Consider the following 56,916-nt stretch of genomic DNA (forward strand, 5'->3'; position numbering starts at 1 on the left):
CAGTGCGCGCTCGACGGTCGGCAGCACCTCCACGATCGCGAACGTCGTGCGGATGCTCTTCTCGAGGGTGGGGGAGTACCCGGCGGGAGCGCCCATGCTGCTCGCGGAGGACTTCTCGGCGAACACTGTGCAGGGTGCCTGCCCGAACTGCCACGGCCTCGGCCGTGTCTACGAGGTGCCGGAATCGCTCATGGTCCCAGATGCGTCGCTCAGCATCCGCGATGGGGCGATCGCCGCCTGGCCGACTGCCTGGCACGGCAAGCAGCTGCGCGACAGCCTCGTCTCGCTCGGCTACGACATCGACATCCCGTGGCGCGAGGTGCCCGCCCAGCAGCGGTCCTGGCTGCTGCACACGACCGAGAAGCCACAGGTGCCGGTGTTCACGGGCAGGTCGCCGGCGCAGGTGCGCGCGGCTGTCGCGGCGGGAGACGAGCCCTCCTATATGAGCACGTTCGTCGGCGTGAAGCGGTACGTGCTCGACACGTTCGCGAACTCGAAGAGCGAGCGGATGCGCGAGAAGGCCGCCGCGTTCATGGAGAGCGTGATCTGCCCAGACTGTCGCGGAACGAGGCTGAAGCCGGATGCGCTCGCAGTGACGTTCGAGGGGCGCGACATCACGCAGATCGCGGCGATGCCGCTTCGTGAGCTGGCCGCACTCATGAAGCAGGTGCTTGGCCCAGAGTGGGAGCGCTCGCGGGGAGCAGCGCTGGCGCCCGAGCAGGTGCTCGCCGCCCGACGCCTGGCGGGCGAGCTCTGCGCTCGCCTCGCGCCGCTCTCGGACCTCGGGCTCGGCTACCTCGCCCTCGACCGGCAGACCGGCACGCTGTCCGGTGGCGAGCTCCAGCGGCTGCGCCTCGCCAACCAGCTCCTCGCCGGGCTCTTCGGCGTCGTCTTCGTGCTCGACGAGCCTTCGGCCGGCCTGCACCCCGCGGACACCGAGGCGCTGCTGGGAATCCTTCGGGGCCTCCGGGACCGCGGCAACACCGTCTTCTACGTCGAGCATTCGCTCGACGTCATCCGCGAGGCCGACTGGATCGTCGACATCGGCCCGGGGGCCGGCGCTACCGGCGGCCGCATCGTCTACTCCGGGGGCCTCGACGGCCTGCGCGGCTCCGAGGAATCGGTGACGCGTCGCTACCTGTTCGACAGCCCCGACTCTCCCAGGCCGACGATCCGCGCGCCGCGGCCCCGCGACCAGCGCGTCGCCCTCGACGGGGTCGTGCGCAACAACATCCGCGGCCTCTCGGTGAAGTTCCCGCTCGGCTGCCTGACCGCGGTCACCGGTGTCTCGGGGTCGGGCAAGACGACGCTCGTCAACCAGGCGCTCCCCGACCTGCTGCGCGCGAGTCTCGCCAGCGAGGTCGGCGAGACGACCGCCACCGACGAGCCGGACCGCAACGACCCGATGCTCGCCATCGAAGCGTCGGCGACACAGGGTCGGGCCGTCGGGCCAGCCGACCGACTCAAGCGGATCGTGCAGGTCAGCCAGGCGCCCATCGGCCGCACCTCGCGCTCGAACGTCGCGACGTACACGGGGCTGTTCGACCGCATCCGCTCGCTGTTCGCGTCGACGGATGAGGCGAAGCGGCGCCGCTACAGCGCCAGCCGTTTCTCGTTCAATCTGCCAAGCGGCAGGTGCCCGACCTGCAAGGGCGAGGGCACGATGGAGGTCGAGCTGCTTTTCCTGCCCACGGTGCAGGCGCCCTGCTCGACCTGCGGCGGCAGGCGCTACAACGCCGAGACGCTGGAGGTCGAGTTCGAGGGCTCCTCGATCGCCGACGTGCTCGACCTGAGCGTCACCGCGGCGCGAGAGAAGTTCGCCGGTCGCGCCGACGTGCTCCAGCACCTGGACGCCCTCGCGGATGTGGGCCTCGGCTACGTCTCGCTCGGCCAGCCCGCGCCTGAGCTGTCGGGAGGGGAGGCGCAGCGGGTGAAGCTCGCCTCGGAGCTGCGCCGCGCGCAGCAGGGGGACACGCTCTACCTGCTCGACGAGCCGACATCCGGGCTCCACCCCGCCGACTCCGATCGCCTGCTCGGGCACCTGCACGACCTCGTCGACCTGGGGAACACCGTCGTCATGGTCGAGCACGACATGCGCGTCGTCGCGGGGGCCGACTGGGTCGTCGACATGGGGCCGGGCGCGGGGGATGAGGGCGGCGAGATCGTCGCGCAGGGCACCCCGCAGGAGGTCGCCGCGGTCGAGGGCAGCGCGACGTCCGCGTACCTGAAGGCGGCGGTGGATCGGCTCGCGGCGACTGGGGTGTGAGGGCGGCGGATGCGCGGGCGAGGCTCTGCGGGCGAGCGTGAGGGATTCGGCCGACCGGCGCATCCTGTCGTCACGAGGGTCTCAGCGCCCGCGCGGGGCTGAACCGTCCGCACCGCCGGCCTCTGGCGTCAGCTCCGTGTCGAGGTCGCGCACCTCCGTCTTGAGGATGCGCATCGACTGACCGACGCTCTTCGCGAGGGCCGGCAGCTTCGATGCGCCGAAGATGAGCACGATGATGGCGAGCACGGCGATGCCATGCCAGCCCGTGAGGTTCGCGAGCATGATGGTCGCCTTCCTTTCTGTGGGTCTGTCGGGGTCGCGGGCGCTTGAAGTGCTCCGCCAGATGGGATGCGCGGGGCTCAGCTGCCGGGGCCTCCAGAGTTTCCGGGGCCGCCGGAACCGCCAGGCCCACCTGCGCCCCCGCCGCCTGACGGCGCGGCTCCCGCGGTCGGGGCGGTCGCGGTGTCGACGCGCACGGTGAGTGCGACGTTGTAACCGCTTGTCGCATCGCCCGTGACCGTCGCGAGCTGCAGCGCACCGCCGTCGTCGCCGAACACGTTGTCGGAGTCGAGGCTGACCTGCGCCAGGTTGGACGCGGATCCCTCGTAGCCGGCGAGCGCGTAGACGGCGCTCGAGGCGTACTCGGGCAGGGCGACCTGCGAGGTCGAGATGGCGTTCGTCGACTCGGTGATGTCGTCGATCGTGGGGTACACCTCGAAGTGGATGTGCGGCCATCGCCCCGTGTAGCAGGCGGGGAAGATCGAGGTGAAGGTGACGCTGCCAGAACCGTCGGCGACCTGCACGCCGCGCAGGAACGTCTCGTTCTCGATACCCTCCGAGTACATGGAGTAGCCGCCGGTCGCGTCGCAGTGCCAGACGTACACGGCGACGTCCTCGAAGGGCCGGTCGCCGTTCGCCATGTCTAGCACCGTCAGGGTGAGGGTCATGGGCACGCCGGCCGCGGCCATGGTGCTGCCGATGCTCGTGCGGATGTCGCTGCGCACGACCCCGGACTGCTCGAGCACGTCGGCACCGTTCGAGCCATCGCCGGGGTAGGGGCCGGCCGTCTCGTCGGGGATCTCGCTCGCTGGCAGGGAGCCTGCCGTCGCTGTGGCGCTCGCGGAGGGGGTGGCGCTGGCGGTGGCCGTGCTCGAGGCGCCTGATCTCGTCGGCGCGCAGGCGGCGAGTGCGACCGTCCCGACTCCGACGCCGAAAATGCTGAGCAGTCCCCGCCGCGACATGAGCGTGCCGAGGTCGAACGCGACGCCCTGGTCGACGACCTCCTCGTCTGCGCGGTCGAGGAGCCTGCCTTCGTAGGCGGGGCCGTCCGGCGTGAGGTCGGGCTCGGGGATCTTGATCATGGTGGCTCTCCTGGTCTGTTTCACGGAACTTCGGACAGCCTCGGTTGCTCCTCAGGCAGGGGGCTATGGCGCAGCTATGTCTGAGCTATGGCGGAGATCCCAGGCCGAATGTCCGTGGCTCGTGCTTAGCTATGCGCACACTTCAGGGAAGACGTGAACGGGGGAGCGACGTGACTCAGCAGCTCGATGTCCGGGAAGAGAGATCAGGCAGCACGGCGGCGCCGGGACCAGCCGGTCTGCAGCGTGCGTCGAAGCTCCGGCAGTCCCTCCTCCGGCTCGGGTCTGGGGCGCTCACGAAAACCTACGACCTGTACCACCTGCATCCGGCCGTCTGGCGGTGGACCGCACGCCACTACGTGCCCGCCATGGGCGACTTCGCGAAGTTCAACGCGTGGATGATCTGCCAACGCGCGAACCTCGACGTGCCCGCCTACCAGCGGTGGCTGCACGAGAACGACTTCAGGTTCCGGTGGTGGCAGCTCTCCAGCTACCCGGAGACGAACAAGGACGACTACGTCAAGCGCTACACGGAAGACGAGCGCTGCTGGGGCGGCGAGATCGACACGATCGGCACGGTCGTCGACGAATCGAGCGGGTCGAGCGGGTCACCCTTCAACTGGATCCGCGGGCGGCACGAGCTCAAGACCATCCACAACAACGTGGCGGGATACATCACGCTGCTGTTCGGCACGAAGAAGCTCTTCGGCATCAACGCCTTCTCGATGGGCGCCTGGGCGACCGGCACAAATACCGGGCATGCGCTCTCGAAGATCTCCATGGTGAAGAACACCGGTCCAGACATCGACAAGATCGTCGACACCATCCGCCACTTCGGGCCGAAGTACCAGTACCTGGTGAGCGCCTACCCGCCCTTCCTGAAGCACCTCCGCGACCGGCTCGACGGCGAGGAGTGGTTCGACTGGTCGAAGCACCGCCTCAACGGCTTCGTCGGCGGGGAGGCGATGACGGAGGGCCTGCGCGACTACCTCGAGGAGCGCTTCGGCCGCGTCTACTCGGGGTACGGGGCCTCCGACCTCACGATCGGCATGGCCGGGGAGTCGGATGCCTGCGTGTGGCTGCGCCGCGCGATGTTCGCCGACGAGCGGCTGCGGCGGGTTCTCCTCGGCGACGACGAGTCGCGCATCCCGATGGTCTTCCAGTACAACCCGCTCGAGACCTACCTCGAGACGAACGCGAGCAACGAGCTCGTCGTGACGCTGAACTCTTCCGCAGTGCTCAGCCCGAAGCTGCGCTACAACATCGGCGACGAGGCGAAGATCCTCTCGTTCCCCGAGGTGCGAGAGAAGATCGCCGAGCTCGACCCGGCGCTGTCGAGGGCATTCCACCGGGCGTTCGCGGTGCAGCGGATGAAGCTGCCCTTCCTCTTGCTCTTCGGTCGGAAGGACTCGACGATCTCCTACATGGGGGCCAACCTGTACCCGATCGACATCGAGAACGGGCTCTACCGCGACAACCCGCACGCCGGCGACATCGAGTCGTTCAAGCTCGGCCTGCTCGAGCTCGACGGGCACGAGCAGCGGCCCGTCGTGCACCTCCAGCTGCGCGACGGAGCGATGCTGACCGACGACGAGGTCGCGAAGCTCAGCGAGACGACCAGGCTCGGCATCGTCGAGCACCTGGCCTCGGTCTCGCGCGACTTCGCGCAGTCGCTCGACGAGGACCCGTCGACGGGCGACCTCCGCATCGAGGTGCATCCCTTCGGCACGGGGCCGTTCACGGGAGGCAACGCGAAGATCAAGAACGTCTACGTCGTCAAGAACGCCGAGTAGGCCGTGTTCACGACAGACTTCTCGAAGGCGCCCATTCAAGGACGGGCCGAGGCGCTCGTCATCGTCGAGGGGCGCAGCGCCGACCACGACGGCGTGATCTGGCGGCAGCGCTTCCGCGACCGACGAGTCGTCGGTGAGCTCCTGCTCTTCGAGAGCATCGAGCAAGCGCGGGAGGTCGCCGCCTCGCATCGGGGACGCACGAAGCTGCTGCTCGCAGAGGCCCGCGGCTACTCGAACGGCATCTGGCGGGCCGACCCCGAGCCGCCGCCCGGCGAGATGGCGCACAACCCGCACTTCGCGCCGGTCACAAAGGAACGGGAACAGGGTCGCATTCCGCCGCTCGTCGCCGAGCCCACGCGCAAGCCGAAGAAGCTGACCACCCCCATCCCACCGGCGTCGCACACGATCTTCGACACTGCATCGATGTTCGTCGGTGCAACCCGCTACACGACCCCCCTCGCCTGGGCCGTGACGGGCCGCATCTGGGGGCAGATGACCGGCAAGATGCGACGGATGCCCGACTACTGCTGGCACGGCATCTACTGGGAGGCGCCCTGGACGCTCGGGACCCTCGCGAACTTCTCGACGCGCGACGCCCTCATCCGCTTCGCCAGGATGCCCGAGCACCGCCACCTCATGCAGTGGATCGTGAAGGACACGAAGAACGCCGACGCCGGGTTCATCCGCCTCTTCGCCAGCGAGGAGGAACTGGCGAGCGTCGAGGGCGGCGCGACGCAGGCGGCTGACTCGGCGGGGCCGGGTGCCGGCGACCACGGTCGCGGCGGCGTTGATGGGGGTGACGGCGGCGACGCGGGGCGGGCAGACGCGGCCCGTGCCTGCACTCCCGCTGTGACAGGCAGTGCCGACCGGCCCGCGCGCCAGCACACCATCGAGGTGAGGCGCGTGGAGTCCGAGCTCGAGTTCCTGGAGTTCGTCGAGCTGCCGGGACGTGTGTCCGACCCGAGCCGCGAGGTGCCAGTGCTCGAGTCGACGCTCCGTTCCTGGTGGAAGGGCAAGGGGGCGCACGAGTCGACGGTCGAGCTGCTCATCGCCTACCGGGGCGGCGAGCCGGTCGCCCGTACGGTCGCGCACACGAGCGCCGCGTTGGACGCGAAGCTCGACTCGAGTCTGCAGCTGTTCGGAGCCGTCGCGGCCGCCGATGCGGAGGCGCTCGGTGCGATCATCACTGCCCTCGAGGGGCGTGCCAGGAACGTCGGGCGGCGGGAACTCCTCGGCCCCGTCACTCTGCTCCCGAACCAGGTGGGCGGCGTCATCACGAGCGGCTTCGGCGAGCGGGGCTTCGTGGAGGGCGCCTGGAACCCCGACTGGGTGCCCGCCGCCTACGAGCGGCTCGGCTTCACGACCTGGAACGAGTCGGCGACCTGGATCGCGCGCCTCGAGCAGGGGCGCCTCGGACAGATCGAGGGCGACGCCTTCACTGCCCCCACCGATGCGGAGCTCGCAGCCGCCGGCGTCGTCATCGAGCGGGCGTCGCGGTTGCGCTTCCCGCGCGACGTCGCGCGCCAGCGGGAGCTGGTCAACGCCGCGTTTGCCGAGCTGCCCTACTACACGCAGATCTCTCCGGCCCAGATGCGCGAGGCGACCAGCGGGCTCGTCGCCATCATCGATCCCAGCATCTGGGCGTTCGCGCTCGACGCGAAGACCCGCGAGCCGCTCGGGTTCCTGCTCTGCGTCCCCGACGTCACGCGCATCGTGCAGCGCTCCTCCGGCCGCATCGGCCCGAGGCAGCTGCTCGAGATCTGGCGGTCGAAGCGGGAGCCGAGAGAAGCCGTCCTCACCATCCAGGGCACCGTCCCCGAGGCGCGGGGGCGCGGCATCAGCACGCTCCTCGGTCGGACCGTCGGGGAGGCGCTCATCGAGGGCGGGTACACGGCGCTGCGCTCGACCTACATCGGACACGACAACCCAGCGTCGGCGCGGCAGCTCAGCCGAATGGGCGGCGAGGTGCTGCACAAGACCGTGTTCTACAGGAAGCAGGTGGGCGCGGTGCCCGGCCCGCGCACGAGCAACGAGGGGGAGCAGCGATGACCAGCATCCACACGCTGAACCAGATCATCGCCGACGCGGCGTCGGCGCCATCGGCCCACAACACCCAGCCCTGGTCGCCGCGGATGATCGGCGACGGAGAAGCGGTCGAGCTCCGAGTCGCGCGCACGCGGACCCTGCCGGCCTCGGACCCAACCGGGCGGGACACCCTGTTCGGCCTGGGCGCGTGGCTCGAAGCGTTCAGCGTCAGCGCGGCCGCGCACCGAGTGGACTTCGATGTCGAGCTCCTGCCCGCGCTCGCGGACCCGGAGGCCATCGTGCACGCGAGGAGCGACGAGCCCGTGCTCCGCATCCAGCTGCGCCGAGCCCCGGACGACGGTGCCGACGGCCAAGGGAGCGGCACCCCGAACGAGAACGCCAGCCCGAGCGGCAGCGCCAGCGGCACCGGCGCCCACGAGCACGGCACCGCGGTGCATACGCCTGGCAGCAGGAGCGCGGCCGCCGGGGGCGCGGCACCTGCATCTTCGGCAGGTCCGGATTCCGACCGACAGCTGCTGGCATCGCGGAAGACGGTGCGCAGCGATCTCGCGCCAGCGAAGGGGCTCGTGATCGAGCTCGCCAGTTCGCTGCCCGACTGGCTTCGGCTCGTGCCCGTCGACGCCGACGACCTGCGGCACTTCTCGTCGCTCGGCACCGCCGACACTCTGCGGGATCCCGCCGTTGCGCGCGAGCTCGCGCACTGGCTGCGGCTGCACCCCACGCATCCGCGCTACCACGTCGATGGGCTCAACGACCGGGTGCTCGGGTTACCCGCGGTCGCCTCGCGCCTCGTGTCGCCCTTCACACGCAATCGCCGCCTGCGCGAGGCCGCGGTGCGCATCGTGACCCCGGTCGGGGAGCTGTGGCGCCGCGCGCTGCTCGAAGTGCCCGTCTCGGCGGCGGGCGAGGACGCGCCCGCCGCGGCGACCGCCTTCGTGCTGGTGGCCGACAGCAAGCTGCTCGACCTCGGATCGGGCGCAGAGGTGACCCGCGTGCTCAACTCCCCGCTCGGACTCCCACCGGAACGGGTGCTGGAGGCCGGCCAGGCGCTCATGCGGCTGTGGCTGATGGCCACGGCCCGCGGAGCGGCATTCGCGCCAGCCTCCGAGATCATCGACTCGTCGCTCGCGCAGGGCGAGCTGCGCTACCGACTCGGGCTCTCGCGCCGCGACGTGCCGCTCTTCGTCACGCGGGTCGGTGCGGCAAGGGACCCGAACCCGCCGCGCGCGCCGCGCCGCTGACCGGCTCGGCCAGCCGAGGGCCCGGGTCGCGGGACGGCGCGCTGACAGCTCAGCCCAGCCCGCGCATCCACTCGGAAATCAGGTCGATGCCGCGCGTGAACGCGGGGTCGCGCGGCCGGTTCAAGAACGCGTGCGTACTGCCGGGCGGCACGCGGTACTCGGTGTCGACACCCGCCTCGGCGAGCTCGCGGGCGAAGAGGGAACCGGATGCGCGCATCGCGTCGCGGTCCGCATCCACCACCAGGCAGGGCGGGAAGCCGCTCAGGTCGTGGCCTCCGGGGAACGCGTCGGGAAGCGGCAGGACCTCCTCGCTGCCCGCGTAGTTGAGGTTCATCGCACCGATCAGCCACGGCGTGTGGACGTAGCGGCGGCTGCCGCGCAGACGACTCATCAGCTCGGGCGAGCGCTCGGGCAGCTCAGCGTGGAACGTGCCGTACGTGAAAAAGAGCCCGCGTAGGGGCGACGCCCCAGCACGCTCGTAGCGGTAGGCCGCCGCCGCCGCGAGGCACGCCCCGGCGCTCGCACCGCCGAGCACAACCCCATCGTCGCTCCGTGCGCTGACCCCGTCGATGACCGCCATCACATCGTCGAGCGGGATCGGGAAGCGGATCTCCGGCCGACGCTGGCGGCGGGAGCTCCTCGGAACCGGTGCGCCCCTGCGCCCCGCCCGCTCTCTCCCGCCGAGGGTCACGAGCCGGTAGTCGACGGTCGTCACCTCGAACCCCGCCCGTGCCAGGGCAACCGCGACCTCGTGCGTCTCCGGCTGGTCGAGGCCGCCAGAGTAGAAGCCGCCCCCGTGCAGCCAGATGACGGGGCGAATCGGCGAGCGCGCAGCACTGCCGTCGGCGGGGGCGTAGGTCCGCACCGGGACCCGGCCGTGCGGTCCGGCAACGGCGGAGTTCGTCGCATCCACCCCGTGCGGTGCAGTCGGCGAGCGTCTCGGCATCCGCCCAGAATACGGGCACACGCCCTAGGCTCTTCTGATGCACGAGCTACGCCTCTCCCCGGAAACCCAGCGTCGGGCCATCGCTCTGAACATGAGGCAGTCCTGGATCAGCCTGGCCATGCTCGCGCCCATCCTCCTGATGCTCGTCGTCATCTTCTCGCTCCAGGATTTCTGGCTCGGCTTCGGCTACGGCGTGCTCGTTGTCGTGCTCATCGGCGGGTCCGTGCCGCTCTCGATCTGGCTCGCCCGCACATCGATGCGCGAGACCTACATCCGGTTCGGCGACGGCTGGATCGAGCACAGGTGGATGTTCCGCACGCGCCGGTTCGCGGCGGCCGAGGCGACCAGCGTCGTCACGGTCGATCAGATGACGCTCGGCGGCTTGATGGGCGCCCCCACGCACCACCTCATCGTCACGGGCCGCGACCGAAGGCTGCTGATCCTCGTCGGACAGATGTGGACTCAGCAGCAGCTCACCGCGATGATGCACGACCTCGCGAGCCGCGGAGTGCCGTGGATCTCCGTCCCCGAGCCGATCACCCCTCCGCAGCTGCGCGCCCGCGACCCGCGCCTCGTGCCCTGGTGGCAGGCGCATCCCGTCGCCTTCGCGCTGCTGATCGCCGGTGCGACGTTCGCCGTCGTCATCATCCTGGCCATCGTCGTGGCATTCGTGATCTTCACGGCGACGACGAGCTGACCGCGCCGAGCTGGCTGGCCGTGCCGCTGGGCGACGCCTGGGCGTTGGCCCCGCCCGGCGTCCTACGCTGAGCACGTGCGATCCCTCACCCGTCTCACCGGCCTCGATCGGATTCAGGCGAGCAAGCGCGTGCCCGCCCTGCAGGTCGCGAAGACCGCCGTCGCTGCGGTCGGCGCGTGGTTGCTGGCCGGCTGGCTCATCCCTGGCCCCCTGCCGGTCTTCGCGGCCGTCGCCGCGCTGCTCGTCGTGCAGCCGAGTGTCAACCAGTCGTTCGCGAAGGCCCTCGAGCGAAGCGCCGGAGTGGTCATCGGCGTCGCCGTCGCGAGCGCCATCTCGCTGGTCCTCGGCCCGCAGTCGTGGGTGATCCTCCTCGCGATCGTCGTCGCGATGATCGTCGCCTGGCTGCTGCGCATGACCTCCACGACCAGCAACCAGGTCGCCATCAGCGCCATGCTCGTCCTGGCGCTCGGCGCATCCACCCCCGAGTACGCGCTCGACCGCATCCTCGAGACCCTCATCGGCGCCGCCTTCGGGCTGCTCATCAACGCCGTGATCCTGCCGCCAGTGCTCGTCGGTCCGGCCCAGCGTGACACCGCGATGCTCGGCAACGAGATCGCCGCGTCGCTCGAGCGCCTCGCCGACGCCCTCGAGCAGCCGCAGACCCCCGCGAGCCTCACCGAGCTGCTCCTCAAGGCGCGCCTCCTGCGTCCCATGGCGGGGGCCGCCGAGAACTCCATCGCCGACGGGCTCGAGTCGCTCACCTTCAACCCGCGGAAGTCGAGGCACCACGAAGAGCTTGTCGAATGCGAAGAGCTGCTCGACCGCTTCCGCCCCATCGTCACGCAGCTCACCGGTATGACCCGCGCTGTCGCCGAACACTGGGAGCCGACGCTCGCCGACGAACCGCAGGCCATCGCCATCGCCGAGCAGCTGCGACGGGCCGCGCACGACACGCGCATCCTCATCCCGAGCGAACCGGGGGAGCCGCAGTCGTTCATCCTGGAGCCGCCGGCCCTCACCGCGCCGCTGGTCGTCTCAGCGCCGAAGGGCGGCAGCTGGGTGCTGATCGGCTCGCTCATCGAAGACCTCCGCCGCATCCACGAGGGCCTCACCGCAGAGGCGTAGGCGTGGTGGCAGGCGCTGTTCTGGCCCGAGTCGCCGCGTCCGCCCGCCCCCGCTGGCCATCTTCCGGGATGGGACGGCCCCGGATGCGCCCTTCGCGCCCGGGGAGCTCGCATCAACACGGAAGCTGGTCGCCGTCGCCGTCGCCGTCGCCGTCGCCGCCGCCGCGCCGCGCCGCGCCGCGCCTCGCGCTGCCTGTCCAACATCAGTGCAATAGTCAGCCCCTGAGTCGCAAAAACGTCGCCGGGAGCCCGATTCTGCACTGATGTTGGACACGCGTCGTCGGCCCACCGTCCCAGGCAGGGCATGCCAGTACCTGGCACGATCGCCCCTCCCGGGCGCAGGCTGGTAGCGATCCAATGGAGGAACGGCGGCGGCCGGCGCTCTCGAGAGGGCGGCGTGGCCCGCCGCAGTTCCCGGAAGCGCAACGAGAGGCACCCATGAAGGCCACGTTCATGTACGCAGCAGGCGACGTCCGAGTCGAGACCGTCGCCGACCCGACCATCAAGCAGCCGACCGACGCGATCGTCCGGGTGACGCAGGCGTGCATCTGCGGCTCGGACCTGCATCCGTATCACTCGATGCAGGCCAGCGAGCAGGGCTCCCCGATGGGCCACGAGCTCATCGGCATCGTCGAGGAGATCGGCGCCGCCGTCACGACCCTCAAAGTCGGCGACTTCGTCATCGCCCCGTTCGCGTTCCAGGACAACACGTGCGTGTTCTGCCGCGAGGGTGTGCAGACGTCGTGCATCCACGGCGGCTTCTACGGCAGCACCGAGATCGGCGGCCTGCAGGCCGAGCTCGCGCGCATCCCGCAGGCCGACGGCAGCCTCGTCGTCGTGCCCGGCGTCGACGCGAACGCGCTCGCCCGCGGTGCGAACGCAGACCTCGCGGCCAGCCTCCTCACGCTCTCCGACGTGTACCTGACCGGCTACCACGCAGCGCACATGGGCCGCGTCGAGGGCGGCAAGATCGTCACCGTGATCGGGGACGGCGCCGTCGGCCTCTCCGCGGTGCTCGCGGCCAAGCAGCTCGGCGCCGAGCGCATCATCCTCATGGGCCGTCACACCTCGCGCACCGACCTCGGCGTCGAGTTCGGCGCGACCGACGTCGTCGCCGCGCGCGGCGACGACGGCATCGCGCAGGTCATGGACCTCACGAACGGCGAAGGCAGCCACGTCGTGCTCGAGGCAGTCGGCCACATGCCCGCCTACGAGCAGGCGTACGGCATCGTCCGTCCCGGCGGCGTCATCTCGCGCGTCGGCGTGCCCCAGTACGAGGAAGCGCCCATCGGCTTCGGGTCGCTCTTCGGCAAGAACGTCACCCTCACGGGTGGGCCAGCTCCCGTGCGCGCGTACATGGAACCCGCGATCCAGCAGGTCCTGAACGGTGACATCAACCCGGGTCGCGTCTTCGACCGCACGATCGGCATCGACGAGGTGCCGGCCGGCTACGCAGCCATGGATGCACGCGAAGCCCTCAAGGTGCTCGTCCAGATGTAGTCGCCCCGCGGCCGTACGCACCACAACCCGAGAAAGGAACCTCCTCGTGAGCACAGAACTCCAGCCGAAGAGCCCGACCAACAAGGGGCCAGCCGAGTGGTTCACCGGCGACGTCTACTTCAACGCCTACTACGCGGGCACCGAGCCGTCGCGCACCCGCCTCAACCTGGTGCGCTTCACACCTGGTGCGCACACGGCCTGGCACCGCCACGCGGTTGGCCAGACGCTGCACGTCACCGAGGGCTACGGGTACGTGCAGTCGCGGGGCGAAGAGCTCATCGAGCTGCGGCCCGGCGACACCGTGTGCACGCCAGCCGGCGAGTGGCACTGGCACGGCGCATCCGCCGACAACTTCATGTGCCACCTCGCCCTCTGGGAGGCACCCGGGGCTGACTCCGACGAGCCCGAGACGGTCTGGGGCGAGCTGCTGACGCCGGAGGAGTACCCGTAGCCCTAGCGGCTCAGGAGCAGCGACGAGGGTGGGGATAACACTGGCACCAATGCTCCGTTCGCCGGACTTCGCCCAGCAAGAGTGAGCCAGAAGCATCCGGAAGTAGCGACTCCGGATGCTTCTGTCTCACTCTTCTTGCCTGAGGGGGGCACCGGGCAGGAGGCGCGCCGCTCCGTGCTCCCGCTACTGCTGCTGGTGGGTCAGCGAGACGCCGGCGGGGAGCTCCGTGGCCGCCCAGGACGCGAGCATCCGTAACCCGTCGGCGCTTGGGCTGCCCTCCGCGGCCGTGTAGACGTTCATCGTCAGGCCGGGCTCGCTCGGCAGGGGCAGCGACTCGAAGTTCAGCTCGAGCAGACCGACGACCGGGTGGTTCAGGCGCTTCACGCCGCTGCGATGGAACTTCACGTCTTTCGCCGCCCACATCTCACGGAAGAGCTCGCTCTGCGTCGACAGCTCGCCGATGAGCTGGTGCAGCTTGGGGTCGTGCGGGTTCCGGCCCGCCTCCATACGCAGCATCGATGCGGCGTCGGCGGCGATGCGGTCGAAGTCCGGCCAGAAGTCGCGGGCGGCCGGGTTCAGGTAGATGTACCTCGTCGTGTTCACCGGGCGGCGCGGGTCGTCGAAGACGGGGGAGTACAGCGCCCGACCGAGACGGTTGGCTGCGAGCACGTCGTGCCGGTCGTTGCGCACCCACGCCGGGGCTTCCGAGAAGGCATCGAGCATCTGCCGGACTGCTGGACGCAGCTCGCCGCCGGTCTGCTTCTTCGACGCGCGGCGCGACGGTGCGCTCGCCCTGGCGAGGTTGAAAAGATGCTCGCGCTCGGCCTCGTCGAGCTGCAGGGTCGAGGCGATCGCGTCGAGCACGCTCTCGGATGCGCCGGAAAGGTTGCCGCGCTCGAGCCGCACGTAGTAATCGACCGAGACGCCCGCGAGCATCGCGACCTCCTCGCGGCGCAGCCCCGCGACGCGGCGATTCCCGCCGTACGCGGGCAGGCCGGCCTGTTCGGGGGTGATCTTCGCCCGGCGGGAGCTGAGGAACTCCTTCACCTGCTCGCGCACGTCGTTCATAGCTCCAAGCTACGCCTGGCGGCGCCGCCAGGGGGAGGTCCCGCGAGTACCTGTCACCCGGGCGAGTGAGGGGTTCCTCGTGAGTTGACAGCCAGGGTGACGTCAGGGGCATCGAGAGTACGGGATGGTGGGATCTCCCGCTCACGTCACCTTCACTGTCACGACCGGAAAACGAGAGGCTGTGGTTGGGGCTGCCGAGGTCGGAGGCATCTCCAACCGAAGGCCCAGACGTCGGAGCCTTCGCGAGCCGACAGCCAGGGTGACGTGGGTCTGCGTGCGGCCAGGTAGCTACGCATGCCTTCGCTCACGTCACCTTGACCGTCAGCAGTATGGGAACGCAACAGTGCGTAAACGCAACAGTGCGTGAACTCGGCAGTATGGGAACTCAGCAGTGCGGGAACTCGGCAATGCGTGAACTCAACAGTGCGGGAACTCGGCAGCGGGGAACTCAGCAGCGACAACGAATCAGTGCGGGCCGCATCGAACTGCGGCCCGCACTGCGAAAGGTGCTGCACTTGTGCGCACCTGTCGGCCCGTAAGTGTCAGGAGCGAGGCCGCCGCGGAGCAGCCTCGTGGAACTCTCGCCTTCAAGGCACGCCCTGAACGTCAGTTCGCGGATGCTGACTGCCCGCGGCGTGCGACCTCGGCGATTTCCGCCGGGAAGGCGGCAGGCTCCCGGTCGAGGGGGAGCGTGTCGGGGTCGAGGGCTGCGTCCAGCGCGCCTTCGGCGTCTGCCTGCAAGGCTGCGAAGACGGGGTCGAGGTCGGGCTGACGGGGGCCCGCTCTGCGACCAGTTCGAGCGTCTTCCGGTTCGCCGCCGCGGCCGTCACGCTCTCGACGAGCACCCGCGCGATCTGCGAGCGGGCGACTGAGTCGTCCTCGGGCGAGCCAGCGCGCCGCGTATCGCCCTGCAGGAACAGCAGCTCGGGATGCGCGGCGGCGCTCTCGTCGAACCACGCCGGACGCAGGATCGTGTCGTCGCTGCCGCTCGCGCGCACGAGGCGCTCAGCGCGACGCTTCCAGTCGTGCGACTGCGAGGCCCAGTTGTAGCTGCTGTCGTGGACGGTCACCCCGCTCGAAGTCATGAGCGCGACACGGACGCGTCGCCCGTCAAGCGCCTCGAAGGTCGCGCGCACGATGCCGTAGTCGATGGCTTCCGCCTCAACAGCGGGGTGGCTGGCCAGCTTCCGGGACCAGATCGGTGCAGGCGCACGCTTCGGGCGTGCGCGTGCGGTGTCGTCCCGGAAGTTGGCCCCCCGCGGAGGCGTCAGCGCCGCGACCCGGGGTCAGGCGCGCGCCGCCGCCGATCAGGCCTCGGGGATGGGCATCCCGTACGCCTCGAGAGTCAGCGACTCCGGTTCCGGCCCGCGGCGCACTGCCTTGTCGAGCGCGTCGATCTGGGCGACCTCGTCGGCGGTGAGCTCGAAGTCGAAGATGTCGAAGTTCTCGGCGATCCGGTGCGGCTTGACCGACTTGGGGATCACCGAGCGGCCCTCCTGCACGTGCCAGCGCAGCATGACCTGCGCCGGGCTCTTGCCGTGAGCGTCGGCGATGGCGCCGATGGTCGTGTCCTCGAGGGTGCTTCCGCCGTCCCCGTCGCGGTAGAACGTGATGCCGCCGATGGGCGACCAGGCCTGGTCGAGGATGCCGTGGCGCGCATCCGCGTCCTGGACGTCCCGCTGCTGGAAGTAGGGGTGCAGCTCGATCTGGTTGAGGGCTGGCACGACGTCGGTCGCCTCGAGCAGCGCCGCGAGGTGGTCGGGCATGAAGTTGCTCACGCCGATGGCGCGCACCTTGCCGTCGGCCAGGAGGCGTTCGAGGGCCCGGTAGGCGCCGAGCGTCTTCTCCCAGGCGGTGGGGAGGGGCTGGTGGAGGATCAGGAGGTCGATCTGCTCGACACCCAGCTTGCGGGCCGACTTCTCGAAGGCGTGCAGCGTCTCGTCGAAGCCGTAGTCGCTGATCCAGATCTTGGTCTCGATGAAGATCTCGTCGCGGGGGAGCCCGGATGCGGCGATCGCCTGACCGACTTCGCGCTCGTTCCCGTAGGCGGCGGCCGTGTCGATGTGTCGGTAGCCGACGCGTAGGGCTTCGGCGACTGCGGCCGCCGTCTCCTCTGGCGCTGACTGGTACACGCCGAAGCCGATGGTGGGCAGTTCGACGCCGTTGTTGAGGGTCAGGTTCGTGGTGCTCATGCTGGAAACGCTACGTCGCGGGGCTGATGGGAGACAGGTTCTGTCAGGGCCCGTCAGGGGAATCGAAGCCGTTTCGAACGGCAGTAAATCTCCTCTTGCGCATGGGGGCGCTCGTGCCTACACTTTCGGCAGGTGCACAAACGATCAGATCTATTTGCAACTTCGTGCACACCCCGACAAAGGAGTCAGAACATGCGGTCTAAGTCGCCGCTCGCCGCCCTCGCGGCCAGCACCGCCGAGCACAGCTCGGCGAACACGTCGGGAGGGAAGCCGGCATGGAAGTAATCACCTGGATCGCCGAGAACTTCATCGGCCTCTTCAATGCCTCCGCCGAGAGCCTCATGGGTCTCATCACCGGCATCCTCCCCCTGCTCCTCGTGCTGCTCACGGCAATGTACGCCGTCACCACGTGGATCGGCGAAGAGCGCGTCACGCGCGCTGTCCGCTGGGCAGGCAAGTACGCGATCACGCGCTACACGGTCATGCCGATCATCGCCGTGATCATGCTGACCAACCCCATGGCCTACACGTTCGGTCGCTTCCTCCCCGAGCGCTACAAGCCGGCGTTCTACGACTCCGCGGTGTCGTTCGTGCACCCCGTCACGGCGTTCCTGCCGCACGCCAACGCAGGTGAGCTGTTCGTCTGGACCGGCATCTCGGCCGGAGTCCTCTCGATCGCGCCCGACAAGTACGCGACCCTCGCCGCCCTCTACTTCATGGTCGGCATCGTCGTCATCTTCATCCGCGGCATAACCACGCAATGGATCACGAAGGTGCTCATCAAGCGCGGTGGCCACGAGGCGACGTTCGCTCGCTTCGACGAGATGTACGCCGAGGGCCACCTCCAGGGCTCCAAGACCGAAGGTGGTGTCCTGTGAGCACAGACGCTGACAACACGAACGCAGGCGCTGCCGACAAGGGTGGCGCGGGCACGGCCGACTACAAGGGCGTCAAGGTCAACCGCGGTCGCGGCGGCTGGGGCGACGGTCTGACCCTCGTTCCGAACGCCGAGAAGAACATCGTCCTCTCGGTCACCGGCGGCGGCATCCACCCCGTCGCGCAGAAGATCGCGGAGCTGACTGGCGCCGAGGCGGTTGACGGCTTCAAGAACAACGTGCCGGACGCGAACGTGCTCTGCGCGGTCATCAACTGCGGCGGCACGGCGCGCATCGGCGTCTACCCGAAGAAGCGCATCCCGACCGTGGATGTGTACCCCGGCGAACCGGGCGGCCCGCTCGCCCAGTTCATCACCGAGGACATCTTCGTCTCCGACGTCGCGCCCCGCGACGTGGTTGCGCTCGATGCCGAGGCAACCGCAGCGGCTGGCGCACCCGCCGCGGCAGCGGCGCCGGCGCAGAGTCCGGAGGAGATCGCAGCGAAGGCCAAGGCGGATGCACGCGCCAGGGTCGCGGCTCAGGGAAGCGGATTCACGGGCTTCGTCGTGAAGTTCGGCAACGCCATCGGCTACTTCATCAACACGCTGCTCTCCTCGGGCCGCCAGGCGATCAAGCTGACGCTCAACACGATCCTGCCGTTCATGGCGTACGTCTCGCTCCTCATCGGAGTCGTCACGTACACGGGTGCCTCGGACTTCATCGCCAACGCGGTGTCCCCGCTCGCGTCGAACCCGATCGGCCTGATCCTGCTCGGCGTCATCACGGGCCTCCCGTTCCTGTCGCCGATCCTCGGCCCAGGTGCCGCGATCGCCCAGGTCGTCGGTGTCCTCATGGGTACGCAGATCGCGGCCGGCGCGCTGCCGGTGCAGTACGCGCTGCCGACGCTCTTCGCGGTCAACGGCCAGGTCGGCTGTGACTTCATCCCCGTCGGCCTCTCCCTCGGTGAGGCAGAGCCCGAGACGGTCGCGGTCGGTGTCCCCGCCGTGCTCTTCTCCAGGCAGATCACGTCGCCCCTCGCGGTCGTGCTCGCCTACTTCGCCTCCTTCCTCCTCGTCTAGGTGGTGCCGGGCGGGCCGAGACCCGGCCCGCCCGCGCATCCGCTGCACCCCTGAACCAAGAAAGGGACCACAACGTGTCCACGACCATCTGGCAGTCAGAAATCGCCCGCATCGGACCCGACGCGAACGACATGTTCGAGGGCGGCGTCTACATCCTCTTCGGCGAACCCGTGCCGGACGCCCTCGCCGAGGTCAGCCTCGTGCACAAGGGGCACACGGGAGAGTTCGTGCCCGTGCAGGCGGGTGACGAGTTCGTGATCGGCGACGAGGCGGTCACGGTCACCGCGGTCGGCGACCTCGCCAACCCGAACCTGCAGGAACTCGGCCACGTCGTGCTCTACCTGAACGCGGAAGACACCGCGCTCCTCCCCGGCGCCATCCAGGCGACCGGCTCCCTCTCCACACCCACCGAAGGCGCATTCGTCAGCGTGCGCCGGAACGAGGCCTAGATCATGGACTGGAGATTCCCCGCCGTCCTCGTGCTCGCACTGGTCCTGAGCATGGTCATGTCCGGCGTCCAGATGCGCGCCTACATGGGCCAGGTCAACGAGATCGCGAAGGCCAACGCCGGCAAGAACCTGAACCTCGTGAGCGGCCGCGGCAAGGGCGCCTTCCGCGGCGCGATCGCCGTGCTGCTCGTCGACCCCACGACCCTTGAGGTCGTCGAGGCCCGCGCGCTCGTCGGCTTCAGCGTCTTCGGCCGCCTGAAGCCGGCCCCCGACCTCGAGGGGCCGCTGAAGACGGTCTTCGACCGTGCGGCGGCCCGCCACAAGCACCTCGGAACGGCCGTGCGCCAGGCCATCAGCATGCTGCCTCACCAGCTGCGCGCGCAGGTCCAGCTGCCGCCCGTGAAGGGCAAGGCCAAGCGCGGTCAGCCGCCCGCCATCAAGGGCGCCGCGCCGAAGCAATTCGCCGGCCTCTCCCGCGTCAGCAACTAGCCCCGTATCAGCCACCAGGCCCACGACCCAAGCACCAAAGGAACGCACATGAATTACACGCAGCGCCTCATCCAGCGCGAAGCCGAGCTTGGCCGACCCATCCGCGTCGGCGTGGTCGGGGCAGGTCAGATGGGCTCAGGCCTCATCGCCCAGATCGAACGCGCCAAGGGCATGGAAGTCGCCGTCGTCGCCGACATCGCCGTCCAGCGCGGTGTGGATGCGTACACTCGCGCCGGCCGCACCGACGTGCAGGTCGAGAACGACCTCGCCGTCGTCGCCGAGCACATCGAGGCCCGCCGCCCCGTCGTCATCAACGACGGCCTGCTCATCCCGAAGCTCCCCGTCGACGTCGTCCTCGAGGTCTCCGGCGTCACCGAGATCGCCGCGCAGGTCGCCTACGCGTCGCTCCTCGGCAAGAAGGACGTCGCGCTCATGACCGTCGAGGCCGACGTGACCGTCGGCCTGTTCCTCGCGAGCATCGCCAACGCCGGCGAGCAGGTCTACACGATCTGCCGTGGCGACGAGCCCGTCGAAGCGCTCAAGCTCGTCGAGCACGCGACCGACCTCGGCCTCACCGTCGTCGCCGCCGGCAAGGGCAAGAACAACCCCAACCGCCCCACCGACGTGCCGGAAGACGTCATGGAAGAGGCCAAGGCGAAGAACATGAACCCGCGCATCCTGTGCGAGTTCACCGACGGCACCAAGACGCAGATCGAGATGGCGTCGCTGTCGAACGCCACCGGCTTCCCCGTCAACAAGCCGGGCATGCACGGCCCCGCCGCCGACATCGCGACCCTCGCGACGACCCTCATCCCCGTCGAGGACGGCGGCGTGCTCACCTCCACCCCGGCCGTCGAGTACACCGTCGAGGGCGACGTCGCACCAGGCGTCTTCGTCGTCGTGAAGTCGGAAGACGACGTCGTCACGCACGAGCTCGACTACCTGAAGCTCGGCAAGGGCCCCTACTACGCGCTCTACCGCCCGTACCATCTCGCGTCCGTCGAGGCGATCCTCTCGATCAGCGAGGCCGTGCTCGAGCGCCGCGCCGACTTCCAGACCATCACCTGGCGCACCGAGGTCGCCTCGAAGGCGAAGTTCGACCTCACGGCCGGGACGAAGCTCGAGGGCATGGGCGGACACCACGTGCACGGCTGGGCCGTCGACGCCGACGAGGCGCGCGCCAACAACTCCATCCCGATCGGCCTCATCTCCGGCGGCATCCTGAAGCGCGACATCAAGGCGGGCGAGATCGTCTCCTACGACGACGTCGAGCTCGACGAGACCCGCCCGCTCATCGCGATGCGCCGCCTGCAGGACTCGCTCGTCGCCGCCGGAGTCATCGGCGTCTGAGGGCTTCCTCATCCTGCCGTGCCGTTGCCGCTCGGTAGGATCATGTGAACCGGACCACCGGTGCCGCGCCTCGCGTGCGGCACCGGGACGGCTCCCGAACGGTGCGGATGCACGGCTCGGGAGCCGTGGTCGTCCGGCCTCGCCTGCACGCAGGACGCGGGTCGACCACGAGACCGGGGCAGACGGAACGGGAGCGAGCAGTGCCGCGAATCGCTCCGCAGCCGGACCGGCGCGAGCCGCCGCACGCCGCACGAAGCGCCGCACCACGACGAAGGAGCAGACGAGATGCCAGCACCTCGCAACGCCGAGACCCTCGTCCGAGCGGCGCGCCTCTACTACCTCGACGGGCTCTCCCAGAGCGACGTCGCGAACGCCCTCGGCGTCTCCCGGGCGAGCGTCTCCCGCATCCTCTCGGCAGCCCGTGACCAGGGCATCGTCGAGATCCGCATCCACGACCCGCACGTCGTCGGCCGCGTGAGCGAGCTCGAGCAGCAGATCGTTGACGCGTTCGGCGTGGGCGCCGCCGTCGTCGTCGCGAACCTGCCCGGCCGGCATCCGCTCGACGTGGTAGCTGGAGCGGCCGCCGACTACTTCGCGGAACGAGTGCCATCCGTCGGTTCGGTCGGCCTCAGCTGGGGCAAGTCGATCGACGCGTTCGTCGAGCAGATCCACGTCGAATCCACAGGGCGCGCGCTGACCCTCTGCCCGCTGGTGGGCGGCATGCCCTTCGACTCCGGGCCCGCCGGCAACACCGCCCTCGAGCGCCTGTCGCAGAAGTCGGGTGCGAAGGCGTTCCGCTTCGAATCGCCAGCCGTCGTCGAGTCGCCGCAGACCTGGGCGGCCCTCACGCGCGAGTCGTCGATCTCCTCCGCGATCAAGCGGGCGACGGATGTACAGCTCGCGTTCGTCGGCATCGGCTCGTACGGCCTCCACGCGTCGCGGCACATCGTCTCCGCCATGCGCCTCAGCGACGACGAGCGTGCGGACCTCGACGCGCAGCAGCCGGTCGGCGACATCTGCGGCCGCTTCTTCGACGCATCCGGTCGCGCCCTCGGCTCGCCCGTCTCGGAGCGCGTCATCGGCATCACGCTCGAGCAGCTCGCCGCCATACCCGAGGTCGTCGGCTTCGCGGCCGGCGCCGAGAAGGCCCCGGGTGTCGCGGGATCCCTGCACACAGGCGCCCTCGACAGCGTCATCCTCGACGAAGACCTCGCCCGCGCCCTCGTCGAACTCGTGTAAGCGAGCGGCCGCAGCTGCTGCTGCCGCGCGACCGCAGCAGCGCTGCCGCACCGCCGTGCCGCCGCTGCCGCGCCGCCGCCGGCCGCATTGCCGCTACCGCATTGCGGTTGCCGGTGCTGCCGGGTCGATCTGCGCTGGTGGCTGCGGTTCCGGGTTCGGTGCGAACGCTGCCAGTCAAGTAGCCCTTTTGCGCGGCCTGGCTGCCATCGCTGCCAGCGATGTGGCCCTTTTCGCGCGGGCTTTGGGCCATTCGACTGGCAGCGTTCAACGCGCAGGCTGCGCAGTCGCGCGGAGTCGGGGCTCGTGGCAGAGCACAGAGCACAGCGCACAGAGCCAAGAGCACAGGATGCAGAACGACGCCGGCCGATCGCGCCGCTGACGGGGGAGTCAGGGCGAGATCGACCGGCGGTGTTGGTGCGCCGACATCGTCGGCGGCGTTCAGGAGCGAGGAAGCCGGGGCCTACTCGCCCATGACGACGACCTGGCACTTGCGCGAGCGGGCGCGAGTGCGGTCGAAGTCGACGAAGTAGATGTAGCCGGTGACCCCGACGCCGAGCTTGCCGTCGATGACCGCGAACACCTCGCTCGAGCCCAGGATCGTCGCCTTGATGTGCGCCTCCGCGTTGAGCAGCGCCGTCTTGTCGCCGCCGGGCAGGTACACCTCGGCGTCCGGCCACGACTCGACGTCTGCGTAGTGCTCGGGCCCCGGGTAGCGGTACTCGCCCTCGGGGGGTACGGCCGTCTGGTTCGGGGCGATGCGGTTCAGGACGTCATCGAGGTCGGCCTGCAGGAACTCGGTGCCGTCGTCAAGGCGGTCGTGCACGAACTCCTCGAAGAAGACGGCGCACGTCGTGTGGGGCGAGATGACGGTGACCGTGCCGGTCGTGATGCCACTCGCCGCGATCGCCTCCTTCACCTCGGCGGTGACGTCGATGTAGCTGGGGGTGCCGCCGTGTGACTGCAGCTGGAGGGTGGTCTGGGTGACGGTCATCGGGGTTCCTTCGTGGTCGTGGATGCGCGTGCTTCGACGAACGCACGGATGTCGGTGGATGCGGTGGGTGAGCGGATGCGCGGCGTCGCTCAGGCGCCCGGTCGCAGCGCCTGGATGAACTCGGCGACGTCACTCTCGACCTGCGCCGACACGGCCTTCGCGACCTTGGGGAACAGGATCGTGTTGGGCTCGTCTGCGGCCCGGAGCGCAGCATCCAGTGCCGCCTTCGCCGCGTACGTGTAGTAGTTGATCTTGCGGACGCCGCGGGTGATGGAGCGGTGGTACTCGTCGAGGGTGAGGCCGGAACCGCCGTGCATGACGATGGGCACGCCCGTCGCGTCGCGCAGCTGCTCGATGAGCGCGTAGTTGAGCTTCGGCTCCTGGTGGTACATGCCGTGCACCGTGCCGAACGAGGCGGCGAGCGCCGTGACACCGGTGCGCTCGACGAACTCCTTCGCCTGGGTCGGCTCGGTGTAGAGGGTCTCGTCGGCGATGCCCTGGCTCGGGTCGCCGTTCTCGTTGCCCGTCATGACGCCGAGCTCGCCCTCGACGCCGACACCGCGTTCCTTCGCGAGCTTCACGACCTCGGTGGTGCGGGCGACGTTCTCCTCGTAGGGGAGCGTGGAGCCGTCGATCATGACTGAGTTGAAGCCGATGTCGAGGCCGCGGGCGATGTACTCGATGTCCTCGCCGTGGTCGACGTGCAGCACGAACGGGGCTTCGCTGCGCGTCGCGAGCGCGAGCATGGCGGGCCCGATGTCGTCGATCGAGAGGGTGCTCTCGTGCACCTGCGCGTGCTGCAGGATGACGGGAACGCCGGCCTTCTCGGCTGCCGCGATGGTGCCGAGCAGCCCCTCGAAGTAGGGGGTGTTGACCGCCGCGATGGCGATGTTGTTCTTCTGTGCGTAGCGGAGCGCTTCGTCGAGTCCGATGAGCATGCGTGGATCTTCTCTCTGGTGCCCTGGTTGGGGGAGCGGGTCAGTTGGCGGGGGAGGCGGACGTCTGCGCGTCGCGGTGGTCGGCGAGCGCATGGAACATCTCGGTGAGGATCTCGCGCCAGTCGGGGTGCTTGATGATGCCGCTTGTGCCGCCCGAGCAGTCGGCGCCCTGCTGGAGGACGCGCGTGATGTCGGCGCCGCGGCTCACGCCGGCAGCTTGCACGACGAGGATCGACGGGTCGACGTTCTTCACGATCTGGGTGGTGCGCTCGATGTAGTCGCCCGCATCCATCTGCCCGGTGCCGATGTTTGCGGTCGGCTCGCAGATCATGCCCGACGGGTCGAGGTCGGCGACGGCCCGGCACTGCAGGTCGGAGTCGGCGCAGACGATGGTTGCAAGACCGACCTCTTCGCAACGGCGCATCGTGGCGTCGAGGTCGGCCAAGGTGAGGGGGTGCTCGGCGTGGTTGAGCACGACGGCCTTGACGCCGGCCTCCGCGAGGCCCTCGGCGAGGATGTGGCCCATGCCGCGGCCCGGCACGATCGGGTCGACGTGCTGGGCCGTGACGCAGAGGTTCGTCGTCTCGGCGACGACGGACCGCAGGTCGATGTGCTGCGCGGTGAAGACGACGTCGATGTCGAACGCGCCGGCCAGCTCGTCGGTGAGGTGGGCCAGCTTCATGAGCTCGCTGCCCGTCAGGTAGGCCTTCGGGTTGACGATGAGAAACGGGCTCCGTACAGGGATGGGGACAGCCATTGTCAGTTGCTCCTAGCGGATGAATGCACAAAGTTGCACTATAGATCGTACGAACGTGCAGTGAGGCAAGTATCGCATCCGCGGAACGCAACTGGCAAGGCTTCGGATGCGGGACCTCGCGAGCAGCGCCGTTCGTCCCGATCTCGTCCCAGGTGCCGCGAATAAACTGGCCCCTCACACTTGGATCAGGGAGCCACATGACTCGCGAACCCGTCTACTCATTTGCGATCGGGGTCGGCCGCACGGTGTTCGCCGCGCTTCGGGTTCGCCAGACGGCCCGCGGCGCGCAGCACATCCCAGACACGGGCGGCGCCGTCATCGCGATGACCCACTTCGGGTACCTCGAGTTCGCCCTCGTCGAGTGCGCAACCTGGATGCACAACCGGCGGCGCATCCGCTTCATGGCGAAGCAGAGCGTCTTCGAGAAGCCCGTCGTCGGCAGGCTCATGCGCAGCATGCGGCACATCCCGGTGAACATGAAGGCGGGTGCCGACGCGTTCGCAGCGGCCGCGACCGCGCTACGCGACGGCGAGCTCATCGGGGTGTTCCCCGAGGCGGGCGTCAGCGCGTCGTTCACGATCCGCGACTTCAAGACCGGGGCGGTGCGCCTCGCCGCCCAGGCCGGGGTGCCGATCATCCCCGTCGCTGTGTGGGGCGGACACCGGCTGCTCACGAAGAACCGCAAGATCAGCATGAGGGAGCGCCTCGGCATCCCCGTGCACTTCTCGTTCGGTGCGCCCATCCACGTCACTGCCGGTGAGGACCCGGCCGTCGCCACAGCGAAGCTCAAGTCGACGATGGAGGCGCTCCTCGGCGAGCTCCAGTCGAGCTACCCGGAAGACGGCACCGGCAAGTGGTGGCAACCCCGCGCACTCGGCGGCACGGCCCCCACGCCAGAGGAAGCCGCGGCCGCCGACGCCGCGCGCGACCTCAAGCGCGAAGCGGCCCGGGCCGCGCAGGCCGCGCAGAAGTAGGACGCGCGTAGGCCCTGGGTCGCGGTCGCGGCGCGCGGCGCGGTCGTCGCTGCGAGGGGTGGCGGGCCGGCACAGCTTGACCAACTCGCGTGACGGATGGGCGCATCCAGGCCCGGAACCGCGTCCGGCGGGGCGTTCGTCACGGATGTTGGCCGGGCGCTCGAGGGCTGCGGGCGCTGGTGCGGCCGCGGTGATCTGCGGCTGCGGTGGCTGCGGCGGTGCGGTTACCCGCGCTCCCTGTCCAACATGAGTGCAGTATTGGCCCATCCGAGGCGGAAACCGGGCTGAGGGCCGGAAATCGCACTCATGTTGGACAGTGATCGGCGGCAGACGGACCCCGGTGCCAGACTTGGCGCATGAACCGTGAGCAGCCCGGAACCCTGATGAGCATCGGCGAGTTCTCGCGCTACTCGGGGTTGAGCGTGCGCATGCTGCGGCACTACGCGGATCGGGGCGTGCTCGCGCCGGCCGAGGTCGACGAGTTCAGCGGGTACCGACGCTACGCACCCGGTCAGCTGCAGGACGCGGGGCGGGTGCGGATGCTCCGCGACTCGGGGTGCGGGATCCCGGCGATCGCCGAGCTCCTGCCGCTCTTCGACTCGCCTGACCTGCTGCGGCTTCGGCTGCAATCGCACCTCGACGGGCTGAAGGCAGAGGCACGACGGGTGGCCGAGCAGCAGGCGCTCGCAGTGAACCTGCTTGGGGAGCTCGAGGCGCGAGCGCGGCGGCTGGACGTCGTCGAGCGCACGTTCCCGGCGCTGCGCGTGCTCTACCTGCGGCGGACCGTCGCCGACTACCCGTCTGAGGGGTCACTCTGGGGCAACTTCCGCGGCCCGGTCGCCGAGCTCACCTCCCGCGACCCGGAGGCCTTCGGCGACGTGGGCGGTGCCACCTACTTCGACGATGAGTACCGCGATGCCGACGTCGAGATGGCGATCTGGCGCGAGTACCGCGGCGCCTCCGTACCGGATGGGTACGAGGTCGTCGAGCTTCCCGAGCAGCGCGTCGCCACCGTCACGCACCGGGGCGGCTTCGAGACGATCAACGAGGCGACTGCCACCGCGGGTGCCTGGGTTGCCGATCAGCAGCGCACGAGAGTCGGGCCGATCTTCAACGTCTACGTGCGCGGCCCCGGCCGCGACCCGAACCCCGAGAACTGGGTCACCGAGGTGAACGTGCCGATAGCGGCGTGAGGTCTGCCTGGCGCAGCCTTCTCGCGAGTCGGCCCAACGGGTTGTTATCACCGCGCCTTGATGACCGTTTGAGACGACTCGCGGCGATGCGCGCACCCGCCGAGCGCCTCGCTTGACTCTCACACTGTGTGAGACCTCACGCTCGGATCACCGGCCCACGATGCCGGCGCCGCCGCCAAGGGTGCGGCGGCAGATCCGAACGAGAGGACAACGACCATGTCGAACACTGTGAACTACTTCGAGATCGGAACCACCGACCCGGAGGCCGCGAAGGCCTTCTATGGCGACACCTTCGGCTGGACGTTCGGGTCGCTCGAGCCCGGCGGCTACGGGATGATCGACGGCGCGGGCAACGGCGGCGGGCTCTGGGATTCGAACACCGTCGGCGGGGGCAGCTGGGCCGTGTTCTACGTCGAGGTCGAGAGCATCGGGGCGAAGCTCGAGCAGGCCGCGGCGAACGGTGCCGAGATAGTCATCCCGCTCGTCGACAACGGCAGCATCAAGTTCGCGCACCTCCGTGACCCGCTCGGCAACCGCTTCGGCGTCTGGCAGCGCAAGGAGCAGGGCTGAGCTCCGCCGTGCCTTCGTAGCCAACTCGAGCGCAGTATCCGGCGCCGGCGCTATCGGCGCTGCTGCGCCTCTCTGCCGCTGTCCAACTTCCGTGATGGATGCCGGCATCCACAACCCAAGCGGAGCTCGCGGCCCCATTCGTCACGGAAGTTGGTCAGCCGTCACTGATGTTGGTCAGCGCTGCAGGAGATGGAGGCGGCTGACCATGCGGAACGCGTCGGCGCGACCCGCGGCGGCGGCAACAAACTCGTCGAACGAAGCGTCGGCGTGGAAGTGTGCCTCGATGTCGTAGTCGACGAGCACGTCGACGGCGTTCACAAAGCGCTGCTGCGGATCACGTCCGACGGATGCGAGGAGGGGAACGTCCAGCACGTGCCACGTGTCGAAGTCGCGCGCCCACTGCAGGTACTCGAGCGAGGATGTCTTCACGATGAACAGCTCCGCGAACGTCGCCCACAACTCGCGGCCGCGCACGGCCGTGACCTCGAAGGCACGGCCGCCGAGGTCGAGCGACGTCGCCTCAACCGGCGACGGCCGTGTGGCACCGGACGCGAGGTCCGGCCCCACAGCAGAATCTCCGACTGCGCGGCCAGCGGCGGCGGATACGGCGCTCGGCACGTGAATCCATGACCCGGTCGCGAATCCGCGACGCTCGACGGTGTCTGCGCGCGAGCGACGGTAGTCGACGCCGCCAGCGAGCTCGACGACGTCGAGCTCGCGCTCGATGAGCTCGATGCCGGGCTCGAAGATGTGGTGGTAGACGGGGCTCGGGAGGAGGCCGTGCGGCGGGTAGTTCGAGGTCGCGACGACCGTGATGCCGTGCTCGAGCGCGAACCGCAGCAGACCGGTGAGCAGCGTCGCATGGCCGGGGTCGTGCACGTGGAACTCGTCGAACAGCAGCAGGTGAGCATCGCCGATCAATTCCTCGACGGCGTTCGCGAAGACGCTGTCCGAGCCGCGGTTCGCGAAGATGCGCGAGTGCAGCTCGTTGAAGAACGAGTGGAAGTGGACGCGCAGCTTTCGCTCGATCGGGACCGCGTCGTAGAACGCGTCGAGCAGCCAGGACTTACCGCGGCCGGCCGGCCCCCACAGGTAGAGGCCGCGCGGAGTCGCCGATTGGTCAGGAGCGGCGGTGACGTGATCTGCCTCGTCCTCGCCGGGATGGGTCTCCCCGGCCGAAAGCGCCTCGCGCTCGACGATCTGCGCGCCGAGGCCCGCGAGACGCAGGGCGACCATCCGCTGCCCGCCGTCAAGCGCGAAGCCGGCCGAGGCGGCTGAGGCGACGATGGCCTCGAAGACTCCGGTCGCAGCTTCGTTCGCTCCCGCGCCAGCAGTTTCGGGATGGGTTTCTCGCTTCGGGATGGGAAACAACCCATCCCGAAGCGAGGAACTCATCCCGAGACTCAAAGCGCGGCGGTCCTTAGGAGATCGCAGCCGCGACGGCGGCGGAGATCGGCGCGGAGTTCGGCCCGACGACGTCGCCGAAGCGCTTCGGCAGCGTCGCGCCGCGCGCCTCGGAGAGCTCGGCGAGCGTGAACTCGAAGAGGCCCTGGACCTCGAGCTTCGCGTCGACACCCGTGCCGTCGCTCACGCCGACGCGGGTGACGGGGAAGTCACGCGCCTCGCACATCGCCTGGAAGCGCACGTCGTCGTCGTGCGGGACGGAGACGAGGATGCGCCCAGCCGACTCGCTGAACAGCGCGGTAGCCGCATCCACCCCCTCCTTCTGCATGAGACCGTCGAGCACGATGCGCGCGCCGACGCCGAAGCGGGTCGAAGACTCGACGATCGCCGCCGCGAGGCCGCCCTCGGAGAGGTCGTGCGCCGAGGTGAGGAGGCCCTGCTGGCCTGCTCCGATGACGAGGTCGGCGAGTGCCTTCTCGCGCTCGAGGTCGACCTGCGGGGGCAGCCCGCCGAGGTGACCGTGCACGACGTCGGCCCAGATGGAGCCGGACAGCTCTTCGAGCGTCGTGCCGAGGAGGTAGAGGTTGTCGCCCTCCTCCTGCCAGCCGGACGGGACGCGGCGGGCCACGTCGTCGATGAGGCCGAGCACGGCGACGACAGGCGTCGGGTGGATGGGCACGTCGCCGGTCTGGTTGTAGAACGACACGTTGCCGCCCGTGACGGGGATGCCGAGCTCGAGGCACGCGTCGGCGAGGCCCTCGACGGCCTGCGCGAACTGCCACATGACCTCGGGGTTCTCGGGGCTGCCGAAGTTGAGGCAGTCGGAGACGGCGGCTGGGCGTGCACCCGTGGCTGCGACGTTGCGGTACGCCTCGGCGAGGGCGAGCTTGGCGCCCGCGGACGGGTCGAGCTGCGCGTAGCGGCCGTTGGCGTCGAGGCTGATCGCGAAGCCGAGTCCGGACTCCTCGTCGATGCGCACCATGCCGGCGTCCTCCGGCGTGCCGAAGGCCGTGTTGCCGAGCACGTAGCGGTCGTACTGCTGCGTGATCCACTCGGGGTCGGCGAGGTTCGCCGACGAGATGAGGGCGAGCACCTGCTCGCGGAGCTCCTCGCCAGACTGCGGGCGGGGGAGTGCGGATGCGGTGTCAGCCTGCAGCGCGTCGATCCATGCCGGGTAGGCGACGGGGCGGTCGTAGACGGGGCCGTCGATCGCGACGGTGCGCGGGTCGACGTTCACGATCTCCACGCCGCGCCAGTTGATGACGAGGCGGCCGGTGTCGGTGACCTCGCCGAGGACGCTCGTCTCGACGTCCCACTTGTCGACGATCGCCATGAACGCGTCGAGCTTGTCGGGGGCCACGACCGCCATCATGCGCTCCTGGCTCTCCGACATGAGGATCTCCTCAGCCGTCAGGTTCGGGTCACGCAGGAGCACCTTGTCGAGCTCGATGTACATGCCGCCGTCGCCGGCCGCGGCGAGCTCGCTCGTCGCGCAGGAGATGCCGGCAGCGCCCAGGTCCTGGATGCCCTCGACGACCTTCTCGCGGAACAGCTCGAGGCAGCACTCGATGAGCACCTTCTCGGCGAACGGGTCGCCGACCTGGACGGCGGGGCGCTTCGTGGGGCCCTTCTCGTCGAACGAGTCGGAGGCGAGGATGGAGGCACCGCCGATGCCGTCGCCACCCGTGCGGGCGCCGAAGAGCACCACCTTGTTGCCGGCACCACGCGCGTTCGCGAGGTGCAGGTCCTCGTGGCGGAGCACGCCGACCGCGAGAGCGTTGACCAGCGGGTTCGCCTGGTAGACGCTGTCGAACCACGTCTCGCCGCCGATGTTCGGCAGGCCGAGGCAGTTGCCGTAGAAGGAGATGCCGCTCGTGACGCCATGCACGACCCGCGCCGTGTCGGCTTCGTCGATGGCGCCGAAGCGCAGCGCATCCATGACCGCGACCGGGCGGGCACCCATCGAGATGATGTCGCGGACGATGCCGCCGACACCGGTCGCGGCTCCCTGGAACGGCTCGATGTAGGAGGGGTGGTTGTGCGACTCGACCTTGAAGGTCACCGCCCAGCCCTCGCCGGCGTCGATGACACCCGCGTTCTCGCCCATGCCGACCATGAGGTTCTTCTTCATCTCGTCGGAGACCTTCTGGCCGAACTGGCGCAGGTAGTTCTTCGAGGACTTGTAGGAGCAGTGCTCCGACCACATGACCGAGTACATGGCCAGCTCGCCCGACGTGGGGCGGCGACCGAGGATCTCGCGGATCTTGTCGTACTCATCAGGCTTCAGTCCGAGGGCGCCGTACGGCTGCTCCTTCTCGGGAGTCGCCTTCGCGTTGTCGACGGTGTCCGGGACGTGGGTGGTCTGGCTGCTCACTGGCGAGGCTCCTTCTGGCGGCGCGATGCGGAGAAGTCGGGGCGTGTCCGCACCGGACGAGTCTACGGCGTTCGCGGGCGCCCGCGCGAAGGGGTGTGGATGGACGCTGGCGGCGCGGTCCGTCGCGGGGCTGCTAGACCAGCCGCACGTCGCAGCCGGCCGCGCGCAGTCCCTCGACGTCGCCCGCGTCTGCCTCGGTGCCCGTGATGAGGCTCTCGAACTCGTCGAGGCCGCCGATCACGCCGACGTGGGCGCGGCCGAGCTTGCTGGCGTCGGCGACGACCACCGAGCGGTCGGCTGCGTGGAGCATGGCCCGCTTGAGCTCGGACTCCGGCAGGTTCACGTTGGTGACGCCCGCGCCGACCTGCACGCCCGTGCAGCCGATGACGGCCAGGTCGGTGTGGATGCGCTCGAGCATCGCGGATGCGTACGGCGCGACGAGCGAGTGCTGCAGAGGCCGGAGGGTGCCGCCGGTCACGACGACCGTGAAGCGGGGGATGGCCGACTCGAGGGCGAGCGCGATCGAGAGGCCGTTCGTGATGATGACGACGTCGTCGAGATCCTCCCGCGCGAGCAGTGCCTCGGCGACGGCCGTGGTCGTCGTCCCGACATCGAGGAGCACGCTGGAGCTGCTCGTGACGAGGGCTGCCGCGGCGGTGCCGATGCGGCGCTTCTCGTCTGCGGCACTCTGCTGCGCGGTCTCGAAGGAGGTCTCGAGGCCGGCGGGCCCGCGGCCGAAGATCGCACCGCCGTGCACGCGACCGAGGAGCCCTTCGCGCTCGAGCGCGGTGAGGTCCGAGCGAACCGTGACCTCCGAGACGCCGAGCTCGCGGCTCAGATCCGCGACCCTGGCGAAACCGGTACGTTTGACGAGCGCGACCACGTCGGCTCTGCGCGCCTCCGCGGGGCGGTCTGGGGTCGTCTCGTTGTTCACCACGATCCACAGCTTACGCCTTCGCAAGCGGATTGGCGCTTGACTTTCGAAAACGAAAGTGGCGTAATCGGAGCGTGCACTCCCTCACGAACAACATCGTCAAGCGCGAGACGCTGCTCTCCGACGGCCGCGAGCTCATCTACTTCGACGACGCCGACACGACCCTCGACCCCGAGCGCGCCCTCGACAGCCGCATCCCCGCCGACCGTCCTCCGGTCGCCGAGATGCGCCAGGACCCGCTCACCGGTGAGTGGATCTCCATCGCAGCGGCCAGGCAGAACCGCGTCATGCTGCCGCCCAAGCACCTCGACCCCCTGGCGCCTTCGAGCCCGGCGAACCTCACCGAGGTGCCGAGCAACTACGACGTCGCCGTCTTCGAGAACAAGTCGCCCTCCTTCGGTCCGACGCTCGCCGGCGACGGCTTCAGCCCCGAGGGCGAGCTCGAGGAGCTCGCATCCCTCGGCCTCGGCCGCACGAAGCCGTCGATCGGCCGCTGCGAGGTCGTCTGCTTCAGCCCCGAATCGGAGGGGTCATTCGCCTCGCTCTCCCTCTCGCGCGCTCGCACGGTCGTCGAGGCATGGGCCGACCGCACCGCCGCGCTCTCGCAGCTGCCCGGCGTGCAGCAGGTCTTCCCGTTCGAGAACCGCGGCAAGGACATCGGCGTCACGCTGCACCACCCGCACGGCCAGATCTACTCGTACCCCTACGTCACGCCGCGCACCGCTGCGCTCATCCGCTCCGTCGAGAAGTACGGGCCGACGCTGTTCCAGGACATCCTCGATTTCGAGCAGGCCTCCGAACGGGTGCTCATCCGCGGCGAGCACGTCACGTTCTTCGTGCCGTTCGCCGCGCGGTGGCCGCTCGAGGTGCACATGCTCCCGCACCGCCACGTTGCCGACCTCGCCGAGACGACGCCGGAGGAGCGCGACGAGATCGCCCGCGAGTACCGCCGCGTGCTGCGCGCTCTCGACGCGATCTACGACACCCCGACCCCCTACATCGCCGCGTGGCACCAGGCGCCCGTCAACTCGCATCGGGATGACGTCAGGCTCATGCTGCAGATCACCTCCCCTCGGCGTGCGGAGGACAAGCTCAAGTTCCTCGCCGGTTCCGAGTCGGCGATGGGCGCCTTCATCGGCGACGTCCCGCCGGAAGCCACGGCGGGCCTCCTGCGCGCGGCCCTCGCGAAGGTGGACGCAGCGTGACCCGGCCTGAGCTGGTGACGGCGGCGACGGATGCGTTCGCGCGCATCCACGGTGGCGCACCCGACGGCCTCTGGTCGTCGCCGGGTCGAGTGAACCTCATCGGCGAGCACACCGACTACAACGAGGGCTTCGTGTTCCCGTTCGCGATCAACCGGCACACGGTGGTCGCCGCGAGGCTGCGCGAGGACCGGATGGTCCGCGTCTCGAGCGGCCTCCGCGACGGCGTCGAGGAGGTCGCCATCGACGATCTGGCGCCGGATGCGCTGAGCGGCTGGTCCGCGTACGCGCTCGGGGTCATCTGGGCCGCGGGCCAGCTGGGCGCCGACCTCAGCGAAGCCCGGGGGCTCGACCTGCACGTCGAGTCGGATGTGCCCCTCGGGGCTGGGCTGTCCTCATCCGCCGCCCTCGAGGGGGCCGTTGCGGTCGCGATCGACGAGCTGTGGGGCCTCGGGCTCGACCGCCGGACACTCGCTCGCATCGGGCGCCTCGCCGAGAACGAGGCCGTCGGCGCCCCGACCGGCATCATGGACCAGTCGGCCGTGCTCCTCGGTCAGCGCGACTCGGGGGTGCTACTCGACTGCCGTTCGCTCGAGTCGACCATCGTGCCCCTCGCGTTCGAGGAGCAGGGGCTTGCGGTGCTCGTCATCGACACCCGCGTCGAGCATGCCCACGCCAACGGCGGCTACGCCGAACGGCGCGCCTCGTGCGAGCGCGGGGCCGCTGGCCTGGGCGTCTCGTCGCTGCGCGACGTGAGCGTCGACGACCTTGAGCGCGCCGAGCAGGTCCTGGATGAGGAGACGTTCCGCCGCGTGCGGCACATCGTCACCGAGAACGCGAGGGTTCTCGGTGTCGTGGAGGCGCTCCGCGACAGCGGCCCGCGCAGCATCGGCCCGCTGCTCGCCGAGTCGCACGCATCGATGCGCGACGATTTCGAGATCTCCGTGCCGGAGCTCGACCTCGCTGTATCGACGGCCGTCGCTGCAGGGGCCATCGGCTCACGCATGACGGGCGGCGGCTTCGGGGGAGCGGCGATCGCGCTCGTGGAACGCGACGACCTCGCGTCCATCTCGCAGAGCATCCACGAGGCCTTCGCCGCCGCCGGGTTCACGGAGCCGGCGACGTTCGAGGTGCTGCCGTCCCAAGGCGCCGCCCGCGTCTGAGGCGGCCCCTGGGCGTGTGCTGTGCCCGGCGGTTTCTGGCCGGTCGGGCGCGGCGCTAGCGCTTGCTCCGCCGGCGGGGCGCTCGCATCTCCGGCGCAGACGTTGGGGTTGTGCACTGCTGCTTGCGCCGTGGGTGCGCCCTCCATGGGTCTGCGCGCGTACCGCGCTTCCCGGCACAGACGTGGGGCTTGCGCATCCGCTCGCCGCCGGACGGATGCGCGGGGCCCAGGTCAGGTCGCGCGCCGGGCCTTCCCCGCGCAAATGTCGGGGTGCGCACCGCCAGAACGCAATGCGGATGTGTTTGCCGCAGGTTTGTGCGCGTGATCCGGCGTTCCGCCGCAGACATTTGGCTTGCGCATGCGCTGAATGCCACGCGGATGCGTTTGCCACAGGTCTGTGCGCGTGACCCGGCCTTCCGCCGCAGACGTCGGGCGTGCGCACCGGCTGCACGCCCAGCGGCTGCGCACGCCACAGGTCTGCGCGCGGGGGCCGTGCCTCTCCTGCGCAGACGTGGGGCCCTGCACAGACGTCGGGCACGCGCATCCGCTCGCCGGCACGCGGATGCGCGCGGCCCAGGTCTGCGGCTCGGTCGCTCCCTCTACTCGCGCGGGGTGAGCGACACGATGAGGTCGGTGCGCAGGTCGTCTGGGTTCATATCTGGGCTCGGCTCGGTGACGTAGATCTCGACCATCGAACCGGGGGCCTCGCCGGAGTCGGCGACATCCTGCATCAGGCGACCCCACGATTCGCCGAGGCCGTCGAACGAGCCGAGGTGCGTGGCACCGGCCGCCGGACCGGCTGGCAACCAGGAATTCTGGATGGCGATGTCGCCGACGATGATCTTCTCCCGCACCGACTCGGTGACGGGGAAGCCGATCTCCACGTCGAAGGTCTGCGACGGGTCCCCGTGGTAGACCGCCAGAGCGGGCCCCGCCGGATGCACCTTGTCGGCGCCGATCGCGGCCCCTATCGCCTGGAAGGTCGTGTCGAAGAGCGCGCGCAGGTCGCCCATGCTGACGTTGTCGTAGCGCGCGACCGCGAGGGGGACGGCGGTCAGCTCGAAGCGCTCGACGCCTTGGCGGGGCGATTCGGGCAGCGGAAGTGTGTCTGGCATGGTGTCCTCCTCGACGTCCCGCGCAGGCGGGGGCAGATGCTTGACGCCAACCTAGGGCAAGTAGCCGTATGCCGACGCCAGGTTCGGTGTTCTCGCGGGAACTTCTCCACAAGGACCGGAACTCGACGCGCTCGGTGCGCGGCCGAGGCGCTACGATCGCGCAGGTGACGCGCCGGCGCAGGAGACGGTCGGGTGGATGCGCCACCGGAACCACGAGAGACACGAGCTGCGCATGAACACCGTCGAGAACAACGGCATCGACACCGGGGCGACGCAGAAGCGGCCGCTTGCGCGGGCGCTCACGGCCCGGCACATCCGCTTCATGGCGCTCGGCTCGGCGATCGGAACGGGCCTCTTCTACGGCTCGTCGGCCGCGATCCAGGCCGCAGGCCCCGCCGTGCTGCTCGCGTACATGATCGCCGGCGCCGCCGTCTTCATGGTGATGCGTGCGCTCGGCGAGATGACCGTGCGTCACCCCGTGACCGGCTCGTTCGGGCAGTTCGCGAACCGCTACCTCGGCGCGCGCTGGGGCTTCATCACCGGCTGGACGTACGCGTTCGAGATGATCGTCGTCGCGATCGCCGACGTCACCGCCTTCGGCGTCTACATGGGCTTCTGGTACCCGGACGTCGCGCGCTGGGTGTGGATCGTCGCCGTCATCCTCTTCATCGCCGCCATCAACCTGCTCGGCGTGCGCGCATTCGGGGAGCTCGAGTTCTGGCTCGCCCTCGTCAAGGTCACGGCGATCATCGCCATGATCGCGGGTGGCATCGCGATCATCATCTTCGGCTTCAGCAACCAGTCACCGGATGCGTCCGGCATCGGCGCGCTCTTCAACCCGGCGACGGGCGGCTTCTTCCCGATGGGCATCGAGGGAGTCATCGCCTCCTTCGCGATCGTGGTCTTCGCGTTCGGCGGCATCGAGATCATCGGCATCACGGCGGGTGAAGCGCAGGACCCGAAGCGCGTCATCCCGAAGGCCATCAACAGCGTGCCGCTGCGCATCCTCCTCTTCTACGTGGGCGCGCTCGCGGTCATCATGATGCTCGCGCCGTGGAACACGATCACGGGAGACGCGAGCCCGTTCGTCTCGATCTTCGACGGCCTCGGGATCCCCGCCGCCCCGAACATCCTGAACTTCGTGGTCATCACGGCAGCGCTCTCGGCCATCAACTCGGACGTGTTCGGGGCCGGCCGCATGATCTACGGCCTCGCCGAGCAGGGGCAGGCGCCGCGCGTGTTCCTGCGCGTCTCGAGGAACGGCGTGCCGTGGGCGACGGTCGCGCTCATGGTCGCGGCGCTCGCGGTCGGCGCGTGGATGAACGCCGTGATCCCCGAGGACGTGTTCCTCGTGATCGCGTCCATCGCGACGTTCGCGACGGTGTGGGTGTGGATCATGATCGTCTGCTCGCACATCGCGATGAAGCGGGACATCGCACGCGGCGGCCGCAGCGCATCCGAGTTCCCCGTGCCGCTGTGGCCGTACGCGTCGTGGGCGACGCTCGGGTTCCTCGTGTTCGTGCTCGGCGTGCTCGGCTGGTTCGAGAACACGCGCGTCGCCCTCGTGGTCGGAGCCGTCTGGTTGGCGCTGCTGCTCGTCGCCTACCAGTTCGCCGTCGGCACGGCCGGCAAGCGCCGCGCCGACCTCGTCGACGAGACGCGAGCAGTGGAGGTGCAGGCCGGCGGGCCTACGCCGCAAGTCAAGGGCACCCCGCGCGACTGACCCGCCCCGATACGATGGGGACGCACACTCCCGGCACGACAGACGACTGAGGCGCCAGATCTTGCAATTCATCTCAACACGCGGCGGCACGCTCGGCGCATACTCCGACGTTCTCCTCGAGGGCCTCGCCCCGAACGGCGGGCTCGCCGTCCCGGAGCTGCTGCCGCAGTTCACGAACGACGACCTCGAGCGGTGGCGGCCGCTCGATTACGCCGGTCTCGCGACCGAGGTGCTCGCGCTGTTCGCGACCGACATCCCCCGCGAAGACCTCGAGCAGCTGACGGCGCACGCCTACGGCGAGGGCCGCTTCGCCTCCGAGGATGTCGTCCCGCTGCAGAAGCTGGATGCGCAGCTCACGCTCGTGGGCCTGTCCGAGGGCCCGACCCTCGCGTTCAAGGACATGGCCATGCAGTACCTGGGCCAGACCCTCGACTACGTGCTCGCCAAGCGCGACCGCGTGCTCAACGTGCTCGGCGCGACCTCGGGCGACACCGGCTCGGCCGCGGAGCACGCCCTGCGCGGACGCGAGCGCGTCTCCGTCTTCATGCTCTCCCCGCAGGGCCGCATGAGCGCGTTCCAGCGCGCGCAGATGTACTCGCTGCAGGACGAGAACGTGCACAACATCGCCGTCAAGGGCGTCTTCGACGACTGCCAGAACCTCGTGAAGCGCCTCGCGGAAGACATCGACTTCAAGCGCGGCAACAACATCGGCGCCGTCAACTCCATCAACTTCGGCCGCATCTCGGCCCAGATCGCCTACTACGTGTGGGCGTGGCTGCGAGCCACCGACGAGCTGTCGGCGGATGCTCGCGACGGCTTCGAGGTGTCGTTCGCGGTGCCGTCCGGCAACTTCGGCAACATCCTCTCCGGCCTGTACGCGAAGCTCATGGGCCTGCCCGTGCGCAAGCTCGTGCTCGCCGTCAACGAGAACAACGTGCTCGACGAGTTCTTCCGCACGGGCTTCTACCGCCCGCGCAACGCCGAGAACACGCTCGCCACGTCGAGCCCCTCGATGGACGTGTCGCGCGCGTCGAACCTCGAGCGCTTCGTGTTCGAGCTGCTCGGTCGCGACGGAGGGCGCACGGCAGCCGCGTGGAGCGAGCTGGCCGAGACGGGCGAGATCGACCTGTCGGTGGCGCAGCACACGTTCGAGCCGCTCTTCGGCATCGTCAGCGGAACGAGCACCCACGCCGACCGTCTCGCGACGATCCGCAGCGTGCACGACGCATCCGGCGTCACGATCGACCCGCACACGGCCGACGGCGTGAAGGTCGCGCGCGAGCATCTCGAGGACGGCGTTCCCATGCTCGTGCTCGAGACCGCGAAGCCGCAGAAGTTCGCCGACACGATCTCCGAGGCGCTCGGCGCCGAGGTCGAGGTCGACGCGGAGACGCGGGCGCTCCTCGACGCGCCCCAGCGGGTCGTCGAGCTCGACGACGACGAGCAGCTCCTGCGCGACTTCATCGCGGAGCGCGTGCTGCGCTAACGCCCAGCCCCATCCGGGCGTAGACGGATGGAAAATGCATGCTCCTTGCACCGGGAGCATGCATTTTTCGTAGGTCTGCGCCGCAGCGGGCGGGTGCGGGAGGCAGTCGCGCGCGGGAGCGCCCGTGAGCCGCTTACTTGTAGTGGTGCTCCCCGCGGGCGGCCTTCTCGACGACGTCCTGGATGCGCGCGGCGCGGATCGCTGGCGTCTTGATGCCGGTGATGCGGAAGATGACCTGGAAGCGCTCCTGCTTCTTCATCGCCTCGAAGAAGGCGAGGGCGGCTGGGTTCGCGTCGAGTGCCGCCTGCAGGTCGGCGGGCACCACTGCGTCCTTGACCCGGTAGGCGGCGTCCCAACGGCCGTCGGCCTTCGCCCGCTCGATCTCCGCGAGGCCGCCCGGCTGCATCCGTCCCTCTTCGATGAGGCGGGCCACGTGCCCGACGTTGATCTGCGACCACGGGCTGTTCTTCCGCCGTGGCGTGAACGCCTGCAGCATGTAGTCGTCGTCGAATCGCGCCGACTGGCCGTCGATCCACCCGTAGCAGAGCGCCACTTCGAGCGCCTCCTGCCAGGTGATGCCCGGCGCCTTCGAGAGCTTCTTGCGCAGCTTCAGCCGCACGCCGCCGTCGTCGGGGTCGGCGGCGAGAAACGCCTCCCACTGCTCGATCGTGAACTCGTGGATGGGTTTGTCGGCAAAGCTCACCATGCCGTCATCCTAGGAGGCCGTCGGACAGGCTGGCGCCGTCCAACTTCCGTGATGGATGCGCCCCACCGGCGTGCAATCGCCGCTACAGGTTCGTTTCGTCACGCAAGTTGGCCGGCGGCGCTCACCGAGTCCAGAAGTGGGCTCGCGGGGCCGAGCCAGGGCTCAGCGCGCGCTACCCACTGTGGGGTGCCGCGCCTCGAGGTCGGCCCGGGCCGCGGCGTCGATGGGGCGCGTGGCGTGGCCCCGCAGGAGGAAGAACAGCTTGGCGGTCTCCTCGAGTTCTTCGAGCGCATCCATTGCGGCCGTCACGCTCGACCCGGCGACGACGGGGCCGTGGTTGCTGAGGAGCAACGCGCTGTGCGTCCGGGCGGTGGTCTCGGCGAGCTGCTCCAGGCTCGAGTCGCCCGGCGCGCGGTAGGGCAGCAGCGGCAACCGGCCGACCCGCATGACGAAGTAGGCGGTGAGCGGGGGGAGCGCGTTGGCGGGGTCGAGGCCGTCGAGGCAGGAGACTGCAGCCGAGTAGGTGGAGTGCGTGTGCACGACGGCGTTGGCATCTGGCCTCGCGCGCAGGACGGCGGCGTGCAGGAAGGCCTCTTTCGTGGGGGCGGGGCCGTCGATGTGGCGACCTGCCGAGTCGATCACCGCGAGCGCGTCGGGGTCGACCTGGCCGAGGCTGACGCCCGTCGGGGTCACGAGGATGCGCTCTCCGGCGCGTACGCTCACGTTGCCGGTGCTGCCGTGCGTGAGGCCGCGCGAGAAGAGCGAGCGCGCCGCATCCGCGAGCTGCTCCCGGGGGTGACGCTCATCGGCAGGTTCGACGAGCTGGGCGGGACGGTCCGTGCTCGCGGGACTCGCTGTGCTCCCTGTGCTCCCTGTGCTCATCTTGCGACCACGTCCTGCTCGAGGGCCTCGGCGAGGAAGCCGACGTCGCCGAAGTTGCCTGACTTGAGGAGGAGCGAGATCGGCGTCTCGTCGACCGTGTGGATCCAGGGCACGCCGGGCGCGATCTCGGCGCCGATGAGTGCCCCCTGGATGCCGAGTGAGGTCACGACGGCTCCCGAGGTCTCGCCGCCCGCCACGATGACTCGCGCTGTGCCTCGGGCGCGCAGTCCCACCGCGATGAGGCCCATGGCGGTCTCGAGGATGTCGGACGCCGTTCCCGTGCCGAGCGCGTCCTGCACTGCGCGGAGCTGCTCCGGCGGCAGCGAGGAGTAGAAGAGGGGCTCCTTGACCGTGTCGAGCTCGTCGAACCAGCGCAGCGCATCGTCGGCGAGTGCGTGAGGGTTCTGCGTGTGCAGGGCGTCGAGCTGGAACGAGGGGTGGCCGTGTGACTGCAGCACGGCGATCTGCTGCAGGGTGCGTGCGGAGCAGCTGCCGGCGAGCACCGCGGCGGCTCCTGGTGCTGGCAGCAGCTCGGCGGTGAGTTCGAGTTCGGCGAGGGTTGCGGTCGGTGTCTCGGAGGTGGCGGCTGCGAGCCCTCGAGCGAGGCCGGCCGCACCGGTCAGCAGCGGGTCGTGGATGCAGGCGCGGCCGATCTCGATCAGGTCGTCCTCGGTCAGGGCGTCGATAACGGCGTAGCTTCGCGTATCCGCGACAGCCAGTGCGTCGAGGCGTTGGCGCAGGTGGATGCTCCCGCTGCGCACGTCGCGCAGGTCCAGGAGTTCGACGCGGGCGTCGGTCTGCGCCTGAAGCAGCCTTGGCACGGACGAGTCGGTCATCGGCGTGAGCGGATGGTGGCGAAGCGGCGACTCGTCGAGACGCTGCCGGTCGACGAACAGGTGGCCCATGTACTGCGTCCGCAGGTGCTCGGGCGAGCTGGGGACGGCGACGGTGACGTGGGACCCGACGAGCGCGGCCAGTGCGTCCGCGACCGGGCCGATGTTGCCCTCGGGCTTGGAGTCGAAGGTCGAGCAGTACTTGAAGAAGAGCTGCCTCGCACCGTGGGCGAGCAGCCACTCCGCTGCGGCCATCGATTGGGTGACGGCATCGGCCGGAGCGAGCGTTCTGGTCTTGAGTGCGATGACGATGGCGTCGTGCTCGGGCAGCGATACGACCGGGTCGGGTGCGCCGAAGTAGATGAGCGTGCGGAGTCCGCCCTGCCTGAGCGCGACGGCGACGTCGGTGCCGCCCGTGAAGTCGTCGGCGATTGCGCCGATCATGCCGGCTGCTCCGCTTCATGGAGGCGGCTGGCCAGCAGATCGGCCGCGCTGCCGGGCGTGGAGAAGAGCGGGACGTCGAGGCGTTCGCTCAGCAGGGGCGCCGCGGGGGCCAGCGAGTACTGGGCGAGGAGGACGGCGTCGAAGGGTGCGCGGGCGCCGGCGATCGCGGCTGAGATCGTGTCGGCGAGCGCTTCCGGCCCTGCGTTAGCGGCGAGGTGCGCGCCCTCGGCGACGATGCCCACCAGCATGGGCGTGGATGTGGATGTGGGTGCGGCGTTGCCGGCCGCGGCGGTGATGCGCGAGAGTGTGTCCTCCAATGCCGACGGCTTGGGCGAGACGACGAGGATGGAACCGAAGCCCTCGGCGAGAATGGCGTCGAAAGCCGCGTCGTCAGGGGCCAGGATCGCGATGGTCTCCGTGGATGCGCGTGAGCGGGCGACGGCGCCGTACAGCGAGCACGTAAGGAGCACGCCGTCGGCGCCGCCGGCGAGAGCGTGGTCGATGAGCGCGCCCATGCGTGCCCGGAGTGCTGGAGTCAGGTCGCCAGCGTCTGCGGCGTCTTCCAGGAGGCGGTCGTCGAGGATGTTCCAGAGCTGGGCGCCGGGGATGCGCGCAGCGAGTGCGGCGTTCGCGGGTGCGATGGCGGTCGGCACGGCGCTGATGATCGCGATCCGTGGTCCGCGGGGTGTTGATGGCATGAGGTGCTCCTCAAAGGTGAGTGTGTCGTCTCTGACGCAGAGCACTCTACGCGAAAAGTGGGTTACTGGTCGACCACTTTTTTGTGGAGGTGCGGTGCGTGTGCAGGATGACGCATCCGACTCACCCGTACAGTAGGGGCATGACGACGACGCCGGACTCCAACCTCGAGGCCGCCGCCGCCCCGCGCCGTGGTCGACCGCCCAAGGCCAAGGGCGAGATCGCAGGGCTCCGCCCGGTCACCTTCGCGGCGACCGAGCCGCCGTCGAACGAGATCGCGCGGGCGATCCTCGACTACATCCTCGCGGGTCATGTGACGGCGGGGGAGAAGCTCCCCTCGGAGCGCCAGTTCAGCGAATCGTTCGGCATCGGCCGCTCGACCGTGCGGGAAGCGCTCAAGTCGCTCGGCCTGCTCGGGGTCGTCGAGTTCCGGCACGGTGGCGGTACGTACTTCCGCGGCGCCGACTCCGACCTCCTGCCGCGGGTCATCGAGTGGGGGCTCCTGCTCGGAGAGCGGCACACGACCGACCTCGTCGAGGCTCGTCAGCACCTCGAGAAGGTGACGAGCTCGCTCGCGGCCGAGCGCCGCACTGACGCCGACCTCGCCCGGATGGAGCGCTCGCTCGCTGCCATGCGATCGTCGCGCACCGCTGAGGAGTTCGTCGACGCCGACGTCGAGTTCCACCTGGCGGTCGCGGATGCGGCGGGCAACGTCGCGCTCGCGAACATGCTGCGCAGTATCGCGGCGCTCCTGCGTGTCTGGATCTCGCGCGTCATGGGTGCCGCCGAGTCGTTCGAGCCGTCCTACGCCGAGCACGTGCCGATCTTCGAGGCCATCCGCGACGGGGACTCGGCCTCCGCGCAGGCGGCCATGGACTCGCACATGCATCGAGCCGGCGGTCGTCTCGTCGACACGCTGCGTGAGGATGCTGCGGCGGAACCAGCCTCCTAGGCGCGTGCTCGCCGGGTGCGCGCCCGCCATCCCGTCGGGTGTCACGCCCGCCATTCCGCGGTGCGGACGCCCGTTGTCGGTCGCGTTCTCGCGACTTTCGAATAACTGGTTGACCAGTTGACCAGTTTCGGTAATACTGATGTCGCACGCCGAAGCTAGCGTCGCGACTCAATGACGAGGAGCAGATTTCCTCGACACCGCCGTTGATCGCATCCCCTGCCGAACGGCGTCCCGTGCCCGGCGAAGCTGGCGTGACCGATGACCGCAACCTGAGGAGACCTCGGATGATCTACCACCACCTGTTCGAACAGCTGAGCCGCCAGGAGCGAGTCACCGTCGCCGTCATCGGCGCTGGTCAGTACGCCACTGCCGTCGTCTCGCAGTCGCCGTTCACACCGCGCCTCGATGTTCTGGCCGTCGCCGACATCAACCTCGGCAACGCCGTAAACGCCTACAAGAGCGCGGGGTTCACCGACGACGAGTACGTCTACGTCGCCACGCGCAGCGAAGCGCAGGCCGCCCTCTCGGCAGGCACGCGCATCGTCACCGACCAGTGCGACATCATCGCCGACCTCGACGGCATCGACGTCGTCTGCGAGGGCACCGGCATCCCCGAGGCCAGTGCCCGCTACGCCCGGGATGCGATCGCCAACGGCAAGCACGTCGCCATGGTCACCAAGGACACCGATGTCACGGTCGGCCCGGAGCTCAAGGCCCTCGCCCGCGAGAAGGGCGTCGTCTACACGCCCGTCGACGGCGACCAGCACGGCCTCCTCATCCAGCTCGTCGAGTGGGCGAAGCAGATCGGCCTCACCGTCATCTCCGCGGGCAAGGCGACCGACGGCGAGTTCGTCTACGACGTCGAGAACTCGACCGTCAGCATCCTCACCGAGAAGAAGATCCACGCGCCGGCTGTCGAGACGGTGACGGTCAGCGAGGAGGACCGGAAGTGGCTCCGCAAGGTGCCGGAGGGCGAGTCGCTCACCTACCTGCGCGAGCGTGCGCGCATCCTGGACGGCCTCCCCAAGCCTGGCGCCTACGACCTGTGCGAGATGACGATCGCCGCCAACTACCTGGGCTTCGCGCCGCAGGTCGACGAGCTGCTGCACATGCCGCTGCGCATCACCGAGATCCCGGTCGCCTACGCGCTGCAGGAGAACGGCGGCGTCTTCGAGCGCGAGTCGACGATCGACCTCGCGACGTGCTTCCGCACCGAGGACGAAGCGGGGCTCGGTGGCGGCGTCTGGATCGTCGTGCGCGCCGACAACGCCTACTCGAACCACATCATGACCACCAAGGGGCAGATCGCGAACGCCGACGGCACCGCGACGGTCATCTACCGCCCCTACCACCTGTGCGGCGTCGAGACCTCGACGAGCCTGCTGCTCGCGGGGCTGCTCGGCATGGACACCGGCACCGACGACTACCGCCCCCACTTCGACCTCGTCAAGGTCGCGGCCCGCGACATCGCGGCAGGCGAGGTGTTCGGCAACGACCACAGCCCGCAGCTCACCGCCCGCATCGTGCCGGCAACGTCGATCGCCTCAGGTGGCCCTGCCGCCGCCCACCTGCTCACCGGCAACGTCGCGACGCGCGACATCGCCGCTGGCACGGTCATCACCTACGACCTGGTCTCCCGCCCCGCCGCCTCAGTGCTGTGGCAGCTGCGCGAAGACCAGGACACCCGGTTCGGCGTCAGCCAGAACCTCGACACAGAACTGCTTCAGAGCCGGGCCTAGCGCCGCTGCTCGGAGACTACGTAAAGGAGCGTGGCCCCCGTGTTAACCCTCTTCGCCTGGTTGACGATCCTCGTCTTCATGGCCCTGATCATGATGAAGAAGATCCATCCGTTCGTGGGCCTCGCCCTCATCCCGATCATCTTCACCGTCCTCGGCTCGTTCTTCGGCCTCTTCACCGAGGCGGTCGCCGCCTACTGGGAGAAGCCGGTCTCCGAGGTCACCCTCCTCGAGCAGTTCCAGGCTTTCGGTGAGTGGGCCGCCGATGGCATGGTGACGACGTCGTCCACGGCGTACATGCTGTTCTTCGCCATCCTCTTCTTCTCGGTGATGCTCGCGGTCGGCCTCTTCGACCCGCTGACCCGCCAGATCCTGAAGATCGCCAAGGGTGACCCACTCAAGATCCTCGTCGGCACCGGCATCATCTCGGCGGTCGTCTCGCTGAGCGGCGACGGCACGACGACGACCCTCATCGTGTGCTCCGCGCTCATCCCGATCTACCGCAAGCTCGGGCTCAGGCTCATGGACCTCGCCGTGATCCTCATCCTGATGAACACGATCCTGAACCTCCTCCCGTGGAGCGGCCCGACGGCGCGTGTCCTCGCGGTGCTGCCCGAGATCAGCGCCAACGAGATCCTGCAGTCGCTGGTTCCCGGGATGCTCGCCTCCGTCGCGTTCGTCATGCTCGTCTGCGTCTACCGCGGCCTCCGTGAGCGCAAGCGGCTCGGCGTCTCCGACCTCAGCATCGCGGAGATCGACGAGCTCATGCAGTCGCGGCAGGCCGACGGCAACGTCATGACGGTCACGCGCAGCAAGCCGGTCATGGTCTTCAACGCGGTGCTCACGCTGCTCGCGCTTGCGGTGCTCATGGCGGGTCTCTTCGAGCCGGTCTTCATCTTCATGGCGGGCACGCTCATCGCCTTCGCCGTGAACTTCCCGAAGATCCCCGAGCTCAAGAAGTTCATCGACTCCACGGCTCCGGACGTGCTGCAAACCGTCATCATGGTCATCGGCGCCGGCGTCTTCATGGGCCTCTTCACGAACTCCGGGATGTCGAGCGCCATCGCGCAGAGCATGGTCAACGCGTTCCCCGCGTCGTTCGGGCCATCCTGGCCGTTCATCACGACGCTCGTGTCGGCGCCCGGCGGCTTCTTCATCTCCAACGACGCGTTCTTCTACGGCGTGCTGCCGGTGCTCGCCGAGGCCGGTCAGGCGTACGGCTTCACGCAGTTCGAGATGGGCTACGCGTCGCTCATGGGCCAGGCGTTCCACATGCTGAGCCCGCTCACCGCGTTCATCTACCTGCTCCTCAACCTCACCAAGCAGGACATGGGCGAGTGGCAGCGTGAGGCAGGCAAGTGGGCTGCAGGGATCTTCGTCATCCTCATCGCGGTGGCGCTCCTCACCGGGCACCTCCCGGCTCCCGTCCTCCCGCTCGGCGCCTGGCAATTCTGGCTTGTGCTCGCGGCGATAGCAGGGGCGGCCATCGGGATCTTCATGCTCGTCGAGCGCTCGCGGAAGCGGAAGAAGGCGGTCGCGGAAGAGAAGGAAGCCGAGCTCGTGCAGGTCGGCGAGGCCTCGTAGCCCGCTCCTCGCATCCGCTCGACGAAGTGCCCGGACTCACGATCTCGTGAGTCCGGGCACTTCGCTGTCGGACGCGAGGCGCCTCGCCTATCCGGCGATGAAGCTCATGAGGAGCCGCACCGAGAGCGCGAGCACCGCGACGAGGCCGAGGATGCCGAACGCGTTCTGCCACCACCTGTTGCGCATCTCGCCCATGAGCGAGCGGCGGTTCGCCATGATGATGATGAGTGCCGCCAGGATGGGCGCGACCAGGATGGTGAGGGCCTGCGCGAGCACGATGAGCTCGACGGGTGAGGTCTGGAAGATGAGCGTCACCGCCAGGCCGAAGGCGAGGATGAAGCCGCTCGTGACGCGGGCCGTGATGGTGTTCGCGGATGCGCCCCTGCCGAACGCGTCGGACAGCATGGTGCCGCCCGCGATCGCGTTCGGAATCATGGAGGAGAACGCGGCCCCCGCGAAGCCGAGGGCGAAGATGAAGCCGCCGACGGGTCCAGCGAGCGGTTCGAAGATCGCCGCCAAGCTCGTGATCGAGGTCGCGGTCTCGGACGTCTTCCCGAGAGCGCCAGCGGCCACGACGATGACCAGCCCCGTCATGATGCCCGGCGCGATGATGCCCGGAATCGTGTCGACGAGCGTCACGTCGCGGTAGTCCTCCTCCGTGCGTCCGCGCTCCTTCGTGCCGTACGAGGTGTAGAAGGCGGCGTTGATGGAGAAGTTCGTGCCGACGAGCGCGACGATGAGCAGCCACGAGCCCTCCGGTGCGGTCGGGATGAGCCCGCGGCCCGCATCCGCCCAGTCGGGGTTTACGACGAACGCGCTCACGACGAAGCAGATCGCCATGAGGGCGACGATGCCGATGAGCACCTTCTCGATGACGTTGTAGATGCTGCGGATGAACAGCACCGCCGCGACGCCCAGGGTGCAGATGGCGGTCCACATGACGGGCGACGAGCCCTCGACGAGCATCGAGAGGCCGAGCCCGGAGCCGATCGCATTGCCGACCGAGAAGCACAGCGTGATGAGGAAGACGCCGACACCGGCGACGACGCCGAGCGGCTTCCCCAGGTGGTCCTTGATGGAGGCGATGAGCGAGACCGGCGACTTGATGCCGAGTCGCACGCTCATATCGGTGAGGAAGATCATGAGCACCGTCGAGACGGCGATGACCCAGATGAGGGCGTACTGGTACGAGCTTCCGGCCTGGACGGCCGTGGTGAGGTTGCCCGGCCCGAACTGCCAGGCGCCCGCGACGAACGCGGGTCCGATGAGGGCCAGCTGCTGCCAGAAGCGGCGGCGGGTACGGCGGGATTCGACGATCGTGCGGACTGCTTCGGTCGAGATGCGTGCGTGGCCGGTGCCCGGCGTCGAGTGGAGGCGGGTGTCGCCCATGGGGTCTCCTTCGGGGAGTGCGGCTGATCGGATGCAGGGCATCCGGCCGCGAAGTCGTCATTGACTTGGGGGTCGCGCAGGTTGAGGGAACCGGCTCGGCCGGTGCCGCTTCGGTGGCGTGCGTGGCGGCGTGTGTCGTCGATCTTCGAGCAGTCGACGTCAAGCGTATGGGGCGGCGACCCTGTTGTCGCCGCCCCTCTCCGCTAGGAGGCGACCGTCACACGGTCGAGCCCAGCGATGGCGAACGCCTCGGCGATCTCGCGGTCGGCGCCGTCGGCGAGCGGCAGCAGCGGGGTGCGCACGGTCGCGTGGTCGAGGATGCCGCGGTGCACGAGGCCCCACTTGAGTGCAACCGTGCCCTCCATGTGGGAGCCGCGGTGGTACACGTTCTTCGTGACGGGCAGCAGGCGCTCGTGGATCTCGTGCGCGCGGTCGTAGTCGTGCGCCTTGCCGGCCTCGATGAGCTCGACGAGCGCCTCGGGGGCGATGTTGCCGTAGCCGACGAGCAGTCCGTCGACGTCGAACATCGTGGGCAGCAGGTACTCGTCGTGGCAGGAGAGGATCTGCAGCTCCGGGTAGGCGGCGCGCAGCGCGGGGATCTCGGTGTACCAGCGGCGCATGTTGCGGACGCCGTTCTTCGTCGCGAAGACACCCTCCTGGCCGGCGATCTCGAGCTGCGTGTCGAGGTTGTAGCTGGCCTTCGTGTTGTCGGGGTACTGGAAGAGGATCAGCGGGAGTCCGCTCTCCTCGTAGATGTCGCGGTAGCGCGTCTGCGGTGCGCCGTCCTGGTAGCCGAAGCGCAGCCACCCGTGGGACGGGTAGACGAGACCGGCGGATGCGCCAGCATCCACTGCCCGCTTGGCTTCCTCGGCGGCGACGGCATTGCCCTCCTGGGTGATGCCGGCGACGATCGGGATGCGGGAGTCGACCGACTCGCGGAAGGCCGTGATGACCTTCGCCTGCTCGGTCTGCGTGAGGAACGTGCCCTCGCCGGCGTGGCCGAGGACGACGAGGCTCTTGACGCCGTCGACGGAGCCGAGCCAGGAGCCGAGGCGGTGGATGGCGTCGTAGTCGACGGCGCCGTCCTCGGTGAAGGGGGTGACGGGGGCGGGGGAGAGGCCGCGGAGATCGATCGACATCTTGTCTTCCTTTGCTCATCGTTGAGGTGGTGGGTCCCGGCCGTTGCGAGCTGGCGTTGCTTCTGGTCCTGGTTCTGGTTCTGGTTCTGCCCGACTGCAAACGTTTGCGGGAACGATTGCAAGTCTTGATGCAAACGTTCCTGGTGTCAACCCCCGAATCCTGTGCTTGCTGCCGGAGCTGTGTCAGCGACCGGGATACACTCCTCCGCATGAGGCGAAACGACAGTGCTGTTGCCCCCGGGGCGGGCGAGCGCCGAGTCGTGACCCTCAAGGAGGTCGCCGCCGAAGCCGGCGTCAGCATCTCGACCGTCAGCCGCATCCTCGACGAGCGCACCGCGCAGTCGCAGTCGGCGACCGCCGTGCGCGTCCGCGAGATCGCCAACGACCTCGGCTACCGGCGCAACGTGTTCGCGTCCCAGCTCCGCCGCGGATCGACGAGCACGATCGGCGTGCTCGTGCCGCGCCTCAGCGACACGGTCATGGCGCTCATGTACGAGGCGGTCGAGCGTGCAGCGGCCGCGCGCGGCTACGTCGCGGTCGTCGCGACGACCGGCGACGACGCCGAAGGCGAGCAGCGCGCCGCCCAGGTCCTCCTCGACCGCAACGTGGATGCGCTCATCATCGCCTCATCTCGACGCGTCGACTCCTTCCCCCAGTCGCTGCAGGAGTCTGGCATCCCGCTCGCGCTCGTCCTGCGCACCGACGGCGTCAGCCCGTCCTCCCTAGGCGACGACGAAGTCGGCGGCTACCTCGCCGTGCGGCACCTCATCGACCTCGGCCACCGCGACATCGCACTCGTCACGGGTCCCGACTTCACCTCGAGTGCGCGCGACCGCCTCGCCGGGGCGCTGCGTGCTGCTCGCGAGGCCGGCATAGAGATCCCTCCGCACCGCATCGCGGGCGACGGCTTCCGCATCGAACACGGCGCCGCCGCGGCCGAGCGCATCCTCGACGCGGCCGACGTGCCGCCGACCGCGATCTTCGCCGCCAACGACAACCTCGCCCTCGGTGTCATGGCGGCCTCCCACCGCTACGGCCTGCGCATCGGCACCGACCTCGCGCTTGTCGGCTACAACGACGTCCCCCTCGCGGAGGCGCTGCCCGTGCCGCTCACCTCCGTGCGCACTTCGTTCGACCAGATCGCCACAACGGCGCTCGAGTTGCTGCTGACGCCCGGGGTCGGGCCCGTCATCCGGCGCGCGATGCCGACGCTCATCCCGCGCGCATCCAGCTGCCCGCCGCCGCAGCGCTGACCGCGACGCCGTCGGCCCGCCGCGGCTGCCGATTGTGCCCGGCCCTGTCCAACATCAGTGCAATATGGCGGCATTCCGCCCCGTAAGGCCTTCATCCGCGCGTTTTTGCACTGATGTTGGTCAGGGCCGCCGCTTGGCAGCTGGGTCGACCGGCGCTCCGGGGCTTCGCGCCTCGTGCTCGCACGCTCTCCCCAGCCCGCCCCCTGTGGCCAACTTCCGTGCTGGATGCGCGCCCGCGGTGCTCAGGGCGCCGTACGAGTGCGTTTCCTCCCGCGGGTTGGTCAGGTGAACGTCGTTACTCGTCGAGGAGGTCGAGGAGCGTGCGGATGATCGCCTCGCGCTCCCCGTCGCTCGGGAGCAGCTTCGCGGCTTCGGGGAGGCTCTCGCGCGACTCGCTCACGAACGACGTCGAATGGTAGAGGCCGTCACCGAGGAGCTTCGTCATGTGGGCGACGAGAGGGCTGCCGGTCGATTCGAGGATCGCGTCGTGCCACGAGCGCTCCAGCTCGAGCACGGCTCGGGTCGCGCCCTGGTTGCCGTTGCGGGAGAGGTTCATGACGGCGAGCCAGGCGGTGTCGAGCTCGTCGCCGACCGAGCTGCTCATCTCGATGAAGTGGCGGACGGTGGTCGCGGCGTCGCCGTGCAGCTGGTCGGCGCTTGCTCGCGCCATGCCGGTGAAGCGCTCGATGAGCGCATCCGCCAGCGCCTCCTTCGAGGGGAAGTGGTAGATGAGTCCGCCCTTGGAGACACCCGCGATGCGGGCGACGGCGTCGAGGGTGGTCGCGGCGACGCCCACGGTGGTCAGTGACTCCTCGTAGGCGTCGAGGATCTTCTCTCTGGCGGAGCTCATGGCCGACATCTTACAGTTGCCAGCTATACCGGCTGGTCGGTATAGTCGTTCTTCATGACCACACTGATCGAACAGCGCGCAGGCCGGAAGGAATGGCTCGGCCTCGCGGTGCTGATGCTCCCCGTCCTCCTCGTGTCGATCGACAACACGGTCCTGAGCTTCGCCCTTCCCTACATCGCGCTCGACCTCAAGCCGAGCGCCGCGATGCAGCTCTGGATCATCGACATCTACCCGCTTGTGCTCGCGGGCCTCCTCGTCACGATGGGCTCATTCGGCGACCGCATCGGCCGCCGCAAGCTGCTGCTCATCGGCTCGACGGGATTCGCGCTCGTCTCCGTGCTCGCGGCCTTCTCCGTCTCCGCCGAGATGCTGCTGCTCTCGCGTCTGCTGCTCGGTGTCTTCGGCGCCATGATCATGCCGTGCACGCTCTCGCTGCTGCGCGGCATGTTCCACGACCGCGCCCAGCGCCGCCTCGCCATCGCCATCTGGGCGACCGGCTTCTCGGCGGGCACCGCCATCGGGCCGATCGTCGGCGGCGTGCTCCTCGAGCACTTCCACTGGGGTTCCGTCTTCCTCATCGCGGTGCCGTTCCTGCTGCCGCTGCTCGTCTTCGCGCCGCTGCTCGTCACCGAGTCGCGCGACCCGAACCCCGGCCCCATCGATGTTCCCGCGATCCTGCTCTCAATGGCGGCGCTCGCGCCCGTCGTCTTCGCCATCAAGCACACGGCGACCGACGGCCTCGACCTCATCTCGGTGGGCTCGCTCCTGGTCGGCCTGCTGTCCGGTTGGCTGTTCGTGCGTCGACTCCTGAAGCAGGAGAACCCGATCCTCGACATGCGTCTGTTCGCGGTGCCCGCCTTCACCGGCTCGGTGCTCGTGAACCTCGTCAGCGTCGTCGCGCTCGTGGGTCTGCTCTTCTTCCTGTCGCAGCACCTCCAGCTCATCCTCGGACTCACTCCGCTGCAGGCCGGCCTCATGCTGCTGCCAGGGACGGTCATGATGATCGTCGCCGGCCTCCTCATCGTGCGCGTCGTGCGCCGCGTGAAGGTGCACATCGCGATGGCGTTCGGCCTCGGCCTCGCGTTCCTCGCCTACCTGTCGCTCGCGATCACGGGCGGCTCAGCGCCGCTGTGGATGCTCGTGGCGGCGTTCACGCTGCTCGCGGCGGGAATCGCGATCGCCGAGACGCTCTCGAACGATGTCATCATCGCGAGTGTCCCGCCGGCGAAGGCCGGCGCGGCGTCTGCCGTCTCGGAGACGGCGTACGAGGTGGGCGCGGTGCTCGGCACGAGCGTCCTCGGTGGTGTCCTGACGTCCAGCTACCGCTCCGGCATGGTCGTCCCGGAAGGGGTGACCGCCGAGCAGGCGGATGCGGCGCGGGAGACCCTGGCTGGTGCCGTGAACGTCTCGAACGAGCTCGAGGCGGGCGGCATGGCGTCGCAGGCGCAGACGCTCCTCGACTCCGCGTTCCACGCCTTCGATGCGGGCAGCACCGTCACGTCGGCGGTCGGTGCCGTGCTCATGGTCGGCGCGATCTTCCTCGCGCTGCGCATGGTCAGCAAGACACCCGCGTAGTCGGCGTCGGCGGCAGCTGTCGCTCGCATCGCGTGCTGCCCTCGGTGGGTCGTCAGGCTGCGCTGCCAGTCACGGTGACGTGAGCCCCGAACCGGGGGTCAGGTTCCAGATTCGGAGCCTCACGTCACCCTGACCGGCAGCGCGTGCGTGGCAGACCGACCCACATCGACGCCGACGCAGAAATCGCGCGAGACACCCGGACCCGGTACTGTCGCAGTCGAGCCGTCTTCCAACGCAGGAATCCGCTTCTGCACTGAATCCGTTCCGCAGTGGGTGGGCTACTCAACCGTGATGGCTGTTTGCGTGTATTGCCACACCCAGAGGAGAACCAACGCATGAAGATCGGACTGCTGACCAGCGGCGGCGACTGCCCAGGACTCAACGCTGTCATTCGTGGCAGCGTGCTCCATGGCATCAAGACCTATGACAACGAGTTCGTGGGCTTCCGCGATGGCTGGCGTGGCGTCATCGAGGGTGACGTCATGGATCTTCCTCGCACGAAGGTGCGTGGCCTCGCAAAGCAGGGCGGCACGATCCTCGGCACCTCGCGCACGAACCCGTTCGATGGCCCCAACGGCGGTCCCGAGAACATCGCCGTCATGATGGAGCGCCACTCCGTGGATGCGCTTATCGCGATCGGCGGAGAGGGCACGCTGGCCGGCGCCAAGCGTCTCGCTGACGCCGGCATCCCAGTGGTCGGCGTGCCGAAGACCATCGACAACGACCTCCAGGCCACCGACTACACGTTCGGCTTCGACACGGCCGTGCAGATCGCGACGGACGCCATGGACCGCCTCCGCACGACCGGTGAGTCGCATCACCGCGTCATGGTGGCTGAGGTGATGGGCCGCAACGTCGGCTGGATCGCGCTGCACTCCGGCATGGCGGCTGGCGCGCACGCCGTGCTCATCCCGGAGCAGAAGGTGCCGATGACGCAGGTCGCGGAGTGGGTTTCCGAGGTGCACCAGCGTGGCCGCTCGCCGCTCGTCGTGGTTGCCGAGGGCTTCATCCCCGAGGGCATGGACGAGGTGCTCTCGCAGGGCACCGAGGTATCCGGACGCCCGCTTCTCGGCGGAGTCGGCGACTACGTGACCGCTGAGCTGGAGAAGCTGACGGGTATCGAGACGCGCAACACGACGCTCGGCCACATCCAGCGTGGTGGCGCGCCGACCGGGTTCGACCGCGTGCTCGCGACCCGTTTCGGCCAGTACGCCGTCGACATGGTCAACGGCAAGCAGTGGGGCAACATGGTCGCGCTGCGCGGCACCGAGATGCAGACGGTCGCCTTCGAGGAGGCCCTCGACGGCCTCAAGACCGTCCCCCAGGACCGCTGGGACCAGGCGAAGATCTTCTTCGGCCGCTAGGCCGTCGGGTCGCTGACCCGAGATGCACGAAGAGGGCGGATGCAGGTGCATCCGCCCTCCTCGTGCACACGCGGGGTGCTCAGTGGGCGCCGGTGGGTCCGACGAGGGCGCCGCTGAGGGAACCGGTCAGGATGACGACGGCGAGCACGATGACGGCCGCGCTCATGGTGATCGGCCGGTCAACGAACCAGCGGACGATGCGCTGCAGCGAGAAGCCCTTGGATGGAGCGTCTCGCCAGCCGCCCTCGAGGGCGCCCCGGCGCTCAGCCCACCAGTCGTAGACGAGCGTCGCGAACGGCGGGATGGCCGCGAACCAGCCGAGCCCGAACATCCACCACGGCCAGCGCTGGTTGATGCCGACGAACGCCGTCACGACCAGGTAGACCATGAACATGGCGCCGTGCAGCGAGCCGCCGACGGACACGAGCAGGTCGGTGGTCTGCGTGACGTACTTGAGGAACATGCCGGTGAGCAGCAGGGCCCACGTGATGGCCTCGCCGATCGAGACCGCCCGCAGCAGGACGCGCGGGGTGAGGCGCCGGCCGTCGGTGGGGGTCGTCGATCCGGTCGCCGTGGCCTGCGCCGTGCGCCCGGCCGTCGTGCTCGCTTCTGACACCGTCTAGACGCGCGCGAGCAGCGCCTCGACGGCGCTGCGGAAGATCGGGAGGCCGTCGAGGCCGGATGCCATGTGGGTCGCTGTGTCCGGTCCGAAGCCGAGCTCGACCGCGTGCTCGGGGTGCGGCATGAGGCCGACCACGTTGCCGCGTTCGTTCGTGAGGCCCGCGATGTTGTTGCGTGAGCCGTTCGGGTTGACGTCGACGTAGCGGAACGCGACCTGGCCCTCGCCCTCGATGCGAGCGAGCGTCTCGTCGTCGGCGATGAACCCGCCCTCGCCGTTCTTCAGCGGGATGGTGATCTCGGCGTTCTTCTCGTACGCGTTGGTCCACACGGTGTCGTTGTTCTCGACGCGCAGCACCTGGTCGCGGCACACGAACTTGCCGTGGTCGTTGCGGATGAGCCCACCGGGCAGCAGGTGCGCCTCGGTCAGCATCTGGAAGCCGTTGCAGATGCCGAGCACGGGGAGGCCCGCGTTGGCGGCCGTGATGACCTCGGCCATGATCGGCGAGTGGCTGGCGATCGCGCCTGCGCGCAGGTAGTCGCCGTAGCTGAAGCCGCCGGGGAGGATGATGGCGTCGACGCCGTGCAGGTCGTGCTCGCCGTGCCAGAGGGCGACGGCTTCACCGCCCGCGAGGCGCACGGCGCGCTGGGCGTCGCGATCGTCGAGCGAACCCGGGAACGTGATGACGCCGACGCGGGGGCTCATGAAGCGGAGCCCTTCGACTGGACCTCGGCCGCGATGACCGATGCGAGGGACGCCTCGGTGTCGGCGGCGACCGCGTCGTCAGCGTCGTCGTCGGCCGACTCGGCGCCGTCTGGCAGGACGTCGATCGAGATGACGTCCTCGATGACCCCGTTGGCGAGCAGCTCGTCGGCGACCTGCGAGATCTCCTCCATGAGCTCTGCCGTGACTTCGCGGTCGGTGGTGATCTCGAAGCGCTTGCCCACGCGCACGTCGTGCAGGTGGTCCTTGCCGAGGCGCGAGAGGGCGCCGGCGACGGCCTTGCCCTGCGGGTCGAGGAGTTCCTGCTTTGGCATGACGATGACGACGATCTTGGGCATCGGGAGCGGCTCCGATCGGTGGAGGAAAGAGACGCCCCCAGCTTACCGTCAGGCGCGGATGCGCGAGGCTCGTCCAGAATGTCGGTGCACACGCATAGCCTTGACCCACATTCTCGGCCGTTGGCATCCCCGCCGGCCGCTATCGCTGACATCTCGGGAGCATCCATGCGCGACAAGCTCAAGCGCCTCTTCGGCGGCGGCAAGCGGGCGGGGCGTCCCGCGCCAGTGCTGCCCGCGCCGTCCGCGTCCTCCGTCGCGGCGCAGCTGGCGGCGCAGTCGTCGCCTGTCGAGCACCTCGATGCTCCGGCGCGAGATGAGGTCATGGTCGGCGGCAACGCGGTCCAGGCATACGCGCCAGACGATGGCGAGGGCCGCGGCCGGCGCCCGACGAGCGTCGGCGTCATGTGGACCGACCAGCTGGGTCGCGTCGCGACGCGGGCGCTGCAGGGGCTCGTCATCGTCGCTGCCGCCACCCTGCTCATCTTCGCTGGACTGCAGGTCACGATCGTCGTCATCCCGGTGCTGCTGGCGCTCATCGTGTCGGCCGCCGCGTGGCCGATCATCCGATTCCTCACGTCGAAGAAGTGGCCGCCGGCGCTCGCGACCATCACCGTGCTGCTGGCCATCATCGTCTTCCTCGGCGGCGCGCTCACGATGGTCGTGCTGCTCGTGCGCAACCAGTGGTCGGAGCTGTCGGAGCAGGCGGTCCAGGGGTTCAACCAAGCTATCGAGTGGGTGAACTCGACGTTCCCGATCACGATCGACCAGGACCAGATCAACGAGTGGCTGGGCCAGGCGCAGGATTTCATCTTCACGAGCCAGTTCGGCAACGCCGCCGCGAGTGGGC

51 protein-coding genes (2 of these 51 cut by a window edge) are annotated in these 56,916 nt (G+C 69.2%); 28 read left to right on the forward strand and 23 right to left on the reverse strand.

Features of this window, described 5'->3' with window-relative positions; all coding sequences use genetic code 11:
• On the forward strand, positions 1-2,266 hold the 3' portion of the coding sequence (locus tag HDC34_RS03855) for an excinuclease ABC subunit UvrA (protein WP_257023068.1). 311 nt of this gene lie to the left of the window's left edge; only the last 2,266 of its 2,577 coding nucleotides appear in the window; the start codon falls outside the window, past its left edge; its stop codon occupies positions 2,264-2,266.
• A gap of 81 nt (positions 2,267-2,347) precedes the next feature.
• Here HDC34_RS03855 and HDC34_RS03860 read toward each other — a convergent pair whose 3' ends face one another.
• Together HDC34_RS03860 and HDC34_RS03865 are read right to left on the reverse strand one after the other, a co-directional pair.
• Entirely contained in the window at positions 2,348-2,548 is a 201-nt protein-coding gene (locus tag HDC34_RS03860; RefSeq protein WP_179555932.1) for a twin-arginine translocase TatA/TatE family subunit, read from the reverse strand.
• 77 nt (positions 2,549-2,625) lie between these two features.
• Positions 2,626-3,627 carry an intradiol ring-cleavage dioxygenase gene (locus HDC34_RS03865; RefSeq protein WP_179555933.1) on the reverse strand — a complete coding sequence of 334 codons (1,002 nt, stop codon included), beginning with the start codon at positions 3,625-3,627 and terminating at the stop codon, positions 2,626-2,628.
• A gap of 170 nt (positions 3,628-3,797) precedes the next feature.
• On the opposite strand from HDC34_RS03865, the gene HDC34_RS03870 reads away from it, so the two are divergent.
• Genes HDC34_RS03870 through HDC34_RS03880 form a run of 3 tightly spaced genes read left to right on the forward strand, consistent with a single transcriptional unit; the run spans position 3,798 to position 8,704 of the window.
• Complete coding sequence (locus tag HDC34_RS03870; RefSeq protein WP_307852988.1) at positions 3,798-5,417, forward strand: phenylacetate--CoA ligase family protein; 1,620 nt, start codon at positions 3,798-3,800, stop codon at positions 5,415-5,417.
• 3 nt (positions 5,418-5,420) lie between these two features.
• Positions 5,421-7,466, forward strand: coding sequence for a hypothetical protein (locus HDC34_RS03875; protein ID WP_179555934.1), 2,046 nt, complete (start codon positions 5,421-5,423; stop codon positions 7,464-7,466).
• Positions 7,463-8,704, forward strand: a complete 1,242-nt coding sequence (locus HDC34_RS03880) for a hypothetical protein (protein ID WP_179555935.1) — start codon at positions 7,463-7,465, stop codon at positions 8,702-8,704. The genes HDC34_RS03875 and HDC34_RS03880 overlap by 4 nt, the downstream gene beginning before the upstream one ends.
• 49 nt (positions 8,705-8,753) lie before the next feature.
• On the opposite strand, the gene HDC34_RS03885 is transcribed toward HDC34_RS03880, so the two are convergent.
• Positions 8,754-9,650, reverse strand: a complete 897-nt coding sequence (locus HDC34_RS03885) for an alpha/beta hydrolase (RefSeq protein ID WP_179555936.1) — start codon at positions 9,648-9,650, stop codon at positions 8,754-8,756.
• Between the two features lie 37 nt (positions 9,651-9,687).
• On the opposite strand from HDC34_RS03885, the gene HDC34_RS03890 reads away from it, so the two are divergent.
• From HDC34_RS03890 to HDC34_RS03905, 4 genes are all read left to right on the forward strand, one after another.
• A complete protein-coding gene (locus HDC34_RS03890; RefSeq protein ID WP_179555937.1) occupies positions 9,688-10,347 on the forward strand; it encodes a hypothetical protein in 660 nt (219 codons plus the stop codon).
• Between the two features lie 75 nt (positions 10,348-10,422).
• Positions 10,423-11,472, forward strand: coding sequence for an FUSC family protein (locus HDC34_RS03895; RefSeq protein WP_179555938.1), 1,050 nt, complete (start codon positions 10,423-10,425; stop codon positions 11,470-11,472).
• 437 nt (positions 11,473-11,909) lie between these two features.
• Complete coding sequence (locus tag HDC34_RS03900; RefSeq protein ID WP_179555939.1) at positions 11,910-12,971, forward strand: zinc-binding dehydrogenase; 1,062 nt, start codon at positions 11,910-11,912, stop codon at positions 12,969-12,971.
• 46 nt (positions 12,972-13,017) lie between these two features.
• The gene (locus tag HDC34_RS03905; protein ID WP_308807261.1) at positions 13,018-13,422 is read left to right on the forward strand and encodes a cupin domain-containing protein; all 405 of its coding nucleotides are present in this window, start codon (positions 13,018-13,020) and stop codon (positions 13,420-13,422) included.
• Positions 13,423-13,605: 183 nt separating this feature from the next.
• Here the strand turns inward: HDC34_RS03905 and HDC34_RS03910 are convergent, their stop codons facing one another.
• The 3 genes from HDC34_RS03910 to HDC34_RS03920 all read right to left on the reverse strand — a co-directional run bounded on the left by HDC34_RS03910 (position 13,606) and on the right by HDC34_RS03920 (position 16,682).
• Positions 13,606-14,490, reverse strand: a complete 885-nt coding sequence (locus tag HDC34_RS03910) for a helix-turn-helix transcriptional regulator (RefSeq protein WP_179555941.1) — start codon at positions 14,488-14,490, stop codon at positions 13,606-13,608.
• A gap of 587 nt (positions 14,491-15,077) precedes the next feature.
• The gene (locus tag HDC34_RS03915; RefSeq protein WP_218854881.1) at positions 15,078-15,626 is read right to left on the reverse strand and encodes an NAD(P)H-binding protein; all 549 of its coding nucleotides are present in this window, start codon (positions 15,624-15,626) and stop codon (positions 15,078-15,080) included.
• A 171-nt stretch (positions 15,627-15,797) separates the two neighbouring features.
• Positions 15,798-16,682: an aldo/keto reductase gene (locus tag HDC34_RS03920; protein WP_179555942.1), complete on the reverse strand. Its 885-nt coding sequence runs from the start codon at positions 16,680-16,682 to the stop codon at positions 15,798-15,800.
• Between the two features lie 275 nt (positions 16,683-16,957).
• Here HDC34_RS03920 and HDC34_RS03925 point away from each other — a divergent pair, with 275 nt between their 5' ends.
• The 6 genes from HDC34_RS03925 (at position 16,958) to HDC34_RS03950 (ending at position 22,163) form a co-directional block, all read left to right on the forward strand.
• Positions 16,958-17,560 carry a PTS glucitol/sorbitol transporter subunit IIC gene (locus HDC34_RS03925; RefSeq protein WP_104251554.1) on the forward strand — a complete coding sequence of 201 codons (603 nt, stop codon included), beginning with the start codon at positions 16,958-16,960 and terminating at the stop codon, positions 17,558-17,560.
• On the forward strand, positions 17,557-18,636 hold the full coding sequence (locus HDC34_RS03930; protein ID WP_104310355.1) for a PTS glucitol/sorbitol transporter subunit IIB: 1,080 nt from the start codon (positions 17,557-17,559) through the stop codon (positions 18,634-18,636). Before HDC34_RS03925 ends, HDC34_RS03930 begins: the two co-directional genes overlap by 4 nt.
• A gap of 74 nt (positions 18,637-18,710) precedes the next feature.
• Complete coding sequence (locus tag HDC34_RS03935) at positions 18,711-19,085, forward strand: PTS glucitol/sorbitol transporter subunit IIA (RefSeq protein WP_179555944.1); 375 nt, start codon at positions 18,711-18,713, stop codon at positions 19,083-19,085.
• A 3-nt stretch (positions 19,086-19,088) separates the two neighbouring features.
• Complete coding sequence (locus HDC34_RS03940) at positions 19,089-19,574, forward strand: transcriptional regulator GutM (protein WP_179555945.1); 486 nt, start codon at positions 19,089-19,091, stop codon at positions 19,572-19,574.
• A gap of 48 nt (positions 19,575-19,622) precedes the next feature.
• Positions 19,623-20,924, forward strand: coding sequence for an NAD(P)H-dependent oxidoreductase (locus HDC34_RS03945; protein ID WP_104310358.1), 1,302 nt, complete (start codon positions 19,623-19,625; stop codon positions 20,922-20,924).
• 285 nt (positions 20,925-21,209) lie between these two features.
• Positions 21,210-22,163 carry a sugar-binding transcriptional regulator gene (locus tag HDC34_RS03950; RefSeq protein WP_104310359.1) on the forward strand — a complete coding sequence of 318 codons (954 nt, stop codon included), beginning with the start codon at positions 21,210-21,212 and terminating at the stop codon, positions 22,161-22,163.
• Positions 22,164-22,623: 460 nt separating this feature from the next.
• On the opposite strand, the gene HDC34_RS03955 is transcribed toward HDC34_RS03950, so the two are convergent.
• The 3 genes from HDC34_RS03955 to HDC34_RS03965 all read right to left on the reverse strand — a co-directional run bounded on the left by HDC34_RS03955 (position 22,624) and on the right by HDC34_RS03965 (position 24,849).
• A complete protein-coding gene (locus HDC34_RS03955; protein WP_179555946.1) occupies positions 22,624-23,154 on the reverse strand; it encodes a YjbQ family protein in 531 nt (176 codons plus the stop codon).
• 89 nt (positions 23,155-23,243) lie between these two features.
• A complete protein-coding gene (locus HDC34_RS03960; protein WP_179555947.1) occupies positions 23,244-24,092 on the reverse strand; it encodes a class II fructose-bisphosphate aldolase in 849 nt (282 codons plus the stop codon).
• Positions 24,093-24,132: 40 nt separating this feature from the next.
• Complete coding sequence (locus HDC34_RS03965) at positions 24,133-24,849, reverse strand: triose-phosphate isomerase (protein WP_179555948.1); 717 nt, start codon at positions 24,847-24,849, stop codon at positions 24,133-24,135.
• A 197-nt stretch (positions 24,850-25,046) separates the two neighbouring features.
• Here HDC34_RS03965 and HDC34_RS03970 point away from each other — a divergent pair, with 197 nt between their 5' ends.
• From HDC34_RS03970 to HDC34_RS03980, 3 genes are all read left to right on the forward strand, one after another.
• The gene (locus HDC34_RS03970; RefSeq protein WP_179555949.1) at positions 25,047-25,823 is read left to right on the forward strand and encodes a 1-acyl-sn-glycerol-3-phosphate acyltransferase; all 777 of its coding nucleotides are present in this window, start codon (positions 25,047-25,049) and stop codon (positions 25,821-25,823) included.
• A 356-nt stretch (positions 25,824-26,179) separates the two neighbouring features.
• Complete coding sequence (locus HDC34_RS03975) at positions 26,180-27,016, forward strand: GyrI-like domain-containing protein (RefSeq protein WP_179555950.1); 837 nt, start codon at positions 26,180-26,182, stop codon at positions 27,014-27,016.
• Positions 27,017-27,232: 216 nt separating this feature from the next.
• The gene (locus HDC34_RS03980; RefSeq protein WP_179555951.1) at positions 27,233-27,586 is read left to right on the forward strand and encodes a VOC family protein; all 354 of its coding nucleotides are present in this window, start codon (positions 27,233-27,235) and stop codon (positions 27,584-27,586) included.
• Between the two features lie 174 nt (positions 27,587-27,760).
• Here HDC34_RS03980 and zapE read toward each other — a convergent pair whose 3' ends face one another.
• The 3 genes from zapE to HDC34_RS03995 all read right to left on the reverse strand — a co-directional run bounded on the left by zapE (position 27,761) and on the right by HDC34_RS03995 (position 32,301).
• On the reverse strand, positions 27,761-28,981 hold the full coding sequence (gene zapE, locus HDC34_RS03985; protein ID WP_179555952.1) for a cell division protein ZapE: 1,221 nt from the start codon (positions 28,979-28,981) through the stop codon (positions 27,761-27,763).
• A 25-nt stretch (positions 28,982-29,006) separates the two neighbouring features.
• Positions 29,007-31,364, reverse strand: coding sequence for a phosphoribosylformylglycinamidine synthase subunit PurL (gene purL, locus HDC34_RS03990; protein ID WP_179555953.1), 2,358 nt, complete (start codon positions 31,362-31,364; stop codon positions 29,007-29,009).
• Positions 31,365-31,497: 133 nt separating this feature from the next.
• Positions 31,498-32,301, reverse strand: coding sequence for a DeoR/GlpR family DNA-binding transcription regulator (locus tag HDC34_RS03995; protein ID WP_308807262.1), 804 nt, complete (start codon positions 32,299-32,301; stop codon positions 31,498-31,500).
• A 71-nt stretch (positions 32,302-32,372) separates the two neighbouring features.
• On the opposite strand from HDC34_RS03995, the gene galT reads away from it, so the two are divergent.
• Both galT and galK read left to right on the forward strand, forming a co-directional pair.
• Positions 32,373-33,503, forward strand: a complete 1,131-nt coding sequence (galT, locus tag HDC34_RS04000) for a galactose-1-phosphate uridylyltransferase (protein WP_308807264.1) — start codon at positions 32,373-32,375, stop codon at positions 33,501-33,503.
• Positions 33,504-33,517: 14 nt separating this feature from the next.
• A complete protein-coding gene (galK, locus tag HDC34_RS04005) occupies positions 33,518-34,663 on the forward strand; it encodes a galactokinase (RefSeq protein ID WP_179557082.1) in 1,146 nt (381 codons plus the stop codon).
• A gap of 598 nt (positions 34,664-35,261) precedes the next feature.
• Here galK and HDC34_RS04010 read toward each other — a convergent pair.
• Positions 35,262-35,777: a GyrI-like domain-containing protein gene (locus tag HDC34_RS04010; protein ID WP_179555954.1), complete on the reverse strand. Its 516-nt coding sequence runs from the start codon at positions 35,775-35,777 to the stop codon at positions 35,262-35,264.
• 232 nt (positions 35,778-36,009) lie between these two features.
• Between HDC34_RS04010 and HDC34_RS04015 the strand changes: the two genes are divergently transcribed.
• Entirely contained in the window at positions 36,010-37,500 is a 1,491-nt protein-coding gene (locus HDC34_RS04015; protein ID WP_179555955.1) for an amino acid permease, read from the forward strand.
• A 61-nt stretch (positions 37,501-37,561) separates the two neighbouring features.
• Positions 37,562-38,986 carry a threonine synthase gene (thrC, locus tag HDC34_RS04020; protein WP_104310372.1) on the forward strand — a complete coding sequence of 475 codons (1,425 nt, stop codon included), beginning with the start codon at positions 37,562-37,564 and terminating at the stop codon, positions 38,984-38,986.
• Between the two features lie 133 nt (positions 38,987-39,119).
• Here the strand turns inward: thrC and HDC34_RS04025 are convergent, their stop codons facing one another.
• The 4 genes from HDC34_RS04025 to HDC34_RS04040 form a co-directional block, all read right to left on the reverse strand.
• Entirely contained in the window at positions 39,120-39,692 is a 573-nt protein-coding gene (locus tag HDC34_RS04025; RefSeq protein WP_104310373.1) for a YdeI family protein, read from the reverse strand.
• A gap of 162 nt (positions 39,693-39,854) precedes the next feature.
• Positions 39,855-40,574 (reverse strand): 3-oxo-tetronate 4-phosphate decarboxylase, encoded by a 720-nt coding sequence (gene otnC / locus HDC34_RS04030; RefSeq protein ID WP_179555956.1) that lies wholly within the window; start codon positions 40,572-40,574, stop codon positions 39,855-39,857.
• The gene (otnK, locus tag HDC34_RS04035) at positions 40,571-41,851 is read right to left on the reverse strand and encodes a 3-oxo-tetronate kinase (protein WP_179555957.1); all 1,281 of its coding nucleotides are present in this window, start codon (positions 41,849-41,851) and stop codon (positions 40,571-40,573) included. The genes otnC and otnK overlap by 4 nt, the downstream gene beginning before the upstream one ends.
• Complete coding sequence (locus tag HDC34_RS04040) at positions 41,848-42,549, reverse strand: hypothetical protein (protein WP_179555958.1); 702 nt, start codon at positions 42,547-42,549, stop codon at positions 41,848-41,850. Before HDC34_RS04040 ends, otnK begins: the two co-directional genes overlap by 4 nt.
• Positions 42,550-42,689: 140 nt before the next feature.
• Between HDC34_RS04040 and HDC34_RS04045 the strand changes: the two genes are divergently transcribed.
• From HDC34_RS04045 to HDC34_RS04055, 3 genes are all read left to right on the forward strand, one after another.
• Entirely contained in the window at positions 42,690-43,499 is an 810-nt protein-coding gene (locus HDC34_RS04045) for a FadR/GntR family transcriptional regulator (RefSeq protein WP_179555959.1), read from the forward strand.
• Positions 43,500-43,783: 284 nt separating this feature from the next.
• Positions 43,784-45,238: an NAD(P)H-dependent oxidoreductase gene (locus HDC34_RS04050; protein ID WP_179555960.1), complete on the forward strand. Its 1,455-nt coding sequence runs from the start codon at positions 43,784-43,786 to the stop codon at positions 45,236-45,238.
• A gap of 39 nt (positions 45,239-45,277) precedes the next feature.
• On the forward strand, positions 45,278-46,819 hold the full coding sequence (locus HDC34_RS04055) for a CitMHS family transporter (RefSeq protein WP_218854884.1): 1,542 nt from the start codon (positions 45,278-45,280) through the stop codon (positions 46,817-46,819).
• An 87-nt stretch (positions 46,820-46,906) separates the two neighbouring features.
• On the opposite strand, the gene HDC34_RS04060 is transcribed toward HDC34_RS04055, so the two are convergent.
• Together HDC34_RS04060 and HDC34_RS04065 are read right to left on the reverse strand one after the other, a co-directional pair.
• Positions 46,907-48,208: an Nramp family divalent metal transporter gene (locus HDC34_RS04060; RefSeq protein ID WP_179555961.1), complete on the reverse strand. Its 1,302-nt coding sequence runs from the start codon at positions 48,206-48,208 to the stop codon at positions 46,907-46,909.
• Between the two features lie 203 nt (positions 48,209-48,411).
• Complete coding sequence (locus HDC34_RS04065; protein WP_179555962.1) at positions 48,412-49,347, reverse strand: dihydrodipicolinate synthase family protein; 936 nt, start codon at positions 49,345-49,347, stop codon at positions 48,412-48,414.
• A 209-nt stretch (positions 49,348-49,556) separates the two neighbouring features.
• Here HDC34_RS04065 and HDC34_RS04070 point away from each other — a divergent pair, with 209 nt between their 5' ends.
• Positions 49,557-50,600 (forward strand): LacI family DNA-binding transcriptional regulator, encoded by a 1,044-nt coding sequence (locus HDC34_RS04070; RefSeq protein ID WP_179555963.1) that lies wholly within the window; start codon positions 49,557-49,559, stop codon positions 50,598-50,600.
• Between the two features lie 295 nt (positions 50,601-50,895).
• Here HDC34_RS04070 and HDC34_RS04075 read toward each other — a convergent pair whose 3' ends face one another.
• Entirely contained in the window at positions 50,896-51,450 is a 555-nt protein-coding gene (locus HDC34_RS04075; protein ID WP_179555964.1) for a TetR/AcrR family transcriptional regulator, read from the reverse strand.
• Positions 51,451-51,504: 54 nt separating this feature from the next.
• On the opposite strand from HDC34_RS04075, the gene HDC34_RS04080 reads away from it, so the two are divergent.
• Both HDC34_RS04080 and HDC34_RS04085 read left to right on the forward strand, forming a co-directional pair.
• Positions 51,505-53,025 (forward strand): MFS transporter, encoded by a 1,521-nt coding sequence (locus HDC34_RS04080; RefSeq protein WP_179555965.1) that lies wholly within the window; start codon positions 51,505-51,507, stop codon positions 53,023-53,025.
• Positions 53,026-53,360: 335 nt separating this feature from the next.
• On the forward strand, positions 53,361-54,389 hold the full coding sequence (locus HDC34_RS04085; protein ID WP_104251579.1) for an ATP-dependent 6-phosphofructokinase: 1,029 nt from the start codon (positions 53,361-53,363) through the stop codon (positions 54,387-54,389).
• A 79-nt stretch (positions 54,390-54,468) separates the two neighbouring features.
• Here HDC34_RS04085 and HDC34_RS04090 read toward each other — a convergent pair whose 3' ends face one another.
• The 3 genes from HDC34_RS04090 to purS are packed head-to-tail and all read right to left on the reverse strand — an operon-like array spanning position 54,469 to position 56,069.
• Positions 54,469-55,005, reverse strand: coding sequence for a DUF3817 domain-containing protein (locus HDC34_RS04090; RefSeq protein WP_179555966.1), 537 nt, complete (start codon positions 55,003-55,005; stop codon positions 54,469-54,471).
• Between the two features lie 3 nt (positions 55,006-55,008).
• Positions 55,009-55,713, reverse strand: coding sequence for a phosphoribosylformylglycinamidine synthase subunit PurQ (gene purQ, locus HDC34_RS04095; protein ID WP_068495145.1), 705 nt, complete (start codon positions 55,711-55,713; stop codon positions 55,009-55,011).
• Positions 55,710-56,069 carry a phosphoribosylformylglycinamidine synthase subunit PurS gene (gene purS, locus HDC34_RS04100; RefSeq protein WP_104310379.1) on the reverse strand — a complete coding sequence of 120 codons (360 nt, stop codon included), beginning with the start codon at positions 56,067-56,069 and terminating at the stop codon, positions 55,710-55,712. The genes purQ and purS overlap by 4 nt, the downstream gene beginning before the upstream one ends.
• 120 nt (positions 56,070-56,189) lie before the next feature.
• On the opposite strand from purS, the gene HDC34_RS04105 reads away from it, so the two are divergent.
• A protein-coding gene (locus HDC34_RS04105; protein WP_257023070.1) for an AI-2E family transporter crosses the window boundary here: on the forward strand, positions 56,190-56,916 show its 5' portion. It continues 725 nt past the right edge of the window; only the first 727 of its 1,452 coding nucleotides appear in the window; it begins with the start codon at positions 56,190-56,192; the stop codon falls past the right edge of the window.

Source organism: Pseudoclavibacter sp. JAI123, assembly GCF_013409665.1.
In the GTDB taxonomy this organism is placed as follows: domain Bacteria; phylum Actinomycetota; class Actinomycetes; order Actinomycetales; family Microbacteriaceae; genus Pseudoclavibacter.

Coding starts and splice junctions, on each gene's coding strand:
- HDC34_RS03860 (WP_179555932.1), bottom strand. CDS start 2,548: ATGCTCGCGAACCTCACGGGCTGGCATGGCATCGCCGTGCTCGCCATC.
- HDC34_RS03865 (WP_179555933.1), bottom strand. CDS start 3,627: ATGATCAAGATCCCCGAGCCCGACCTCACGCCGGACGGCCCCGCCTAC.
- HDC34_RS03880 (WP_179555935.1), top strand. CDS start 7,463: ATGACCAGCATCCACACGCTGAACCAGATCATCGCCGACGCGGCGTCG.
- HDC34_RS03885 (WP_179555936.1), bottom strand. CDS start 9,650: ATGCCGAGACGCTCGCCGACTGCACCGCACGGGGTGGATGCGACGAAC.
- HDC34_RS03890 (WP_179555937.1), top strand. CDS start 9,688: ATGCACGAGCTACGCCTCTCCCCGGAAACCCAGCGTCGGGCCATCGCT.
- HDC34_RS03900 (WP_179555939.1), top strand. CDS start 11,910: ATGAAGGCCACGTTCATGTACGCAGCAGGCGACGTCCGAGTCGAGACC.
- HDC34_RS03910 (WP_179555941.1), bottom strand. CDS start 14,490: ATGAACGACGTGCGCGAGCAGGTGAAGGAGTTCCTCAGCTCCCGCCGG.
- HDC34_RS03920 (WP_179555942.1), bottom strand. CDS start 16,682: ATGAGCACCACGAACCTGACCCTCAACAACGGCGTCGAACTGCCCACC.
- HDC34_RS03925 (WP_104251554.1), top strand. CDS start 16,958: ATGGAAGTAATCACCTGGATCGCCGAGAACTTCATCGGCCTCTTCAAT.
- HDC34_RS03940 (WP_179555945.1), top strand. CDS start 19,089: ATGGACTGGAGATTCCCCGCCGTCCTCGTGCTCGCACTGGTCCTGAGC.
- HDC34_RS03945 (WP_104310358.1), top strand. CDS start 19,623: ATGAATTACACGCAGCGCCTCATCCAGCGCGAAGCCGAGCTTGGCCGA.
- HDC34_RS03950 (WP_104310359.1), top strand. CDS start 21,210: ATGCCAGCACCTCGCAACGCCGAGACCCTCGTCCGAGCGGCGCGCCTC.
- HDC34_RS03955 (WP_179555946.1), bottom strand. CDS start 23,154: ATGACCGTCACCCAGACCACCCTCCAGCTGCAGTCACACGGCGGCACC.
- HDC34_RS03960 (WP_179555947.1), bottom strand. CDS start 24,092: ATGCTCATCGGACTCGACGAAGCGCTCCGCTACGCACAGAAGAACAAC.
- HDC34_RS03965 (WP_179555948.1), bottom strand. CDS start 24,849: ATGGCTGTCCCCATCCCTGTACGGAGCCCGTTTCTCATCGTCAACCCG.
- HDC34_RS03970 (WP_179555949.1), top strand. CDS start 25,047: ATGACTCGCGAACCCGTCTACTCATTTGCGATCGGGGTCGGCCGCACG.
- HDC34_RS03975 (WP_179555950.1), top strand. CDS start 26,180: ATGAACCGTGAGCAGCCCGGAACCCTGATGAGCATCGGCGAGTTCTCG.
- HDC34_RS03980 (WP_179555951.1), top strand. CDS start 27,233: ATGTCGAACACTGTGAACTACTTCGAGATCGGAACCACCGACCCGGAG.
- zapE (WP_179555952.1), bottom strand. CDS start 28,981: ATGAGTTCCTCGCTTCGGGATGGGTTGTTTCCCATCCCGAAGCGAGAA.
- HDC34_RS04010 (WP_179555954.1), bottom strand. CDS start 35,777: ATGCCAGACACACTTCCGCTGCCCGAATCGCCCCGCCAAGGCGTCGAG.
- HDC34_RS04015 (WP_179555955.1), top strand. CDS start 36,010: ATGAACACCGTCGAGAACAACGGCATCGACACCGGGGCGACGCAGAAG.
- HDC34_RS04025 (WP_104310373.1), bottom strand. CDS start 39,692: ATGGTGAGCTTTGCCGACAAACCCATCCACGAGTTCACGATCGAGCAG.
- otnC (WP_179555956.1), bottom strand. CDS start 40,574: ATGAGCACAGGGAGCACAGGGAGCACAGCGAGTCCCGCGAGCACGGAC.
- otnK (WP_179555957.1), bottom strand. CDS start 41,851: ATGATCGGCGCAATCGCCGACGACTTCACGGGCGGCACCGACGTCGCC.
- HDC34_RS04040 (WP_179555958.1), bottom strand. CDS start 42,549: ATGCCATCAACACCCCGCGGACCACGGATCGCGATCATCAGCGCCGTG.
- HDC34_RS04045 (WP_179555959.1), top strand. CDS start 42,690: ATGACGACGACGCCGGACTCCAACCTCGAGGCCGCCGCCGCCCCGCGC.
- HDC34_RS04050 (WP_179555960.1), top strand. CDS start 43,784: ATGATCTACCACCACCTGTTCGAACAGCTGAGCCGCCAGGAGCGAGTC.
- HDC34_RS04060 (WP_179555961.1), bottom strand. CDS start 48,208: ATGGGCGACACCCGCCTCCACTCGACGCCGGGCACCGGCCACGCACGC.
- HDC34_RS04065 (WP_179555962.1), bottom strand. CDS start 49,347: ATGTCGATCGATCTCCGCGGCCTCTCCCCCGCCCCCGTCACCCCCTTC.
- HDC34_RS04070 (WP_179555963.1), top strand. CDS start 49,557: ATGAGGCGAAACGACAGTGCTGTTGCCCCCGGGGCGGGCGAGCGCCGA.
- HDC34_RS04075 (WP_179555964.1), bottom strand. CDS start 51,450: ATGAGCTCCGCCAGAGAGAAGATCCTCGACGCCTACGAGGAGTCACTG.
- HDC34_RS04080 (WP_179555965.1), top strand. CDS start 51,505: ATGACCACACTGATCGAACAGCGCGCAGGCCGGAAGGAATGGCTCGGC.
- HDC34_RS04085 (WP_104251579.1), top strand. CDS start 53,361: ATGAAGATCGGACTGCTGACCAGCGGCGGCGACTGCCCAGGACTCAAC.
- purQ (WP_068495145.1), bottom strand. CDS start 55,713: ATGAGCCCCCGCGTCGGCGTCATCACGTTCCCGGGTTCGCTCGACGAT.
- purS (WP_104310379.1), bottom strand. CDS start 56,069: ATGCCCAAGATCGTCGTCATCGTCATGCCAAAGCAGGAACTCCTCGAC.